Here is a 57671-nt window from a genome sequence, read left to right on the forward strand (position 1 = left end):
CCAGTTCGCGAAGCCTACAAAGGCCGGCATGATGGCGCCGAACACCATGATCAGGCCGTGCATGGTGGTGAGCTGATTGAACAACTCGGGGTTGACGATCTGCAGCCCGGGCTGAAACAGCTCGGCACGAATCAGCATGGCCAGAATCCCGCCCACCATCAGCATGGTGAACGAAAACAGCAGGTACATCGTGCCGATGTCCTTGTGGTTGGTGGCAAACAGCCAGCGCCGCCAGCCCGTGGGGGTGGCGTGGTGATGGTGGTCGTCGTGCCCGTGATCGTGACTGTGGTCCTCAGGCGTGTGGACGGGAGGAAGTACGGCGCTCATATTCGTTCTCCAATCGTTCTTCTGTACCCGCGGGCTTATTGCGCCGCCACGATGTCAACACGGCGCGCCTGCTTGTCTGCGCCATCACTGCCAGCGGTCAGGGTTTGCGGTTTGCGCATTTCGATGCGGTCTGCCGCAATGCCACTTTCCATCAGCAGCTTGGCCACAGCCTGTGCACGCTCCTTGGCCAGCTCTGCGTTTTTGTCCGCGCTGCCAGTGGCATCCACAAAGCCGGACAGGGCAATTTTTTCGTCCTTATGCGCCTTCCAGTATTCGGCGGCCTTCTTCACCTCAGCCTGCGCCGCGTCATCCAGTGCGCTCTTGCCTGTGTCAAAGAACACTTGGTAAGGCCCAGCCTTAGGAGCGATGGCCTGTGGAGCGGGCGCCGCTTCTGGCGCTGCAGCAGGAGGCGCTTCTGGTGCCGCAGCAGGTGCAGCGCTGCCACCACCTTCGGGGAATTTGCCACCGCGTGCCGCCACAAATTGGGCAGGCTGCACCAGCTGACCTGTCTTGTTGCTCCAGTGGTTCTTGGCAAAGGTCACCACAGCAGCCAGATCGGTGTCGCTCAGCTGCTTCCAGGAAGGCATCGCTCCGTTGGCGCGACCTTCCAGCACGGCATGCATCATGTCTGCCGTGGGGCCCAGCACCACAGCGCTGCCATCGAGCGGCTTGATGGGCCCAGCGCCCTTGCCATTAGCCTGGTGGCAGGCGGCGCAGTTGGAGGCATAGACTTTCTCACCACGCGCCAGCAAATCAGCCAGCACCCAGACCTTGCTGGGGTCATCGGCCTTGGCGGCCAGCTTCTTTTGCTCAGCTTCTACCCAGGCGGTGTAATCCTGTGTGGAGAGAACCTTCACATGAATAGGCATATAGGCGTGCTCTTTGCCGCACAGCTCGGCGCACTGGCCGTAGTAGTCGCCCGTTTTTTCTGCCTTGAACCAGGTGTCGCGCACAAAACCGGGAATCGCATCCTGCTTGATACCAAAGGCAGGCACCATAAAGGAGTGAATCACGTCGTTCGCGGTGGTAATCACACGCACCTTTTTGCCAACGGGCACTACCAGCGGGTTATCTACCTTGAACAGATAGTCCACAGGCGCCTGGCTCACATCGCCGGAGTTGGACATCTGGCGCTGCGCGGTATCCAGTGTGGAGATATAGCTCAGGCCTGCGCCTTCACCAGTCAGATAGTCATAACCCCATTTCCACTGATAGCCCGTGGCCTTGATGGTGAGGTCTGCATTCGTGGTGTCCTTTTGCGCCACCAGCACCTTGGTGGCTGGCAGTGCGATCAGGATCACGATGATGAAAGGAATGATGGTCCAGGCAATTTCCACCTTGACCGATTCATGAAAGTTCGCAGCCTGAGCGCCCTTGGATTTGCGGTGCTTCCAGATCGAATAGAACATCACCCCGAAAACGCCGATGAAGATCACCGTGCAGATGATGAGCATCATCCAGTGCAGCCAGTGCTGCTCCACCGCAATGCGGGTGACTGGCGGGTGCAGATTGAGCTGGTTGACGGCAGGGCCTCCCGGCAGATCCTTTGCGGCATGCGCCAGGGAACTGCCCCATGCAGTCAGGGCCAAACTCCAGGGAACTAGCTTGGTGGAAATGTTTTTCATCGTTTTCACTTACCTCTAAGCCTCTGTTTGTCCACTCGCTCACAGCTCTTGCTCTCCATTCGGCCAGAGAGCTGTGACACTCACACTACCTTGCGAACTGCATCACAGCATGCCCCAGAATTTGATAGCAATGTCTGCGCGCATTCACTAATACAGCTCCGGAAATAACGCTGCGCCGCCTGCTCCTCAAAGCAGGCGGCGCAGCGCAGGAATGCGGCAGCACTGCCCGTGGTGGGCTTGTGGTGAAGATCAAACTCGCGAACCAGCCGCCATTGAACCCGCTGGCCAGCTCCCTTGGCAAAGCGAAACACCCGACATCTCCCCGGGCAGTATGTGGCTGCCCATGCTGCGCCTGCGCCGGAGGCCAGAAGGCCCGATACGCTGGCGGCTGTCTATCGAAGAATTCAGGAAATTGTAGGGAGCTTTGTGTTCAATCAATGACAGGAAAACGACACTTGCGCTATCGCAAACCCGCTAGCGCAAACCGGCGTTGCGCGGTTGCTTGAGCATGGCTTTCATGTCTTGCAGAGAGACTGAGCTGCTGGACTCCAGACGCAGCTTGGGCTGCGGCTTGTAGGCGTGACCATAGACAATTTCAAAGGTCAGAGACAACTGACCATCGGCCTGCTTGTCAGACCATTTTTCGGCCATTTTCTGCACCAGTTGCTGCTTCCATGCGCGGCCGCGCAACCCGGCAAAACGGGCGGGGTGCAAGTTGCGCCCCAGCTCGCGCAGCTCTTGCAGCAGGCGCTCGGGCGTGGCAAAGGTCAGCGTGATGCGCTCCATATCCATCACCGGCTCGGCAAAGCCGGAATGCACCAGCATGTCGCCCCAGTCATGCATATCCGTAAAGCTGTGGCCCGCAGGCCCCCAGCCCAGCTCCGCATACAGGCGGTGCAGCTGCATCACCGTGTCTGGGCCCAGGGCCGAGAACATCACATAGCCATCCACCTTGAGCGCCTTGTGCCAGCTCTCGATCAGGGTCTGCGGGTCACCCGCTGTATGCAGCAGCATATTGGCCCAGAGCATGTCCATGGTGCCCGCGGCGGGCTCCGCCACTTCCATGCCAGCGCCCTTCCAGCGCGCAAGCTGCCACCAGCGGCTGACCAGCTTTTCCTGTGCCAGCGCCTGGCGCTGCGCCACGGGTTCGTAAATCGTGCAATCCGCCTGTGGGTAACGCTCGCGCAGCAGCTGATGTGCCTGCATGCCACCGCGCACAGGCTCCCAGTGGCACCATTGCTCTGGCGCTTTGACGATCCAGTCCAGGCGCTGCTGCATGCGATTGGCCACCTCTTCGTGCAACCAAGGCGATTCCGCTGGAGCGCAGTTATGCCAATGGTTTGCAGCTACGGAATCAATAGTGGGAGGCAGAGCGTGGGACATGGGCGAACAAGGCTGGCAGAGCACACCGCACGCCCGGCAAGCTGCGCCTGGGCCGCGGTGCACCAAAACGGTAACAATGCGGCGCGAGTATATTGACACTATGCCCAACCTTGCTGCGACATGGCTATCGCGCATGCCCGCCTCGCTTCAGGCGCTGCGGGCCGTGCAAGCCATCCCCAGCCAGTGCGCAATTTGCGGCCGCTGGCCAGGGCCCCGCATCTGCACAGATTGCCACAGGCGCTGGGGTGCAGAGCAGCAACGCTGCCGCCGCTGCGCCCTGCCCTTGCAGGCCCGCACAGGCATCTGCGGCGCATGCCTAAAGCAGCCACCCAGTTTGCAGCGCTGCACCGCTGTGCTGGACTACGGCTACCCATGGCAGGGGCTGATTACGCGCTACAAATTTGATGGTGATCTGGGCCTGGTGCACAGCCTGGCGCGCTTGATGAGCGCGCACCCTGAGACGCTGCAATGCCTGCAGGACTGTGATGCGCTGCTGCCCATGCCCTCATCGGCGCAGCGCATTCGTGAGCGCGGCTTTGACCATATGGCCTTGCTGGCAAAGGTCCTGGCCCGGCAGTCAGCCTGCCGCGTGCCACTGCTGACGCAAGTCGTTCAGCGCCAGCATGTGGAGCTGCCGCAGCACAACGCCAGCCGGCCGCAGCGCCTGCGGCAACTGCGCGGCGTATTCAGCCTGCGAGACTCTGCTGCTGCGCAGGTCACGGGCCAGCATCTGCTGGTGCTCGATGATGTGATGACCACCGGCGCAACGCTGGATGCGCTGGCGCAGTGCCTGCACAAGGCCGGTGCGGCATCGGTCTCTGCACTGGTGCTGGCCCGCACGGGCTGACAGCCATTTCCCCTGCTTGACCCATGCTGCCCAGTCTGGAACTGCGGCAGATAGCTGCACCGCCCAAGCCTGCCCTGCACAATAGCGCCCCATGTTTCATATCGTTCTGGTGGCCCCCGAGATCCCACCCAACACGGGCAACGTCATTCGACTGGCGGCCAATACCGGCTGCAGCCTGCATCTGATCGAGCCTCTGGGCTTTTCCATGGAAGACCGCCACATGCGCCGTGCCGGTCTGGACTACCACGAGTACGCCAATGTGGCCCGCCATGCAAACTGGGATGCGTTCATGCAGACCTGCAATCCCCAGCGCGACCGCATGTTTGCCATGACAACCCATAGCAGCAGCCCGGCGCACGCTATCAAATTTCAAGCTGGTGACTGGCTGGTATTTGGCTCTGAAAGCAAGGGCCTGCCGCCTGATGTCCGCGCCCAGTTTCCCAACGAGCAGCGCCTGCGCCTGCCCATGCTGGCGTCCCAGCGCAGCCTGAATCTGTCCAATGCCGTGGCAGTGACGGTGTTTGAAGCCTGGCGCCAGCAGGATTTTGCCGGTGCCGCACTGGCAGAGCCTGTACCTGCACCCTGAAACCATATTCACATCACCAATAGAACGATGAGTTGTGATTAAAGGGATTTTTCTTTCGATTCGATAGACCTACAGTACAACCCATGGACTTGAACAAGCGCGGCGATGTCCGCCCGCAAAGCAAGCCTGCCCACTGATACTGAAGGACTCATCATGAAATTCGCTCGTCACATCGCCAGCCGTTTTGCTTTTGCCGCCGCCCTGACTGCATCCGCCTTTGCCGCACAGGCCGCGGGCTTTGACTTCACCAACAACCATTTCCCTCCCCAGGACCAAAGCCAGTCCACTTTGACCCGTGCTGAAGTCAAGGCCCAGGTGCTGGATGCCATCTCCAAGGGCCAGATGCTGTCGCAAGGCCAGTCTTATCTGCCACTGTCGGCCCAACAGCAACAGCAACAGCAGCAACCCGCCTCCGCCCTGAGCCGCGAGCAAGTGCGCCGCGAAACCATGGCCGCTGAAAAGGCCGGTCTGCTCGACAACTACGGCGCATGAGTAGTGCCCCGGCACCATCGGCAGCCCACTGCCGTTCCAGCAAAAAAGCCTCAAGGTCAGACCCTGAGGCTTTTTTCATGGAAAGAACAGACTCAGCTTCAGGCCTTGGCCCCATAGCTGCGCGCCAGCGACTCGGCCACGCACACCGGTTTGTCGCCCCCTTCGCGCTCTACCGTCACCAGCCAGGTCATCTGCACACCTTCTGGCTCGATGCGTTCTGCCGCCTGCAGGGTCAAACGTGCGCGCAAGCGACTGTTGACGGGCACCGGCGCCATGAAGCGCACTTTGTTCAGGCCATAGTTCACCCCCATCTTCGCGCCTTCGATGGCGAAGGTTTCCTCAAAAAAGCGCGGCAGCAGTGACAGAGTCAGAAAGCCGTGGGCAATGGGTGCACCAAATGGGCCTTTGGCTGCGCGTTCTGGATCGGTGTGAATCCATTGCTGGTCGCCCGTGGCATCGGCAAACAGCTGAATCTGCGCCTGGGTAATGGTCAGCCAGTCGCTGACTGCCACTTCCTGCCCTATGCAGGACAGCACTTCGGAATAGGAATGAAAGGTTTTCATGCCTGCCACTGTAGAAGCAGCCTGCGCACCGCCTTGTCTGGCGCGGGACAAGGGTTAGCCCATAGAAATCAAGCTAAAAACAAGCTGCAGCCTTGGTATATCAAGCGCTACCAGCTATCTTTTTTGATAAGACTCAGGCTTCTGAAGAGCGCTGCACAAAGAACAGGCCCGCACCCACCGCCATCAGCAGGCCGCCAAATACACGGTTCTGGTTGCGCATGGCACGCGCACTGCGCATCAGGCCGCGCAGCGCACTGGCCCCCGCCGCGTAGCTGTGCATGACTGTGGTGTCCACCGCCAGCATGGTGATGGCGAGGATGGCCAGTTGCGGTGCCAGAGGCCGGCTGGTGGTCATGAACTGGGGCAGCACGGCCACCATGAAGATGATGCCCTTGGGGTTGGTGGCATTGGTCAGAAAGCCGGTCAGCACCCGCTTTTTCAGGCTGACCTCTGGTGCGGCCTCCTGCGTCATCAGCGGCGAGCCACCAGAGCGCCACTGGTTGAAGCCCAGATAGATCAGATAGCAGGCGCCCACCACCTTGACGACATTGAAGGCCCACTCAGACGCCATCAGCAGCGAACCCACGCCAGCGCCTGCAATCAGCAAGATGGCCAGCAGACCCAGTTGCAAACCCATGATGGTGGCGCTGGTCTTGCGCACCCCGTAAGACAGGCCATGGCTCATGGACAGCACAGCCCCGGACCCCGGCGATACCGCAATGATCCAGGACGCCACAAAAAATGCGAACCACGTATGCCAATCCATCACAAACCTCTGCCGTACCAGCCATCGAACAAGGCAGATATCTTAAAAGTTGCGCGCAAGGCTTGCAGACGCAGCTGGGACAAGCCGATATAAGCAATCAGTAACGATTCATTGAAATTTCTGGCCTGTCAAAAAGCTGACGCTTGTTACAAAGTGCCAAAATGGACCGCATTCGGGTTAATACCAAGCATCCTTCATGGAACACAGCACCCCCATCTGGCTGAGCTACGGCTTTATCTACCTCACCGCCGCCGTTCTGGCCGTTCCCATTGCCCGCGCTCTTGGCCTGGGCGCCATCATTGGCTATCTGGGTGCAGGCATTGCCATGGGCCCCTGGGGCTTTGGTCTGGTCAAGAACGTGGACGACATCCTGCACTTTGCCGAGTTTGGCGTGGTGCTGATGCTGTTCGTTATCGGCCTTGAATTGCAGCCCAAGCGGCTGTGGGAACTGCGGCGCCCCATTTTTGGCTGGGGCATGGCGCAGATGCTGGTCTGCACCGGCATTTTGTTTGTTGCCGCCTGGGGCTTTGGCTTTTCCTGGCGCGTGAGCCTGATTGCCGGCATGGGCCTGGCGCTGTCATCCACCGCCATCTGCCTGCAGGTGATGGCTGAGCGCAACCTCATGCGCACCCCCAGCGGGCAGGCCGCGTTTTCGATTTTGTTGTTTCAGGACGTAGCCGCCATCCCCATCTTGGCGCTGATTCCCATTCTGGGCGCCTACAAAGCCGCCCACGCCACACACACCGATGGCCATATCTGGATTGCCATCTTCAAGACCGTGGGCACGATTGCCGCAGTCATCATTGGCGGTCGTCTGCTGCTGCAGCCCGTGCTGCGCTGGATTGCCCGCAGCAAGACTCCCGAAATCTTTACCGCCACATCGCTGCTGCTGGTGGTGGGCATTGCCATGCTGATGACGCAGGTGGGCCTGTCCATGGCGCTGGGTGCTTTTCTGGCCGGCGTGCTGCTGGCCGACAGCGAATACCGCAGCGAACTGGAAACCAATATCGAGCCATTCAAGGGCCTGCTGCTGGGCCTGTTCTTCATGGCCGTGGGCATGAGCATTGACTTTGGCGTCATCCTCAAATCGCCCTGGGCCATGGCCGCCATGGTGGTGGGTTTCATCAGCCTCAAGGCGCTGATGATTTTGGGCCTGGCCAAGTTCATGAAACTGCCCTGGCGCGAGCGACCTGTCTTCACGCTGATGCTGGCCCAGGGCGGTGAGTTCGCCTTTGTGGTGTTCCAGACAGCTGCGCAGTACAAGGTGTTTCGCCACAGCATCTCATCCATGCTGGTGGCTGCTGTGGCGCTTTCCATGCTGCTGGGGCCGCTGCTGCTGGTGGCGCTGGACAAGCTGCTGCTGCGCCGCTTCTCCACCATCAAGGAAGAAGACGGCCAGAGCACCAAGGCCAAGGAGATTTCCGAGCAGCAGGAGTCGCCCATCATCATTGCGGGCTTTGGCCGCTATGGCCAGATCGTGGCCCGCGTGCTGCTGGCCCAAGGTCAGCGCCCCACCATTCTGGATCACAGCGTGGAAATGCTGGAAGCCGCCCAGACCTATGGCTACCGCGTCTTCTATGGCGATGCCACCCGTATCGACCTGCTGCGCATTGCCGGGGCTGCATCGGCCCGCGTGCTGGTGATTGCCGTGGATTCGCCTGAGCAATCCATCAAGATTGCCACTCAGGTGCGCAAACACTTCCCCAACCTCGAAGTCGTCGCCCGCGCCCGCGATCTGGACCACTGGTTCCGTCTGCGCGATGCGGGGGTCACTCATGCAGAGCGCGAGGTTTTCGAGTCCAGTCTGCTCTCCGCACAGTCCGTGCTGGAGCTGATCGGCGAGAGCCCTGCCGAAGCCAAACGCATGACGGAGCGCTTTCGCGAGCACAACCTGGCGCTGGCCGAGCGCATGTACCCCCACTACAAAGACCAGAACCAGCTGATTGCCGTGGCCAAGCAAGGCCGCCAGCAACTGGTGGAGCAAATGGCCAAGGAACGAGCTGCCCTGCTGGAAAAACACGACAGCGAGGAACCACAAGCCGCTGCAGCTACGCAAGACCACAGCCCTGCTGGCTCACAGCAGCCGTGATACGCTGCGCGCCATCATGTTCAACCCCAGTCAAGCCGACGTACGGCGATTTTTTTGCGGTGTTCGCGCCAAGATGATCAGCGGCGCACCCATGGAGGCCATCGAGACGCTGGCCAGTCTGTGGATCGACGAGCACCCCGAGTATTTTGCGGAGCTGGCAGACGCCGATGCCGCCGTGGCCCGTAACTACGATGCAGAGCCAGAGCGCACCAATCCGTTTCTGCACCTGTCCATGCACCTGTCCATCAGCGAGCAATGCAGTGTGGATTCACCGCGCGGCATTCGCCAGGCGGTAGAGCTGCTGACCAAGAAGCGCGACCTGCACGACGCCCACCACGCCGCCATGGAATGCCTGGGCCAGATGCTGTGGGAAAGCCAGCGCGCTGGCCGCCCCCCTGATGGCGAAGCCTATGTGGCCGGCGTGCAGCGCCTGGCCACTACGGATGGCAGCTTCAAAAGCGCCAGCTGAAAGCCAGCACATCCTGGGATCAAACATCTTAAAAAGCAAAAAGCCCGTTTTCACGGGCTTTTTTGTGGGCGGGTGCCGACCTTATTTCTGGCCGAAACGGAAGTGGGGCTGCGCCACCACCTGCATCTCGCTGTCCAGCGTGCCAATGTACTTGGCCAGTTGCTGCAGCTCATCATTCTTGAACTGTTTCGCAATACCGGCCATCACGCCGTTGCTGCGACCAATCAGCGGATTGTTCTCGGTCTTGTATGACTGCAGAGCGCGGAAGACGTAGTCCGAATACTGGCCCGCCACCTTGGGGTAGGAAGGATCGATGGGTTTGGAGAAGCCTTCACCGTGACAAGAGAAGCAGGCGCCCTTTTGCAGCAGTGCGGTGACTGCGGCATTGGCCTCCTTGGGCTTGCCATCCTTGGTCTTGCCATGGCCTGCATAGAACGCAGCCACATCGGCCATGTCCTGATCGCTGAGCGAATCAGCAATGCCGCGCATGGTGGGGTGTTTACGCTCGCCCTTCTTGTAGGCGTTCAGGGCCGAGACGATATAAACCTCGTTCTGCCCACCAATCATGGGCACCTTGTACACCTCAGGAAAGCTGGCCTGATAGCCGGGAATACCGTGGCAGCCGATACACATGGCGACTTTGCCTTCGCCCGCCTTTGCATCGCCCTTGACGGCCTGTGCATTTGCCATGCCGGTCACTGATGCGACAACAACTGCCAATACCGTGGTCCAAGTTTTTATCATTTTGCGCGCACAATCCTTCAAGAGTTCAGACGGGTGCTCAAATGCCTTGCTGCAGTGCAAATGATTATGGCAGGCAGAATTTGGCACGCTTATCAATACTTACGCTGATACCGCCCATGAAGTTTCAAGGTTCCGACAAATACGTTGCCACGCAAGATCTGATGCTGGCTGTGAACGCCGCCGCTACCCTGCAGCGCCCCCTGCTCATCAAGGGTGAGCCAGGCACTGGCAAGACCATGCTGGCCGAGGAAGTGGCCGCGGCGCTGAAGATGCCGCTGCTGCAGTGGCACATCAAGTCCACGACCAAGGCCCAGCAAGGCCTGTACGAATACGACGCCGTCAGCCGCCTGCGCGACAGCCAGCTGGGCGACGAGCGCGTCAAGGACATCACCAACTACATCGTCAAGGGCGTGCTCTGGCAGGCCTTCATGGCCGATGAACCCGTGGTGCTGCTGATCGACGAGATCGACAAGGCCGACATCGAATTCCCCAACGACCTGTTGCGCGAAATCGACCGCATGGAGTTCTATTGCTACGAGACCCACGAGATGATTCGCGCCAAGCACCGCCCGCTGGTGTTCATCACGTCGAACAACGAAAAAGAACTGCCCGACGCCTTTCTGCGCCGCTGCTTCTTCCACTACATCAAGTTCCCTGACGCCGACACCATGCGCCAGATCGTGGACGTGCACTTTCCCAAGCTGCAGGGCGAGTTGCTCAGCGCCGCCATGAAGGTGTTCTACGACGTGCGCAATCTGCCGGGCCTCAAGAAAAAGCCTTCCACCTCCGAGCTGATCGACTGGCTCAAGCTGCTGGTGGCTGAGGACATTCCCGCTTCCTCCCTGCAGTCCGAAGATGGCAAAGTCAGCGTGCCGCCCATGGTGGGCGCGCTACTGAAGAACGAACAGGACATGAGCCTGTTTGAAAAGCTGGTCTTCATGAACCAGCGCAACCGCTGAAGCCATCGATATACGGAGGAGCCTGCCCCATGAGCACTGCACAACAACTGTTGCTGGAAGGCAGCTCCGACGCGATGGGTTTTGTAGGTGGCGCCCTGCTAGGCTGGGGTCTGGCCCATGTACTGGGCTTTGACCTGTTTGCCACAGGCTATGGCGCAGGCAGCATTGCAGCGATTGTCATGGTGGGCCTGGGCGGTGGCCTTGGCCTGCAACTGGCACGCCGCTGGCGCCGAAGCCGCCTCAGTCGCGCCACCCGGTAAATGCTGAAAATCAGAGAGAGTTATGGCCTTTGTAGAACCCGTCACCCTGCGTGACCGCGGCGTGCGACTGGAGCCGCTGGCACTGACACATGAAGCAGGTCTTGCCGCCGCCGCCGCGGATGGTGAGCTGTGGAAACTGCGCATCACCTCGGTGCCCGAGCCGCAGGAAACCCGCAGCTATATCGAAGCCGCTTTGCTGGGTCGTGAGCAAGGTCATCGCTTTGCCTTTGCCGTGCTCGATGACGACAGCGGCAAGGTACTGGGCACCACCAGCTATCACGACATCGTGCCCGCCATACGCAGGCTGGAGATTGGCTACACCTGGTACGCCAAAAGCATGCAGCGCACCCACGTCAACACCTCGGCCAAGCTGCTGATGATGGCGCACGCCTTTGGCACGCTGGGCTGCCATGTGGTGGGCTGGCGCACGGACAATTTCAACTTCGCCAGCCAGCGCGCCATTGAGCGGCTGGGCGCCAAGAAAGACGGCGTGCTGCGCGGCCATGCGCTGCGCCGCGACGGTACGATCCGCGACACGGTGATGTATTCCATGCGCAGTGGTGAGTGGCCCGAAGCGCGTGCGCAACTGCTCTATCTTTTAGAGCAGCACACGCTTACCAAATAAGCGCTACAGACCCCAAACACCTCAAACCGATTTCGCTGCGCAGGCTGCGTACAGCAGCTCCAGCAGGTCTTCTGGCGAATTCTTGGCATCAATGAGCGCCATGACGGGTTCATCAAGCGCTTCCCACCAGTCGTCATCCCCCATGGCATCCATGCAGGCCGCTCTGTCCTTCATCTCCTGCGGGGGCTGGCCGTCTGGAAACTTCTGCACCACCGGCTCCAGAATCGCCGCCAGCCGCACCGCGCCCATTTCCTTCAAGGCCAGGATCAGTTCAGGCGATGTCACCCCCGATGGGTTGAAAAAATACTGACCCACCCCGCCATTCATGACCTGCGTGTAGAAATAGCCTGTCAGATAGTGCATCTGCTCGTTGCGCGGCAATGTGGCGTAGCCTTCGGCCTCGGCCTTCTCATCAAGCTGGAAGGAATAGGCAAACATCCATGAATAGAACTCCGAGCCCTTCCAGTCACTGACATCCTTGGTACGAAACTTGAAGGCGCGCTTGCATCCCTCGCAGGCCGTAGCTTCGGCCGACGAGCGGTGGCCGCAGTAATCACAGTCAATCTTCAAGCCCGGGTAGTGCAGCGCAGTCATTCAGCATCCTTGTCTTCATTGCAGGCCTTCAGCATAGCGGCACGCGCCAATGCCCCCAGCTGTCGCCCACTCAACTGCTGCGCCTTGACGGGCTTGCAGCGCATCGCACAAGATCGAGAGCCGCCACAATCTGCCTGAAAATGCAGTGGCCCTTTTCCCGCAAGCAACCACGACCCGCCCATGCTGATCGACTTCTTCTACACCCTGCGCGCAGCCAAGCTGCCCGTCTCCGTCAAGGAGTTTCTGGCCCTGCTGGAGGCGCTGGACGCAGGCATCATCGGCCCCAAGAGTGAAGACCGCTGGAGCCTGGATGACTTCTATCACCTGGGCCGCACCATCCTGGTCAAGGACGAGAAGCACTACGACAAGTACGACCGCGCTTTTTCCGCTTATTTCAAAGGCGTGGAAATGCTGGCCGACCTGACCAAGGAAATTCCGCAGGACTGGCTGCAAAAGCTGCTGGAGCGCGAACTCAGCCCCGAGGACAAGGCCAAGATTGAGGCCATGGGCTGGGATGAGCTGATGGAGACGCTCAAGAAGCGCCTGGAAGAGCAGAAAGAGCGCCACGAAGGCGGCAACAAATGGATTGGCACAGGCGGCACCAGCCCCTTTGGCCACGGCGGCTACAACCCGGCAGGCATTCGCATTGGCGGGCCGGGGCGCAACAAGAGCGCCGTCAAGGTGTGGGAGCAGCGCGCCTACCGCGACTATGACGACCAGCAGGAACTAGGCACACGCAATATCAAGGTGGCCCTGCGCCGCCTGCGCAAGTTTGCGCGCCAGGGCAGCGAGCTGGAGCTGGACCTGCCGGACACCATTCGCGCTACCGCTGCCAATGCGGGCTACTTGGATATCAAGATGATTCCCGAGCGGCACAACAATGTGAAAGTGCTGCTGCTGATGGATGTGGGCGGCACCATGGACGAGCACATTCAGCGCGTGGAAGAGCTTTTCTCTGCTGTGAAAAGCGAACTCAAACACCTGGAGTTCTATTACTTCCACAACTGCGTCTATGACTTCATGTGGAAAAACAACCGCCGCCGCTTTGCCGAGAAGTTTTCTACGTGGGACATCATCCGTAAATACAACAAGGACTACAAACTGATCTTTGTAGGAGATGCCACCATGAGCCCCTATGAAATCCTGCAGCCGGGCGGCTCGGTCGAGTACATGAACGAAGAACCCGGCGCCGAGTGGCTGCAGCGCCTGACCAATGCTTTCCCGCGTTTTGCCTGGATCAACCCCGAGCCGCAGGGCGTGTGGCAATACCGCCAGAGCATCAGCATCATTCAGCAGCTGATGGGCGACCGTATGTACCCCTTGTCTCTGAAAGGCTTGGAAGACGCCATGCGCATGCTGTCAAAATAGCAGCATGCCCCAGAACCTGCCCTTGAAAAAGCCGGCCTTGAGGCCGGCTTTGCTTTTGGGAGCCGCCTTGCTCCTCAGCGGTTGCAGCCTGCTTCCCTCCAAAGACAAAGAAGCCGATGCCATGGGCATCGACACCAGTGGCCCTCCTGCCTTCACACTGGAGGTTGAAGCCCCCAAAGACATGCGCGAGCTGCTGGAAAAGCACCTGGAGCTCAAGCGCTTTCGCTATCAGCCCGATCTGCAGCGGCGCGAACTCACGCGTCTGCTGGGCGCCACTGACGCCAACGTGCGCGAGCTGATCGGCACCATGGGCTATTTCAGCCCCACCGTCACCGTCGAGCTGACTGACACCCCCGAAGAAGGCGCCGAAGCGCCGCGCAAGGTGGTGGTCAAGGTGGACCCCGGCCCGCCCACCATCATCGAGCAGTCTGAAGTGAAATTCGTGGGGCCGAATGCCGAAGACGAACTGGGCCGATCTCAGCGCCTGACCATCGAAGAAACCTGGCCGCTGCATGTGGGCGAGCATTTCACGCAAAGCGCCTGGGGCGGAGCCAAGAGTGGTGGCCTCAAGGAATTGCAAAAGCGTCGCTACCCACTGGCACGCATTGAGCACAGCCTGGCCGATATTGACGCCGACACCAGCAAGGCCCGCATCAACGTGGCCTACGCCCCCGGCCCGGCCTACACCTTCGGTTCGTTGCAAATTGATGGAGCCCAGCGCTACGACCCCGTGCGCACCGCCCGCATTGCACGCCTGCCCGAAGGCAAGGAATACGACCAGCAAAGCCTGCTGGATGCACAGCAGCGCCTGGTCAGCAGCGGCTATTACGACTCGGTCTTTCTGACCCTTGCCGATGCCCCCCAGCCAAGCGAGAGCGTGGCGGCCGATGATGAAAAGCGCAAGGCCATGGCCAGCGAGGTGACTTCGCCCGTCATTGCCAAGGTGCGCGAGGCCAAGCTGCAGAAATGGGTTTTTGGTGTGGGTGCCAGCACCGATACCGGGCCACGGCTTTCCATAGACCATATCTACAACAAGGTGCCCGGACTGGACTGGCGCGCCGTCAGCAAGCTGCAGCTGGATACCAAGAACCCGCTGATCTCCACCCAGATCACCGGCCTGCCCGGTGAAGACATGTGGCGCTGGTTTGTGGGCGGCAAAGTCGAGCGAGCCCCCGCTGGTGACTTCAAGACCAACAGCGCCCAGCTGCGTTTTGGCCGCTCCAAGGCCGAAGAGCATATTGAGCGCAATATGTATCTGCAGTACGACTTCGCCAAGACACAGGGGCCGGACGCACCGCCCAGCGCCTCGTCGCTGCTGGGCAACTATGGCTGGACGGGGCGCTACTTCGACAGCCAGATATCGCCCTCCTCAGGCTTTGGCTTTGCCTTTGAGGTCGGCGCGGGCACCACACTGACCCCTCAGCGCACGCCATTTGGCCGGGCCACTGGCCGCTATCTGACACTGATTCCTATTGGCGAGCGTGACGAGGAAACCAAGCGCCGCAGCCGCTTGTCGCTGCGCGCCTCAGCAGGCGCCATCATGGCCAAGAAAGATGCCGACCTGCCCATGACACTGATGTTCCTCACCGGCGGCGACAACACCGTGCGTGGCTACGGCTATCAGAAGATCGGCTCGCGCGCCGATAACGGTCTGATCATCGGCGGGCGTTATCTGGCCACGGGCAGCGTGGAATGGCAGCGTCCCATCACCATCAAGGGCAATACCCGCGACTTCGAGCACGCTGTCTTCATGGACGCGGGCACAGTGGGTGACGAGCTCAATCACATGTACATGCGCGTCGGCGTGGGCACCGGCATCCGCTGGAAGAGCCCTGTCGGCCCGATTCAGGCTGACCTTGCCTATGGCTTGCAGGAAAAGCAGTTACGCCTGCACCTGCGTCTGGGCTTCACGTTCTAAACATGTCGGATCACAAGAATTCAGAGGGCGCAGCGCCCTCCACACCTGCCGCGCAGCCTGCGCCCCGCAAACGCCGCCGCTGGCTGCGCGCGCTGGGCTGGCTGTTCCTCACCCTCGTCCTGGTGGTCGTGCTGGCCGTGGGCGGCCTGCTGTGGTGGATTGGCCGCGATGATTCGCTGTCTGTCACCTTGCAGAAAGTGGCTGGCTGGCTGCCTGTGGAGCAAAGCCTTTCCGCCAAAGATGTCACAGGCTCGGTCAAAAACGGCGGCCATATCGGCTGGCTGCAATGGCAAAGCCCGACCATGAAGGTTGAAGTCAAGCAAGCCAAGATCGGCTGGCAGTTCCGCCCCCTGATTTTTTCGCGTGCGCTCAAGCTGGGTAATGTGCACATCGAATCGGTAGAGATCTCCAGCACACCAGACCCCGACAAAAAGCCCAGTGAGCCACTGCAGTCGCTGACGCTGCCCGTCAAGATCGAGCTGCCTTTTCAGGTCGATCGCGTGATCTGGAATGGCCCGCCCGAAGCCATTGTCGAAAACATCAACGGTATTTATGAGTACACCGGCAGCCACCATGAGCTGCAGATCAACAGCCTGCATGTTGCGGATGGCGACTACCAGGCGCTGGCACGCATACAGGGTGCGGCCCCCATGCAGACCAGCGTGGAGCTGCAAGGCAAGCTGAAAACGCCCAACCCGCTGCAAGCCAAAAGCGAAAACTCCACCGGCAAGCCAGCCGATTTGATTGATGTGCTGGCCAACGCACAGATCAAGGGCACGCTGGCCACGGAAGCGGCAGAGCTCAAAATCACCGCCCATGCTGAAGCCGCCATTCAAGCTGCCGATTCTCAAAATCAGGAGCAGGCATCGCAAGAAAGCAAGCCATCTGAAGCCAAGCCTGCCAAAAACCCAGCTACAGACAAGCGCAAGCCGCTAGAAAAATCAGAGCGGCCAGCCGCCTATGCGCCCCCCATGCTGGCCGATATTCAGGCCGCTATTGCCCCCTGGAAGCCTCAGCCCCTGCTGTCGGCCCAGGCCATGCTCAAAAATCTGGACGTTGCAGCCTTCTGGCCACAAGGCCCGCGCACAGCCTTGTCTGGTGAACTGCAAGCCGGCCCCGGCCCTGTGCAGCAGGCCGACTCTGCAAGCACCGTCGGCCAATCCCCCGAGCCCGGCACACCCAGCCAGCCATCCTGGGCACTGCGCACGCAGTTCAGCAACACCCTGCCCGGCCCGTGGGACAAGCAGCGCCTGCCGGTGCAAAATCTGCAGGCCCAGGTCCGTTTCAACAACGGCCAGTGGCTGGTGGACGAAGCCTTGATCGATATTGGCAAAGGCCAGATCAATCTGGGTGGCAACTTCATCCCCTCGGCGCAGATCTTTGAGGGTGAGCTGAAGGTCAAGCAGCTCAACCCTGCAGACCTGTACAGCAGCCTGGAAGCGGCTCCGCTGGACGGCAGTCTTGAAGCCCATACGCTGACGCCCCCTGTGCCCGTCAATCCGGCAGAAGCCGACGAAAAGCCAGCCATGGCCGTTGCGTTCTCTGCGGATCTGCATGCCGCTGGAAAGCCCACAGGCAAGGCCTTGCGCATTCAGACGCTGGCCACCAAAGGCCAGTGGCAGACACCGCTGCTGCAGCTGGAGACACTGAAGCTGGATGCGCTGCAAGCCAATATCGACGCCAAAGCCATCGAATTCAACACCGAAACACAGCAGGCCAAGGCCCAGCTCAAAGCCATGCTGCCCGGTGCCCAGCTGCAACTGGCGGGCCATATGGCGCCCAAGGATGGTCAGGGCAATGCCACGCTGCAGCTCAGCTCTCTGAACGCTTTGACGCAGTGGCTGGGACGACTGCCCGGCATGAAAAACCCGCTGGGCGGAGCCAGACTCGATGGCGCCGCCCAGGCCCAGCTGGACTGGCGCGGCGGCTGGGGCGGATTGCTGCAGCGGCTCAACGCCGCCCCCGGCGCAGCCCTGCCTGCCAGCGGCCTGCAGCTCAACGCCGCAGTGCAAAGCGATCAGATTCGCTATCAGGCAGCAGACGCTGCCGCAGACCAGGCCCTGCGCCTGAGCGGCATGCAGCTCAAGCTGAACGGCAGCCCCGAAAACGCCAGGCTGACACTGGCCGCTCTGGCACAGCAGGCAGACAAGTCGGTTCAGCTTGATACCGCTCTGCAGGCAGGTCTGGCCAGTGGCAAGGGCGCCGCCCCGCTGGACTGGCAAGCCAGTCTGGAAAAACTGCAGGCGCAGCTCAAGCTGGGCAAAGACAAGCCCGGCCCCTGGGCGCTGCAATTGCAGCCCGGCGCCCCGGTGCAGATCACGCAGCACACATCGGGCAAGACCGTGCTGAACACCGCCTGGCAAATCAGCGCAGGCAAGCTACAGATCACACCTCCGCGCGGCAATAGCAATGCAGCAGGCCAGAGCAGCACCCTGCCTGCAGCGCTGCTGGAATGGGATGGCAGCAACTTCACCAAGGCGGGCAACGGCCAGTTCGGCCTGCGCAGCACTGGGCGGGCTCAGGGCATTCCGCTGGCCTGGGTGGATGCCTTCAGCCTGGGGGACGATGAGCCACCACTGCAGGCGGCAGGCCTGTCTGGTGATCTGAGCTTCAATGGCCGCTGGGATGTGGACACCATGGGCCGCAACCTCAAGGCCGAGTTGCTGGTCGAACGCGCTGCGGGTGACTTGCGTCTGGCTGTGGACGACGGCGGCAGCGGCACCACCGTGATTCAGACCACCGGCCCCACCGCCAAGAGCGCTGGCGGCACCCGCACACGCACCATCAACGGTGCAGGCATGCGTGCACGCATCAAGCAGGCAAAACTGTCAGTGCGCGCAGAAGGCAGCAATGTCACCACCCAGCTGATCTGGGACAGCGAACGCGCAGGCACTGCGCAGGCGGATCTGCGCACCCAGCTCAGCTATGGCAAAGATGGCTGGATGCTGCCGCCCAATGCACCGCTGAGTGGCAAGGTCCACGCCAGCATGCCGGACATCGGCATCTGGGGCCTGTTTGCGCCACCGGGCTGGCGCGTGAAGGGAACGCTGGCAGCAGATGCCACGATTTCCGGCACCCTCAATGACCCGCAATGGCAGGGCAATATCAATGCAGATGCACTCAATATTGCGTCGCTGCTCGACGGCGTGGATCTGCAAGATGGCGTGCTGCGCGCCAAGCTGCAAGGCACGCGTCTGGATATCACCGAGTTCCGCATCAAAGGCGGCAAGGGCAGCAACACCCGCATCCTGGGCTATAGCGGCAACCTGACCTCCGCCCCCACCGAAGGCGGCTCGCTGGTGGGCAGCGGCTATGCCCAGTTCACCCCACCGGGCCAGAGTGGTGAGCCGGGCCTGAGCATGCATCTGCAGGCCAAGGCCAGCAAGCTGCAGGTGCTGGTGCGCGCCGATCGCCAGGTCAGCGTCTCGGGTGATCTGACAGCCAGCCTGCTGCAAGGCCAGTTCACGCTGCGCGGCGATCTGACGGTTGATCGCGCCTCCATCATCCTGCCCGAGGAATCTGCGCCATCGCTGGACAAGGATGTGGTCGTGCACTCTGCCGCATCGCGCAAGGCTGCGGAAGAAGCGCGCCTGAAGCAGGAGCGAGCCGACCGCAAGGAACAAGCCCGCGCCACGCCGCGCAAGCTGCCAGACATCCTGGTCAAGCTCAATATGGGCCGGGACTTTGCGCTGCAGGGCTTTGGCATCACAACCCGCCTGCGCGGCAATCTGGAAGTCAAGGGCGCCAGCTATCTCGGCGGGCCACCCAGCGTGACCGGCGAGATCCGCACCGAGCAGGGCCGCTACCGTGCCTGGGGCCAGTCGCTGGATGTGGACAACGGCCTGATCCGCTTCAACGGCCCCATGGCCAACCCTTCGCTGGACATCCTGGCCCTGCGCCCCAACATCACGGTCAAGGCCGGTGTACAGGTGCTTGGCACAGCCAGCGCACCCCGTGTGCTGCTGTACTCAGACCCCGATCTGCCAGATGCCGAAAAGCTCTCCTGGGTCGTCATGGGCCGTGACCCTACAACCGGCGGCGCCAGCAGCGCACTGCTGCAGCAAGCTGCCATGGCGCTGCTGGCAGGCGGCAACAGCAGCAGCGGCAAGATCGCTGGCAGCCTGGGCCTGGACGAAGTAGGTTTCAAGGGCGGCAGTGACGGCGACGCCGCAGGTGCCGCCCTGACCATGGGCAAGCGCCTCTCGGACAAGCTTTACCTGACATACGAGCAAAGCCTGTCCGGAGCCATGGGCATCATCTACATCTTCTACGACCTGTCGCGCAACCTCACGCTGCGCGCCCAGACCGGCGTCACCAGCGCGCTGGACTTGGTCTACACCGTGCGAAAGGACTAAGCATGAAAACCGCCTCTAGTCCATGTACAGAAAGCGCAAGCAGCTATCTTTTCTGATATGCCAGCAACACGCACAGCGCAGCAAATCGCAGCCGGCCTGCTCATCTCTGCCATTCAAAAAGAATGGATAGCAGAGATGGGCGAGCCCGCCGCCGCGCATAGCGAAGAGGCCATGGATCGCGCCCATGAAATGCTGCAGGCAGCAGCGCAGAATCGACTGCCCGAGTTGCTGCAAGATCGCAGCATTGCGGAGTTTCTGGGCTGCGACTGGGTAGCGACACACACCCAAGTGATACCCACCATCCAGGCGCTAAATCAGCACATCCAGGATCAACATCCTTGTGCCAAGCCCGGTGAGGCTGGCTAAGGCAGTTAGAATCCAGCGTCCCTCTCCATAGTTCAATGGATAGAACGAGTGCCTCCTAAGCGCTAGATACAGGTTCGATTCCTGTTGGAGGGACCAAATTCAAGGCCAGAAGGTGTATCACCTTCCGGCCTTTTTCTTTGTTCCTTCCTCAAGTCAAACATCGAGATAGGAAAGACAGTCAATCGGGTTGAAGACGCGGCCAAGACAAGGGAACCAAGACGGGCAACACCCGCACGGTGGAGCTGACTGCCAATGCCCCGGAAGCATTGCACCGTCAAAAAGCAGACAGCCACAAGAATGCCATTTATGTGTTTGAGACAGAGCAGGGCAAGCTTTTTGGATCCACGGACACTCCACTGGATGCATAGTGGCGCCCCGCTGTCAGCGCGCTGGGCCTGCGCTACCGCGATGCCCCGCAAACCCGCCACACCTTTGCGACCATGTGCCTGATGGCGGGCACCACGCCGAGATGGGTTGCCATGCAGATGGGGCACTCCATAGAGATGTTTTTCCGCGTGTACAGTCGATGGACTAAAGGTGCTGACTAGGGCGCCGAGCGCCGCAAACTGGATGCATTCATTGCGGGTAGCTAGGGCGTGTTCACATTAATAGTTGACTGCTCATGCAGGCGCTGACAATCCAGCGCCTGCATGTACATCTCTCGCTCTCAATTCAAGCGCATCCGCCATCTGTTACCTAAGCCCCGTGGCAGTCGTCGTATCAGCCACTATCGCTTGCTCAATGCGCTGGCTTACATGGCCAGTAACGGCTGTAAATGGCGCGCACTGCCAACTCGATTTGGCCCATGGCATACGATTTACATGCGTCTGTACCGATGGGCGCACAGCGGCGTTCTGGTGGAAGTACTTTCACATTTACAGCAGGACCGACTTAGCCAGTGGTGTGTCCAAGCGTTGAGTCTGGATTCAACCATCGTCAAAGTCCACCCTGATGGCTGCGGGGCTCGCAAAAAAACGGTCCACAAGCCATAGGCAGGAGCCGGGGTGGCTGGAGCAGCAAGATTCACATGGTGGCCGCCAGCTGTCGAGATGCTTTGGTATGGAGCCTGACAGCAGGCCAAGCCGGTGATGGCCCCGAAGGCCGTCACCTCATTGAAGTCATTGGCTGAGATAGCCCCCTGAATCTCCGGACACGGTCCATCGTTTATCTTTGAGACAGGCATAGGACTGTGCGTATGACTAGACATACAGAGACGATTGAGGTCATCACCCGAGACCAGCGCAGGCGACGCTGGTCGGCTACCGAGAAGGCGGCCTTGGTTCGCAAAACTTATGAGCCAGGCATGAGCATGTCGCTCGTAGCCCGCCAGGAGGGTGTGTCAGCGAGCTTGCTATTCACTTGGCGGCGCCTGGATCGTGAAGGCGCGCTGGTGGCCGTGAGCGCAGGCGAAGCGGTTGTGCCAGCTTCGGAACTGGCCGCAGCTCGCGCCGAGATCGCCAAGCTGCAACGTGTGCTGGGCAAAAAGACCTTGGAGAACGAGATACTCAAGGAAGCCGTGGAGCTCGCCGCCGCAAAAAAGTGGATTGCGCGCTCGCCCTTGTTGCCGGGGGACGACCAATGAAGTCGGTCTGCTCAGTGCTGGGCGTGGCGCGCTCGAATCTGTATGTGCGCCATCGCAGGCCCAGTGACTGGCGAGATGGCCGCAGTGGCCGTGCGCCAGCCCAGGATGAGGCATTGCTGGTCGATATTCGCCGCCACATTGCCGAGTTGCCCAGCTATGGCTATCGCCGCGCCGGTGCGCTGCTCAATCGAGAGCGACGTTCGCAAGGTCAACAGGTGCTGAACCACAAGCGCATCTATCGGGTCATGGCGCAGCATCGACTGCTGTTGCCCAAGGCGCCCAAGCGCCGGCATTCGAGCCGTGTTCACGATGGCCAGGTCAGTGTGCCGATGAGCAACATGCGCTGGTGCTCTGACGGCTTTGAGATCAAGTGCGATTCGGGCGAGACGGTCACAGCCACCTTCGCCAAGGACTGCTGCGACCGGGAGATCCTGGCCTGGCGAGCTTGGAAGGGCAAGGGGCTTGCGGGAGAGCCGGTGCGCGATATGCTGGTGGAAGCCGTGGAGCGGCGCTTTGGCACGGTTGAAGCCGTGCCCCTGGAGCATGAATTGGAGTTCCTCACCGACAACGGCAGCGCCTACATCGCGCACGAGACGCGTAGCATTGCTAGATCGCTGGGCTTGAAGCCGATCAACACGCCCGTGTGTAGCCCGCAGAGCAACGGCATGGCCGAGAGCTTCGTGAATACCTTCAAGCGGGACTACATGAGCCGTATGGACCTGCGTGACGCGCCGACGGTGCTGGTGCAATTGCCGGATGCGTTCGAGCACTTCAACGAAATCCACCCGCATTCGAGTTTGAAGATGATGTCGCCCAGGGAGTTCCGACGACGGCAGAATCGCCCCGCCCATCAGGGCTAACTTAGCGACTGGATGGTGTCCGGAACTACGGGGGCAAGATCATTGGCGTCCAAGACGCACCTGTGTATCTGCTGATGGACAGCGTCTACGGCGGCGGTGACTTGCGAGCTGAGGCACTGGAGCGCAACTTGATACCTGTCGTCCCTGCGCACCCACTGCGCAAACACCCTTGGCAATTGGACAAACGACGATACCGCCAGCGCAATGAGATCGAGCGCTTGTTCCGGCGGATCAAGGCTTACCGGCGCGTCTTCACGCGCTATGACAAGCTCGATGTTGTGTACGCGACCTTTATCTCAATGGCTTTGATTTGCGAACACCTGAGGTAATGTGAACACGCCCTAGTCGCCCCCCTCCCACAGTCATGATGCTATGTTGGTAACATGGCGCAATTCGGTGACAGATTGTTTTATTAGAAAACCACATGGCCAACGCTTACGCTCATATCAACCCTGCGATGCTCAGCTGGGCACGTGGTCGTGCGAGCCTCGCCGTTGAAGAAGCGGCCACAGCTGTCGGCGTTAAGCCAGAGACATACCAAAATTGGGAAAGTGGTGACGCGCAGCCAACATTCAGGCAAGCTCAGCTCGTCGCAAGCGCTTTACATGCGCCGTTCGGCTATCTCTTCCTGAGCGAAGCTCCTGAAGACGAGCCGACACTGCCTGATCTTCGGACCATCGGTGGACTGCCTGTACCGAGTCCCAGCATCAACCTTAAGGAAACCATCAAAAATGCGATGCAGAGGCAGGAATGGTTTGTCGAATTTCTGCAAGAACAAGGGGCCCAACCACTCCCATTCGTTGGACGTTTCAACATCCAGTCGAGCGTGGTGGAGGTTGCGAATGACATTCGTAATGTGCTGGGTGTTGCTGTTGAGCAAGGGCATGCTAGCTGGGAAGCCTATCAGCGTGAACTAATAGACGCATCTGAACGTGCTGGCGTGTTGGTGATGCGAAGCGGGATCGTCGGCAACAACACTCATCGGAAGCTTGACGTTGGAGAGTTCAGGGGCTTTGCAATTAGCCACCCACTCGCCCCGATCGTGTTCATCAACTCTACTGATGCGCCATCGGCCCGACTGTTCACGCTGCTGCATGAGCTTGCTCATATTTGGCTCGGCAGCAGCGGAATTTCTAACGCAGCGCCAAACAACACCAGACGTGAGGAAATTTTCTGCAATGCAGTCGCTGGCGAGTTTTTAGCTCCGTCGGCCATCTTTGCTCAGCTGTGGCCTATTAGCTCCCCAGAGTTGAATGTGCGAGTAGCGGAGTTGGCAAGGCGCTTCCATGTTAGTCGGCTTGTCATCATCCGCCGAGCACTAGACATGGGATTTGTGGATAGAGCTACCTACTCTGACTTTTATCTAGCTGAGCTGGCCGCTTTTCGCAATGCAGAAGGTGGAGGCGGTAATTTTTATCGCAACGCTGGAGCAAAGAACAGCGCACGCTTCGCTAAAGCGGTCATTGCAGAAGCATTCAGCGGTCGCTTACTGCTACGTGAAGCAGGTAGGCTGCTGGGTGTCCAGCCTTCAAAAATTCGTGAATTTGCGGGACAGCTTGGCGCATGAACTATTTGCTTGATTCCAACACTTTGATTGAAGCCAAGAACCGCTATTACCGGATGGCCGTCTGCCCTGCTTATTGGGCCTGGGTTCAGCGCAGTCATACCGCTGGTGTGGTTGCGAGCATAGAGCCTGTAGGTGCAGAGCTTCGTCGAGGCAATGATGAGCTTGCAGAATGGGCTAAGGGTCAAGCGGGACTGTTTCTTCCAGTATCGGATGACGCCACACAGCAAGCCTTCGTTCGTGTAGCTGCGCATGTGGCATCGCAGGTCGCAACAATGAAACCGGGCGCGCTAGAAGACTTTCTTGGAGGGGCGGACCCTTGGCTGCTAGCAAAGGCAATGACGATACCCGGCGCCGTCATCGTCACGCATGAACAGTTCAACCCGCAAACACGACGAAAGTACAGTATTCCAAACGTCTGCCAAGCTTTCGGCGTGCCGTGCATTGATACATTCGAGCTGCTAGGCCGGACCGATGCACGCTTTGTTCTGGCTGACTAAATTTCCAACTACTGTTCACCCCAAAAAGCCTGGGACATACAGTGGGACATGGAGTCTCATAAGGCCGGAGATCAACGAAGCTTGCCTATAGGAAATCCACTGCAGTTTCGTTCAAAAACTGCGGAAACCCAGTGATAACGGATTCGATTCCTGTTGGAGGGACCAAATTCAAGGCCAGAAGGTACATCACCTTCCGGCCTTTTCTTTTTCTCGGTCACAACGACTGGCCATGCCTACCGCTCATTGAAAAAGGGCTGGAGTTTTTGCTTTCCAGCCCTCTTTTAAATCCCCAGAAATCTCTATCTCAAGCGGCTTCCTTGTGTTTTTGACGGGCTGTCTTGACCCTGTACATCGCCGCATCGGCTTTTTGCAGCGCGTCGTCCACATCAGTGTCGTCCGGGGTCAGGCAGACCATGCCAACGCTGGCGCCGGGATAGCTGATCTGCCGGCCATCCGCCAGGTCAACCGCAACAGCTGATGCGGCAGACAGGCGCTGCTGCAGGTCTTTGACAACGGCATCTCCATCGCCATCCAGCAGGGGCCCGGTGCCGACCATGACAAATTCGTCGCCACCAAAGCGGGCCAGCATGTCACTACCGCGCAGTGCTGCGCTCAGTTGTTCGGCCATGGTGCGCATGAGTGCATCACCCGCTTCGTGACCATATTGGTCGTTGATCTGCTTGAAATGGTCCATATCCACAAAGCCGACCAGCACCCATTCACGGGTGCGGCGGCAGTGCGCAATGATGCGGTTGAGCTCTTCGGTGACGCAGCGGCGATTGGGCAGGCCGGTCAGTGCATCCAGCATGGCCAGTGAGGCCAGTTCCTGATTGGCCAGCTGCAAGGAGCTGACGAGCTGCTCGCGCTCGGCAAAGCCGGCAATGATTTTGGCGAACAGGCGCAGCACATCCTCAGCCTCGTCGGCCAGCTTGACGGAGCGGTCACTGGTCGCGCAGAGGGTTCCATAGAGCTTGCCACTGGCAAAGCGCACCGGAGTGCTGACGTAGGTCTGAATGTTCAGCGCCCGGGCGGCATCGGAATCGCCCCAGCATTCTTTGACATCGCCGGTATAGGTTCGCCCTTCGTCCAGAGCACGCTTGCACAGGGTGTCGCTCCAGGGGACTTCCAGCCCCTCGGGAATGAGCATGGTGCCGGTATTGAGGGCGTGAACGACGTTTTGCACGCCACGCTCTTCATCCACTGTCGTCAGATAGGCGGAGTCCAGACCGGTGACTTCCAGCATGATTTCCAGCAAAGGGCCAATCAGCGCCGGCATGGTCTGAGAGCTGGTCACAGTGTGCGAAAGCCGCTGAACAATCGATGTCATGGGCAACCCCTCCGTACGATGCGCAATCAAAAAGTTAGCGCAAAGTTTAAGCAAAGACTTCTTTCGTAACTGTCCGTCAAAACCTCAATATGCGTTTTGATGCATTTTTTCCACCCAAGCCTAGGCCTTTCAAGCGCCAAGCGCTATATTTTTTGATAGACCACCTTGAATCTGAGGCCAGATAACCCTTACCCGCAACCCGCCTAACAAGGGCGATTCGTCCAGGACCAGGCTGGCACCGCTGCGTTCTGCCACGGTTTGCACAATCGCCAGGCCCAGCCCGCTGCCCCCGGCCATGCCACCCGCCTGCGGCCCGCGCACAAAGCGCTGCAACACGCGGGGGCGCTCTGCAGCGTCTATGCCGGGCCCGGAATCCTCCACCACCAAGGCATGGCCTTGCGCACTCTGCAGCCAGCCCACATCGACCCTACCGCCTTGCGGTACGTATTTGATGGCGTTGTCCAGCAAATTGCGCAGCAGCATGTGCAGGGCCTGTGCATCGGCCTGCACGCTGAAGCTGGTTTGCTGCACTGGGTCTTCACTCAGCCCCATGTCCAGCCCCTTGTGCTGCGCAGCTTCCGCGACTTCGGCCAGCACGGTTTCAGCCAGCTCGCGCAAATCAACGGGTGCCTGCTGCGCAGGTGCAGCGGCGACTGGCCCGCTTTCCTGCCGAGCCAGCGCCAGCAGTTGCTCTACCAGCCGCCTGGCTCTGTCAATGCCTGCAGCCAGCTCGTTTTGTGCGGCTTCACGCGAGGTTTGATCGACTGCCTTGCGCAGCACCTGCAACTGCAGGGTCAGCGCAGCCAATGGCGAGCGCAATTCGTGCGCCGCATCGGCCACAAAATGCTGCTGCGCATCGAACGCCTGCTCCACGCGCTGCAGCAAGCTGTTGAGCTCCAGCACCAGCGGGCGGATTTCATCGGGCAGGCCTTCGGGATTCACCGCAGCCAAGTCCTGCGGCTGACGCTGCGACAGCTCAGCCCTCACCCGCTGTACTGGCTGCAGAGACTGGCGCACCACCCACCACACTGCCAGCGCCAGCAGAGGCAGCAGCAAAACCACAGGCAGCAGGCTGCGCAGGGCAGCTTCTCGCGCCAGCGCTCTGCGCACACGCATGTCCTGCGCTATCTGTATGACCTGGGAGCGCGTCTGCAGCGAAAACACCCGGTATGTGGTGCCGCGTGCGGGCACATCGGCAAAACCCAGCACCGCCATCTGCGGCAAGGCTGCACCCAGTGCAGATTCAAAAATGCGCAGGCCTTCATTGGTCCAGACCTGCACGATGAATTCATCGTTTTCATCCTCGGGCGGCGTGCCTTCGGGCCTGCCTTTGGCATCAACAGGCAGGCCGGCGCGCAGGGCAAATGCAGTCTGCTGCATCTGGTAGTCAAACAGGGTATCGGTCTGCACCAGCGCATTGCGGTAGGCCAGCGCACCCTGCAGCACAGCCAGCAGCGCAATGGCCAGACCAATGAACAGCAGCAGACGCGCACCCAGTGAAGATGGCAGACGCAGCCCGTGCAAACGGCGAGGCTTATTCATGGTCTGGGCACCATATAGCCCACGCCACGCACATTGAGCACGGCGGCGGTGCCCAGCTTTTTGCGCAGGCCGTGGATATAGACCTCCACCGCATTGCTGCTGACTTCATCACCCCAGCCATAGAGCTTGTCTTCCAGCTGCTGACGCGACAGGGTGCTGCCGGGCCGGGTCAGCAACGCTTTGAGCACCGCCCATTCACGACCAGAAAGCTGCACAGGCTGGCCGCCGACTGTGGCCTCATGGGTTCGCGGGTTGAGCATCACGTCGCCATGCTCATAGACCGGCTCCAGATGCCCGCCAGCACGGCGCGTGAGCGCACGAATGCGGGCCAGCAGCTCATCCATGTCATAGGGTTTGATGACGTAATCATCGGCACCGGCATCCAGCCCCGCAATTCTGTCGCGCACAGCATCACGGGCCGTAGCCACCAGCACCGGCGTCGCATCGCGGCGGGCCCGCAACTGCCGCAGCACCTGCAGGCCATCGAGCTGTGGCAAGCCCAGGTCCAGCAGCACCAGGTCATATTGATGACCATGCAAAGCAGCATCGGCCTGAGCGCCATCCTGCACCCAGTCCACCACATAACCATCCCCGCGCAGCAGCGCCAGCACGGCCTGGCCGATCATGGTGTCATCTTCAACGAGTAGCAGTCTCATGGAGGAAGCATAGCGCTGTGATCAGCCACCCGCGAAAAAAGCAAAGGGCGTGCCAGTCAAAAACTGGCACGCCCTAAAGTAAGGGACTGCAAGCAAGGGCCGCCCCGCAGCGAGGCAGTCGTCCCCCTCAGGGGGAAGGCGCGCAGCGCCTCAGGGGGAGTTTTTAGACCGCCGCCTCAATCCCCGGCATAGCCATGCGCGCCTTGGTCAGCGCCATGCCCAGATTGGCGGTGCGACGGCAGACAAAGACAGCCACATAGTCAGGCACAGCCTTGCTGCGCAGGAACACGTGAATCAGGTTGTCGCTGTTGATGATGATTTCCTGGAAGTAGTGGTGACCATCATCGGAAATGCCGCGCGAGCGCTTGAACAGTGTTTCGATCATGGAAACATTGGGGCCGTTGAACAGGTCAGCCGTTGCAGCGGCCACCAGATCAATCACTTCACGGGGGTGGGAATCCACGGTGCGAATGGCCAGCAACATGCCCGAAGCCGCATCCACATAGCCAGCAGCCAGACATTCGGGCACCGATGCCACGGCCTGGGTCAGGACAGCATCCAAACTCATTTTTTCTCTCTTTCGTTGTGCGCCGCAGGCGGCGCGTAAGCTCACGCCATTTTTTGCAATAACGCGTTTTCGTATTCGTGGAGCAAAGCTTCCTGAGACGCTGACTGCACGTATTGCGCATCAATCAGCCGCACACGGCGCAATGCCTCTTCGGCCGTCAGCCCCTCGCGCACCAGCCAGGCGGCCAGCACCGTTCCGGTTCGCCCCAGCCCCGCCAGGCAATGCACCGCCAGCACCTCGCCCCGGCGCAGGGCTGCAGACATGCGCGCCAGCAGCATCTGAATCTGCGCCACGGTGGGCGGCTCGTGGTCATACACAGGCAGGTGGAAGTTGCGCAAGCCATGCCGGGCCAGCGCATCCTGGGGAAAATCTTTTTCAGTCAGCGTGATCAGCATGGTCACGCCACAACGGCTCAGCGCCTTGAGGTCGGCATCCATGTCATGCACCACACCGGGCCACGGTGTGCCGGCCAGCCGTCCCGGTACCAGCCAGGAAAAACCGCTGGGGCCACGGCTGGCTGCCACCGCGTTTTCACTCGCTGCGAGCGGCTGCATTTCCATCAGTACAGAAGCGCTGACAGGACGAGGCTGAAATGCCGGTGCAGAGCTTGCTGCGGGCTCTGCAGTGACAGGCACGGGTGTGGCGGGTTCAGGCTTGATGTCCGCCACAGGCTCAGCTTTGACCTTCTCTTCTGCGGCCTCTGGCGCAGCCGGAACGACAGGCTGGACAACGGCTTCAAGCACCGCAGACGCCTTCTGCGGCTCCAGAAATTCAGCAATCGCAGCCACAGCGGCTGCTGGCAGCGGCGGGGGCGGCAGCACATCGTCTGCCAGCTCATGCACAGGCGTTCCTGGCATGGGTACATGGCAGCTGCCCGTGCGCACAAATTGCTGGCCTGCTGCGCTGACCGGGCGCTGCAGAAAATCAGCCATGGGCCCAGCTTCCTGAATGCGTCCACCAGCCAGCAAAAGCATCTGCTGCGCCACAGCCCGTGCATGCTGCTGCTGATGGGTCACCAGCAGCACGCTGCTGTGCAGGCCTATTTGTTTGATAACGTCCAGCAGCAAAAAGGCTTCGTAGCCATCAAGGTCGGCAGTGGGCTCGTCCACCATCAGCACAGCGGGCCTGGCCCAGGCTTCGCGCAGAATGGCGACGGCACGTTGCTGCACAGTGCTGAGCTCCATCGTCGGGCTATCCAGCACCTGAGCCAGCTCGGCAAAGCCGTATTGCTGCAGTTGTTCTGTGACCCACTGGCGCCACTGCAGGGGAGTCTTCTGCTCGCCCTGACGCGCCATTTCAATCAGCGCATCCAGCGTATTGGCGCGCATCAGGCGTGCATGCTGCTGCACCAGACGGGGCTGGTTTGCTGTACCCAGCGGCTGGCCTTTGCATTGAACCTGCCCCCAGCTGCGAAAGCGCGGGTTGACGTCATTGAGGCCAGCCAGAGTACGCAGCAAAGTGGACTTGCCTGTACCAGCCGGCCCAAGCAATGCAGTGACACCAGAGGCTGGCAGCGCAAAATCCACCTCGGCCAGGATGACGCGCGGGCCATAAGACGCCCCCAGGCCCCATGCCTGCAGACTGTGTTGCTGATCCAAGAAAGCCTCCCTCGTACGCCATGAGCCCTGTGGCAGGTCGTGTTTTATCGTTGCGCCCGGGTCATCGCAGATGCTATTGAGCTCTGCCTTCAGCCCTTGACTCGGTCAATTGAGCGCACAGGAGCGGCAGTCTATTTCATTACACATGTATAAGTTCGTTACTTAATGAAACGTGACAATTCCATGGGGAAATCCCGATTTAAGTCAGTAATTGGGATGATTTTTGCGATGAATCAATCAAATCGACGAGCAAAAAAAGCCGCTCCCCAGGGGATGCGGCTGCACTCAGATCATCACAGCTCTGCGCGCTTCAGATGAGCGCTGGGTAGCGACTCAGCACTCCCCTCAACCCAGGCGCACAGGCACAAAGATCTTGTTGCCATCACGCCAGATCAGCACCGCCACCGTCTTGTCAGCCTTGGCTACGGCTGCACGCACATCGTCCACATTGGCGGCTGGTGTGCCGTTGATGGACAGCAGCACATCCCCCTGATTGATACCCGCCAGAGCCGCTGGCCCGCTGGACTGAGCCACGACCAGACCGGAATCCACCCCAATCTGCTTTTTCTCATCGGGCTGCAAGGGGCGCAGAGCCAGGCCCAGCTTTCCCTTGCCGGCATCGGCAGAGTCCTTGGCAACCTTGGCGGCCTTGTCACTGGCATCACCCAGAGTGGCACTCAAGGTTTTGGATTCTCCTTTGCGCCAGACTTCCAGCGTCACCTTCTGCCCAGGCAGCGCCTGGCCGATGAAGGCCGGCAAATCGCCCGAAGCCACAACCGGCGTGCCATCTACCTTGCGCACCACATCGCCGGGCTCCAGCCCTGCCTTGGCAGCAGGCCCATTCTTTTCCACGCTGGCCACCAGCGCACCTTCGGGCTTGTCGAGCTTGAAGGAATCGGCAAAGGCCTGATTCACTTCCTGCACGCTCACACCCAGCTTGGCATGCTGGGCCTTGCCGGTGGATTGAATCTGCTGCTGCACACGGGTTGCCAGCTCGATAGGAATAGCGAACGACACGCCCTGATAACCGCCGGAGCGGGTGTAGATCTGGCTGTTGATGCCCACGACTTCGCCCTGCGCGTTGAACAGCGGGCCACCCGAGTTACCGGGGTTGATGGCCACGTCCGTCTGCAGAAAAGGCACAAAGGAATCATCGGGCAGAGAACGCCCCTTGGCGCTGACCACACCAGCGGTCACGCTGTTTTCAAAGCCGAATGGCGAGCCAATGGCCAGCACCCAGTCGCCCACACGCAGCTGGCTGGTCTGGCCCAGTTTGACGGTGGGCAGACCGGTGGCATTGATCTTGAGCACCGCCACATCGGTCTTGGGGTCAGAGCCCAGCACCTTGGCGCTGAACTCGCGGCGGTCGGTCAGTTTGACCGTCACTTCCTTGGCGCCACGCACCACATGGGCGTTGGTCAAGATCACGCCATCGCTGGACACAATAAAGCCCGAGCCCTCGCCGCGCATGGGCGTATCAGGCTGCTGACCGCGTGGACCCGCACCCGGCCTTCCGGGCATGCCGAACTGGCGGAAGAATTCAAAGAAGGGATCGTCGGGGCTCATGCCCTGAGGGCCCTGGCGTTGCTCCTGGCGCGAATCCTGACGTTCTGCCGCCTCATCGCCATCACCCTCTTCCATGGCGCGCGAGCTGCCCACCACGCTGATATTCACCACCGCCGCGCCATTGCGCGCAGTAATGTCTGCAAAGTTGGGGGTACCCACCGCAGACAAACCCGCCGTGCTTGCGGGCTGGACGACTGCCGCAGCCGTGGTCACCTGGGCATGGGCATCGCTGCGCACGCCGACCAGACCCGCCCCCGTCGCACCGAGTGCACCAATCGCACCCGCAGCCACCAGGGCCATCACCAGACGACGAGGAGTCAACAAAAGTGTATTCATGGCAAACCTTTCAAAAAGCACCGCATCGGTGTTGTTGAAAGCCAGTTTGCCAAGCCACACTTAGGACAGACTTAGGATGCCGTCAGAAGTCAAAAACTCCTGAAAAGTGAGCTGCTAGCGCTTATCTTTAAAGCGCTGCAGCCACAAAACACTTGATTTATTCAATCAGATCAGTTCAAGCACCAGCTCGGGTGGGCGGCAGAGCTTGGCCCCCTTGGGCGTGACCACAATGGGGCGGTTGAGCAGCACCGGATACTGAGCTACCGCCTGAATCAGCTGCACATCGCTGACTGCAGGGTTGTCCAGCCCCAGCTCCTTGAACTGCGCTTCCTTGCTGCGCAGCAGATCACGCACAGGCTCAGCCAGGTGAGCGATCAGCTCCGCCAGCTCAGGCGCTGTCAGTGGCGTGGCGATGTAATCGACGATATTGGGCTCAATGCCATGCTCGCGCAGCAGGGCCAATGCGCCGCGCGAATTGCTGCAGCGGTTGTTGTGGAAGATGGTGATATCGGGGCGGTTCACCGGGGTGTCTGTGCTTGTAGTCATGGCGGCAGTGTAGCGAGCCAGAGCGCCCAGCCATAGCTGCTATGCCATTGCACCCGGTACTGCAAAGGCGGCTATTTGCATAGACTGACTTACAACCCGCCCTAAAAAATCAAGAGGAGACTTATGAAAAACACCCCAGCCCCCTATCCACTTCAGATCAACCGCCGCCAATGGAGTCAATGGGCCGCAGCCACTGCGCTGAGCGGCCTAGCTGGCAGCGCTCTGGCGCAAGACTCCAAATACCCCAGCAAAGCCATACGCATGGTGATTCCGTTCACACCGGGTGGCTCGGCCGATATTCTGGGCCGCGCCATTGGCCACGAGCTGACAACGGCCTGGGGCCAGAGTGTGGTGCCCGAAAACGTAGCGGGCGCAGGCGGCAGCATTGGCGCTGACCGCGTGGCCAAGGCGGCACCGGACGGCTACACGCTGCTGATGGGGCATGTGGGTACGCTGGCCGTCACCCCCTCGCTCTATCCCAAGCTGCCTTACGACCCGATCAAGAGCTTCACCCCGCTGGCCTGGGTGGCTCGCGTGCCCAATGTGCTGGTGGTTCACCCATCTGTGCCCGCCAACGATCTGGCGTCTTTCATCGCCTATGCAAAGTCCCGCCCCGGCAGCGTGAACTACAGCTCGGGCGGCAATGGCAGCGCAGCCCACATGACCATGGCTTATCTGGCGCTGCAGGCCGGGCTGACCATGCAGCATGTGCCTTACAAAGGCACGGCCCCAGCCGTCAATGATCTGGTGGCCAGTCAGGTGCAAGCACTCTTTACCGGTGTACCTGCAGTGCTGGCCCAGATTCGTGCGGGCCAGATCAAGGCAATCGCCGTGTCCTCGCCCCAGCGCATTGCAGCCCTGCCTAATGTAGCTACCGTATCTGAAGCAGGTCTTCCCGGTTTTGAAGCAGACCAGTGGTATGGCGTTGTGGGCCCGGCCAATATGCCAGCCGATGTGGTGAGCAAGATCAACACACAGATCAATGCCTCGCTCAAAAGCCCCGCCATTTTGGAGCGTCTGCAAAACGAAGGCGCCCAGCCCATGCCCAGCAGCCCCAAGGTGTTTGCCGACCTGATCGCCAAAGACCTGGCACGCTGGCGCAAAGTCATCATTGACAGCAAGATGACGCTCTGATTCCCCGTCAAAAAAATGCAGCCTCAAAGGCTGCATTTTTCTTTTCTGGTGTTTTGATTACTGCCGCAGCCGATCCACCTCGGCATGCAAATCCTTGGACCATGCCCGGCGATCGCGCCCTTGTGCCTGCTGAGGCTGGCCATAGTGCACCACGGCCTGCAATTGGTCGGAGCTGAGCACGCGCCAGATGGAGCCCAGCAGGGTTTCGTCGCCCACATAGGTGGCGGCATAGCTGGTCTGGCCTGTTTTGCCATCAACAAAGCGCAGGCCCACGGGCTGCACTGGTGCGTCGCACTGCACGGCGGCTTCAAGCAGGTTGGAGTGAAAAGAAAGTAGCTCTCGCCCATCGCCCGTCGTGCCCTCGGGAAACACGGCCAGAATTTCGCTGCGCTTAAACGCATCTTCCATCGCGCCCACCATGCGCATGGCATCGCGCCGCGAGCTGCGCTGGATATACAGCGTGCCAGCAGCCGTGGCCAGGGTGCCGATGATGGGCCAGCCTTTGACGTCAGACTTGGAGATAAAGCGGCAGTGACGCGCCGCATGCAGCATGGGGATGTCCAGCCACGAGATATGGTTGCTGACCAGCATCACCGGCCCTTTGGCAGGCGGCTCGCCTTTGATCTGCAGCTCGACACCCGCACGCAGCATCAAGGTGGCAGCCCAAGCCTGCACATGCTCGTGCTGCTGCCAGTAATGCAACTGGGGAAAGCGAAACGCCACAATCCACGCGCCCTTGGCCACATGCGCCAGCAGCCGCATGCCGCGCCAGACTGCGCGAATACTGGTTTTGATACTGTGCAAGCCGTTTGCCATGATTCTCAAAGAGTGTAGCGACTGAGCTAAAACGAAATGCAGCAACTTGAAACGGGCGATCGCTAAAACTGGCGCGCCCCAAGCCAAGGACAGCAAGCAAGCGCCGCCGCGCAGCGAGGCTGTCGTCCCCCTCCCGCGTAGCGAGAGAGGGGCGCCCGGCCAGGGGGAAGGCGCGCAGCGCCTCAGGGGGTGATCTCAGCGCTGATAAGCGATCTCACCATCAACGATAGTCGTCACCACACGGGCAGGCAGTTCATAGCCGGTAAACGGCGTGCTCTTGCCCTGGCTTTCCAGTGCCTTGGGCTCCACCGTCCACTCCGCATCAGGGTCAACAATGCACAGGTCGGCAATGCCACCCACCTTCAACTGGCCCAGCAACGATTGCTGATCGCCCAGCGCATTACCCAGCACGGAAACCGGAGCCGTGGTGATAGCCGCCAGAGCGCGGTTCAGAGCCACGTTGTGGTCACGGCTCCACTTCACGGCCACAGAGAGCAGCAGTTCAACACCGGTGGCACCGGGTTCAGCCTCGGCAAAAGGCAGGACCTTGGCGTCTTCATCGACAGGCGTGTGGTCAGACACCAGGGCGTCAATCGTGCCGTCGGCCAGCGCAGCAGACAGCGCATCGCGGTCGCGCTGCTGGCGCAGCACGGGAATCACGCGGGCGCTACTGTCGAAGTAGCCGATATCGGTTTCCGTCAGCAACAGCGAGTTGATGGACACGTCAGCCGTCACGTTCAGGCCTTCGGCCTTGGCGCGGCGCACCAGCTCCACGCCTGCAGCGCTGGAGATGCGGCACAGGTGAACACGGGTCTGCGAGCCGCGAATCAGCTCGAAGATGGTGTGCAGTGCAATCGTCTCTGCCGCCACGGACACGCCAGCCAGACCCATGCGGGTGGCCAGTGCGCCGCTGGCAGCCACGCCCTTGCCCAGGTCCTTGTCCTGCGGGCGCAACCACACGGCATAGCCGAAGGTGTTGGCATAGGCCAGCGCACGGCTAAGCGTGGTGATGCTGGGCAGCGGCACATCGGCCTGACCAAAGGCCACGCAGCCGGACTCAGTCAGCTCGGCCATTTCGGTCAGCGTCTCACCCTTGAGGCCCACGGTCAGCGCACCCATGGGGAACAGGCGCGACTTGTGCTGCTTTTCGGCACGGAACTTGAGCATTTCCACCAGGCCTTGCTCGTCCAGAACAGGGTCGGTATCGGGCAGGCAGACCAGGCTGGTCACACCACCGGCTACGGCAGCAGCCATTTCGGACTGCAGCATGCCTTCGTGCTCATGGCCTGGCTCACGCAAGCGCACGGCCAGATCAACCAGACCCGGCAGCACCCACTGACCAGCCGCGTCAATTTCACGCTCGGCCACAAAACCTGCGGGCACAGAACCGATGGCTGCAATCACGCCGCCATCAATGGCGATATCGGCCTGCTGGTCGAAACCGCTTGCCGGATCCATCACCCGGCCATTGCGAATCAAAATCTTCATGGTTTGGCACCAAATTGGCCGCAAGTCCTTAATTCATAAGCACTAGCAGCTACAAAAAACATATTGAACCCAATGCCACCCAGCCCTGTGTTCCGGCCCGCTGTCGCGAGAGACGCCGAGCAAGAGCCGCCTCGCGGCGAGGGCGTCGTCCCCCTTCCCGCAGCAAGGCTGCGAGAGAAGGGGGAAGCGGCGCAGCCGCTCAGGGGGATGGCCTGATGTTCCATCAGGCTTCGTTACCCGCAACGATCGACATGACGGCCATGCGCACCGCGATGCCGAAAGTCACCTGCGACAGAATCACGGCCTGCGGGCCATCGACCACAGCGGAGTCGATCTCCACGCCGCGATTGATAGGGCCGGGGTGCATGACGATGGCATCGGGCTTGGCCAGCTCCAGGCGCTTTTCGGTCAGGCCAAAGCTCTTGAAGTATTCCTGGCTCGACGGCAGCAGCGCACCGCTCATGCGCTCGTTTTGCAGGCGCAGCATGATGATGACGTCGCAGTCCTTGATGCCCTCTTCCAGGTTGTGGAAGACACGCACGCCCATGCTGCTCATGTCCGATGGCACCAGCGTACGAGGGCCCACCACGCGCACTTCAGCAGCGCCAAGGGTAGTCAACGCGTGGATGTCCGAACGCGCCACGCGCGAGTGCAGCACGTCGCCCACAATCGCCACGCGCAGGTTCGAGAAATCCTTTTTGTAGTGGCGGATGGTGTACATGTCCAGCAGACCCTGTGTGGGGTGTGCATGGCGGCCGTCACCGGCGTTGACCACGTGAACATGGGGCGCCACATGCTTGGCGATCAGATAGGGCGCACCGGATTCGCTGTGGCGCACGACAAAGATGTCAGCGGCCATGGCGCTCAGGTTGTCGATGGTGTCCAGCAGCGTCTCGCCCTTGCTGGCCGAGCTGCGTGCGATGTCCAGATTGAACACGTCGGCGCTCAAACGCTTGGCCGCGATCTCGAACGTGGTGCGGGTGCGCGTGCTGTTTTCGAAGAACAGATTGAACACGCTCTTGCCGCGCAGCAGCGGCACCTTCTTGACTTCGCGGTCGTTGACGCTGACGAAGTTGCTGGCGGTGTCCAGAATCTGGGTGAGGATGTCCTTGGACAAACCTTCGGTGGTGAGCAAGTGAATCAGCTCGCCATTCTTGTTGAGTTGGGGGTTGCGCTTGTACAGCACGATCAGGCCTCTTGAATGCGGAAGTGGAAAACACCGCCCTCATCGCGCGCCAGCGCCAGAGAGCGGTCGGCCTGCAGCGCCACGCGGGCTGCGGCAAAGTCGGCCTGGATAGGCAGCTCGCGCCCACCCCGGTCCACCAAAACGGCCAGTCGCACGCAAGCGGGACGGCCGTAGTCATACAGTTCGTTGAGCACGGCGCGCACGGTGCGGCCGGTGTAGAGCACATCGTCCAGCACCAGAATGTCGGCGCCGTTGACATCGAAGTCGATCTGGGTCTGGGCGCTGCTGGACATGCCGCGCTGCGAGAAGTCATCGCGGTGCAGCGAAGACGACAGCACGCTGGGCTTGCCTGCAAGGTTCAGGTCTTTGTGCAGACGCTCAACCAGCCAGGCGCCACCGGAGGTGATGCCCGCCAGACGGGTATTGGGGCCCATGAGGCGCTGCACGCCGCGCAGCAATTCGCTGTACAGGGCTTCGGCGTCCAGAATCAGGCTGCCCTGGCCCGACAGGTTTCCTGCAATGGTTTCACTCATGGAAGACTCCTCAAAAACTGTTCAAGAATGATGCAAGCCGATGCCGCGTCGGCGTCGCGTGCGCCGCCCGCCAGGGCTTCAGTTGTGCTGTAGCGTTCGTCCACCTCATACACCGGCAGTTTGAAGCGGCTTCTGAGCTGGCGTCCAAATTTCAGGGCGCGGGCCGTGTTCTCGTGCGCAGCGCCATCGGGGTGATACGGCACACCAATCACCAGCGCATTGGGCTGCCACTCGCGGATCAGCTTGTCCACGGCCTGCAGACGGGCATCGGCCCCTTCGGCCTTGATGGTGGGCAGCGGGTTGGCACCGCCCAGCACCCGGTTGCCCGAGGCGCAGCCCGTGCGCTTGATGCCAAAGTCAAAGCCCAGAAACTGCTGAAAATGCGCAGGCACCTCGGGCTTTTCGGGCTTGGGGGCCGCTTGTTCTGCCACGGAAGCAGTCGGTGAAAAGGCCGCATCGGCGGCCTTGTTGGAAGAGGAAATATCGTTCATGCGCGTCCCGATACCGTTCATGCGCGTCCCGCTTCGGGCGATAGCATCCAGCGCTGCAACCCCAGCAGGCCCAGCGCCCGGTCGTATCGTTCATCCACGGGGGTATTGAAGATCACATCTGGGTCAGCCTCCACGGTCAGCCAGGCGTTCTCGCCAATTTCGGATTCAAGCTGCCCCTCATCCCAGGACGAATAGCCCAGCGTGACCAGCACGCGCTTGGGGCCAGCGCCGTCAGACAGGGCTTCGAGCACATCCTTGGAAGTGGTCATTTCCAGCCCGCCGGGTATGGTCATGGTCGATGCGTAAGCCGATTCGTTCTCGGGCGCATCGGCAATCACCATGGGCTCATGCAGCACAAAACCGCGATCGGTCTGCACCGGGCCGCCGGTGAAAACCTGGGCCTCGCGCAGATCCTCGCGCTTGAGGCCCAAATCCACTTTCTGGAGCAGGCCTTGCAGGCTGAGCTTGGAGGGCTTGTTGATAATCAAACCGAGCGCGCCACGCTCGCTGTGCTCGCACAGGTACACAACGCTGCGCGAAAACGACTCATCTTCCAGGCCAGGCATGGCAATCAGGAAGTGGTGCGTCAAGTTGATAGGCGCAGATTCTGCAGACATAACTGCGATTTTAATGGCGAACCATGACTCCTTCTTACCCTGTGGGCTTGATCTGGCTAAGACGTGACCTGCGCCTGCACGATAACGCCGCTATTTATCAGGCTGCAAAGCATTGTGCAAAGCTGTATTGCGTCTTTGTCTTTGATGACAGCATTCTTTGCGCCCTACCCCACGCCGACCGCCGCGTGGAGTTCATCTGCCAGAGCCTGAGCGAGCTGGATGCGGACCTGCGCCAGCACACACCCCGCCCGGAAACCGGCCTCATCACCCGGCGCGGCCTGCCGCAGGACATCATTCCCGCCCTGACGCAGCAACTGGGCGCAAGTGCCGTCTTTTGCAATGACGATGACGAACCCGCCGCCCTTGCCCGCGATGCCCAGGTGGCCCGCAGCCTCAAGGCCGATGGCAGGCTTTTGCTGCGCTACAAAGACCACCGCATCTTTGCCAAGGACGAGGTGCTGACCCAGAGCCTTTCGCCTTTCTCGGTCTTTACACCCTACAAAAACGCCTGGCTCAGGAAAATCACGCCCTTTTACCTCTCCAGCTACCCCAGTGAACGCGACCTGAGCGCCAAACTAGCGAACTTGCCGCAGAGCGAGCGCCGCCCCATCCCCACAGCCGCAGACCTGGGCTTTGCCGCCGACACCCTGCAAGGCCTGCGCCTGCCCACGGGCACCAGCGGTGCCAACCAGTTGCTGGCCGACTTTCTGCCGCGCCTGCCGCAATACAAGGCGGCGCGGGACTTTCCGGCCCTCAAGGGCCCCAGCTACCTCAGCGTGCACCTGCGCTTTGGCACCGTCTCCATCCGCGAACTGGCCCGGCTGGCTTATGAAGCCACACACAACGAAGAGTGGCCTGCCAGCGCACGCGAAGGCGCAGCCACCTGGCTCAGCGAGCTGATCTGGCGCGACTTTTACTTTCAGATTCTGGCTCACCACCCGCATGTGGTGGAGCGCAGCTTTAAACCCGCATATGACGCTATCGAATGGGAAGCAGGCGCTGAGGCCGACGCACTCTTCACCGCCTGGTGCGAAGGCCGCACCGGCTACCCGCTGGTCGATGCAGCCATGCGCCAGCTCAACACCAGCGGCTATATGCACAACCGCTTGCGCATGGTTACGGCCAGCTTTCTCGTCAAAGACCTGGGAATCGACTGGCGGCGCGGCGAAGCCTACTTTGCCGAAAAGCTCAATGACTTTGACCTGGCCGCCAATAACGGCGGCTGGCAATGGGCTGCCTCCACCGGCTGCGATGCCCAGCCCTGGTTTCGCATCTTCAACCCGGTGACGCAAAGCGAGAAGTTCGACCCGGAAGGAAAGTTCATCGCCCGCTATGTGCCTGAGCTGACTGCACTGCCCGCCAAGCTGCGGCATGCGCCGTGGCTGGCGAAGCCCCTGGAGCTGGCCGAGGCGGGTGTTGCGCTTGGAAGCAGCTACCCGTTACCGGTGGTGGATCATGCCGCGGCGCGGGAGAAGACGCTGGCTCGGTTTGGGATATTGAAGAAGGAGTCTTGAGGTTTTTGGCTCCATGCTTCTTATTTAGAGACAGAGGCCGGGTCTCGCCCCGGCAGGCGAGTTACCTTTCTTGCTCGCACAAGAAAGGTAACCCAAAGAATGCGACCCGACCTCCTGCGTCCCTGCGCTGCGCTCCGGGCAAACCTGCGTCACGCAATTCAGTCTGCGGTGCCGCCGAACTCGCTGCGCGGCACGCCGCTTCGCTCAGACAAGCGGCGGCAAGTCAGAGCACGAAGCATTGGCACTCTTCGGTGCCAATGCCCGCAGCCTGAACCGCGTGCCGCAGGCGCATCCGCACGGGTGGGAGCGGGTACGGGCGGCCTGCCAGAGTTATGAAGAAACTTGCTTCTAGCCCCATCAATGATTGCGGTTACAGCTATCAAAAATATAGAGAAGCTCTGGTATTACCCCTTGTGACCACGCCTGTGACGGCAAGCTCTTGGGGCTGGCAGTTGCACCGCAGAGTGCAACTGCTTCGTCATCAAACTTGCGGCAACTGTTTGAGCGGAGAGCGAAGCTCGAAGTGAGTTTTGCCGCACAGCCACAAGAACTTGTCGGCGCAGGTTGCCCGCAGCGAAGCGGAGGGTCGTGGGCATCGGGGCGGTGTTCTTTGCTTACTTTCTGGCACGCCAGAAAGTAAGTCGCCTGCCGGGGCGAAATCCCGGCCTCTGCATCAAAAACAAACCACAAAGCTCAAAACAAAAAAGAAGCGGCCTGCGCAAGTCCTAAATAAGTTTCAGATCATTCCAATCTCAAACCATTCAAGAACCAGCGCAAGCCGCTTCACTATCAGTAGCAAACCTTATTCGTCTGCCGCCCCCGCTTCCTCCGGCGCAGGCCCACTCAGCGGATTGCGCTCTGGCGCCGGGCCGCTGCGCTGCAGGGCGTAGTGCTGAATCAGGCCCAGCAGTTCCTCATCCGAGTACGGCTTGCCCAGATAGTGATTGGCACCCAGCTCGCGTGCCATTTCGCGGTGCTTCTGGGCGATGCGCGAGGTAATCATCACCACGGGCAGGCCTTCGAGCTTGTGGTCGGCACGGATATTGCGCAGCAAGTCGAAGCCGTCCATGCGCGGCATTTCGATGTCCGACAGCACCAGCGTGGGGCGTTCATCCTGCAAACGCTCCAAAGCCTGCAGACCATCAGCGGCCAGCGTGACACGGTAGCCTTCGCGCTGCAGCAGACGCTGGGTGACGCGGCGCACGGTGATGGAATCGTCCACCACCAGCACCAGCGGCACTGTGGTCTGCGCGCCGTCGAGCAGGCCAGCGGTCTGAGCCTCTGTAGCACCTTCGGCGGCAGCCTGTTCGGCCTTGGCCAGCATGGCACGCACGCTGTCGCCGTGCACATTGGCCAGCGCCACGGGGTTGTAGATCTGCACCACAGCGCCCGATGGCAGCACGGACATGCCGGTCAGGCCGGGCAGACGCGAAAGCTGCGGGCCCAGGTTCTTGATCACGACTTCCTGGTTGCCCAGCACTTCATCCACGTGCAAAGCCACGCGCTGCGAGGCACTGCGCACGATGACCACGGGACGCGTGCGGCCCACGTTCTCATCGCTGCGCAGCGATGCCTGCCACAGCGCACCCGCCCAGAAGAAGGGCATGACTTCGCTGCCATCGTGGAACTCATGCTGGCGGTAGCTTTCTTCCAGCGTCTCGACCGAGACGCGGCGCACGATTTCCACCAAATTGGCGGGCACGCCCATGGAGATAGAGCCCATGCGCAGCATGACCACCTGGGTCACCGCTGTCGTCAGCGGCAGCACCAAACGGAAGGCGCTGCCACGGCCTTCTTCGGAGTGGGTTTCGATACGGCCACCCAACGCCGTCACTTCGGAACGCACCACATCCATGCCAATGCCGCGACCGGCCACACCCGTCACTTCGGTGGCCGTGCTGAAGCCCGGCTCGAAGATCAGACGGCCTGCGTCCTCCATGGTCATGAACTGCTCGGGAGTCCACAGCCTCAGGCTGATGGCCTTGGCGCGAATGCGCTCCAGGTGCAGACCTGCGCCATCGTCTTCCACCGACAGCGCAACGTCATTGCGCTCTTGGCTCAGAATGATTTCGATGGTGCCCACTGCGGGCTTGCCAGCGGCCTGGCGCTCCTCTGGCAACTCAATGCCGTGGGCCACGCAGTTACGCAGCAGATGCTCGAAGGCCGGCATCATGCGTTCCAGCATGCCGCGGTCCATTTCGATGGTGCCGCCCAGAATATTCAGGCGCACCTGCTTGCCCATCTCCTTGGAGGTCTGGCGCACCACGGCGTACAGACGTTCGGCAAAGGAGTCGAACTCCACCATACGCGTGCGCAGCAGATCGCGCTGCAAGTCACGCGCCTGGCGGCCCTGGGCGACCAAGTCATCTTCCGCAGCCGCCAGATCGCGCTGCAGATTGCGCTGCACGGTGGCCACGTCGTTGACCGACTCGGCCATCATGCGGGTCAGCTCCTGCACGCGGGTGAAGCGGTCAAATTCCAGCGGGTCAAAGCCTGCAGCCGTGTCCTTGGACAGGGCCAGACGCGACTGCATCTGGCTTTCGGCCTGCACTTCAATGTCGCGCAACTGGCTGCGCAGACGCTCCAGGTTACCCGTCAGATCGTTGAGCGCGCTGCGTGCCTGATTCAGGCGCGAATCCACGCGGGAGCGGGCAATCAGCACCTCACCGGTCTGAGAAATCAGTCTGTCCAGCAACTGGGCGCGCACACGCACCGTCTGCTGCGAAGCTGCGCGAGGCACCACCGGTGCGGGCATCTGAATGGCTTCGGGTGCCGCCGCTGGTGTTTCCGGGGCTGTCTGAACTTCTTGCGCGGGCGCGGCTTCTGCGGCACTCAGGTGCAGCGGCGCCATGGCCAGCGAGTCATCCAGCTGGTCAAGCGCAGGCTCCTGCACCTGCTCACCCGCCATGCGCAGCACGTCAAAGCTGGCTTGCAGCGCGTCGAAGCTGCTCAGCAGCGGCTCAATCGCGTCGGCCGTGGGCTTTTCATGGTCCACACGCTCGACGGCAGATTCCAGACGGTGGGCCATTTCGCCCATGCGCATGGCACCCGCCAGACGGGCACTGCCCTTGAGGGTGTGCAGCGCACGCAGCGCTTCGTTGCGCGCATCGTCCTGGGACGGGCGGCCATGCCAGCGGCGCAGTGCGGCGCCCAGCTTGGGCAGCAGATCGACGGCTTCTTCCTCGAAGATGGGGAACAGATCGGGATCGACCTGGTCCAGCACATCGATATCGTCTTCGTCATCATCGGCATGCACTGCCAGTGCGATGGCTTCGTCGATACGGCGTTGCAGCTCGGCTTCCTGGTCCACGGTGCTGCCACCTGGCACCAGTGAATAAGGCGCCTGCAGGGCCACGGGTTCGGCGGTGTCCAGCACCTGATCGACAGGTGCTTCAAACAAGGCGTGAATCTCTTCCATTTCAGCCTCGGCGGGCTGATGGATTTCTTCAACGGAAGGAACTTCCGGTGCAGCCTGCACAGGCTCAAGCTCAGCGGCCAGTTCGGGCAAGGCAGGCACTTCTGGCGAAGCAGGCTCTGCTGCCAGCTCTGGCTGCAACGATGGCGAAGCGGCTTGCGCCACAACTTCGGGCTCAACCTCGGGCTCAACGTCCTTTTCGACCTGATCGACTTCTGCCGCAAAGTCCAGCGGCTGGTCCTTGGGGTCGCTGACCAGAGGCAGCACGTCGGCAGGCCATTCGGTATCAGGAGCAATCAACAGTTCTTCGCCAGCGGGTTCTGCCTGATCGTCCACCTGAACTTCGGTGTTCAGCATTTCGCGCAGAGCATCTTCGACCGAAGGCAGCGGCGTCTTGAGGAAGCCTGCCGCGAACTGGTGCAGCAAACGACGAATTTCGTCGGATGCATCCAGGCTCTGACGGATCTGAACCTCGCTGGCATAACGCTGTGGCTGCAGATGCAGCAAGGCATGTTCCAGCAGTCGCGCCAGCTCGGACAAGGCCTTGAATCCCACCGTGCCAGAGCTGCCTGCCAGCGAATGCGCCAGAGCAATGGCGTCGTCCGGAATTTCCTGCTCAGGCTCTTTCACCCATTGCTGCAGCGTGGCGTCCAGACGGGCTGACCATTCATCAGCTTCGTTCAGATAAACGCTGTAGAGCGGCGTGCTGATGCGCAGGCCATCAATGTTCTTGTAGCCGTCGTCCAGCTCTTCGGGCTGGGCTGGCTCGGCCTCGGGCAGCTCGGCAATCAAGGGCTCCGGCAGCACTTCCTCGTGCAGCGCCTCCTCATGCAACACTTCCCCGTGCAGCTCTTCCTGCGGATTCACGTCCTGCAGTTGCAGCGCAGGCAACTCGATTTCGCTTTCAACAGCAGCAGGTGTGTGGCTTGCAATCGAGGCTTGCTCGCTCTCGCGCATGGCCGCTTCAAACGCAGCAAAGTCCAGCTCCTGCGCATCATCAGCCACGGCAGGAACAGCAGGCACGGCCTCAGCGGCTGGCGCCTGCACGTCAAACGCAGGCACTTCCTCCAGACTCAGGCCGTCCAGTTCATCCAGCACCAGCTCTGCAGCTTGCTCTGGCTGTGCTGCTGGTTCAATAACAGGCTCATGAACAGGTGCCAGAACGGGATCGGTCGGCACAAATTCTGGAATTTCCAGCGCAGGAATTTCGGGCGTCCATTCCAGATCCGCCAGATCCGGCAGCGCATCCATCTGCGGCAGCTCCGCTTCCACAGCGGCTGGCACTTCAGCCACCGCTTGTGGTGCAAAGTCTGGAGCCAGTGGCTCCTGCTCTGCCACTTCTGCCACCTCTTCACGCACGCCCCGGCGTGGCACCAGCGCTACTTCGGCGCGCTCGCCATTCAGGCGCATGGCATCGGCGGCAGCGCGGAACGGGGTTGCCGACCAGTTCTGTGCCTGGTGCTGCTCCAGATCCTGCGCCCAGGCGCCAAAGGCCTTGAGCGCATCCTGGGCCAGTTGCTGCATGGCCTCGGGCATGGCTTTTTGCTCGGCCAGCCAGGCATTGAGCATTTGCTCCATAGACCAGCCTGCTTCGCCAAACTCGTCAAGCCCCACCATGCGGGAGCTGCCCTTGAGCGTATGGAAAGCACGGCGCAGCGTGGTCTGTTCGCTCAGATTTGCGGGCTCATCAGCCAGCGCCTTCAACGCCTCCAGACCATTGCCAACAACTTCACGAGCCTCTTCAAGGAAGATGCCCAGCAATTCATCATCACCGTCCAGATCATCGGCACTCAGCTCTACCGGCTGGGCCACAGGTGCAGGCGGCTCCTGTGCGGGCACTGGCGCAGGCTCTTGCACAGCCTCCTGTGCGAGCGCCTGCACGAACGCCTGCGCTGGTGCGTGTTCCTGCGCCGCAGGTGTCAGCTCGGGCAATGGCTCTGCAGCAGCTTGCGCTGCAGGCTCTGGGGCAACCGCAGGCGCAGAGAAGTCGAGCGTGAATTCATCCAGGCCCAGACTTTCATCTGCAGCGCTCTTGCTCGACTGCATGCCTGCGAACACCTGCGCCATGGCATCTGCCAGAGCATCTGGGTTGCTCGATGAAGACGATGAGGCAGAAGCCAGAGCATCAAAATCCATTAGCCCTGCAGGCTCGGTCTCGGCCCAGGGGTTGGATTCTTCGGCGGCAGAATCTGCAAACGGCGTCAACTGATGCGCTGCAGCAGCTGCGGAATCGATTTCAGGCTGATGCAGCGCTTCAGGCTGCAATGGCAAGGAAGTGCCCGGTACATCTTCGACTGGCGCTATGTTATGAATAGCACCCGCATCCTCTGGCGCCAGTCTGGCCACTTCCTGCACAGGCACCTGCACGGGTGGTGGCGCAGGGGTCGGCGTCGGAGCATGCACGACTGCGGCTGCTGTTGCAGGCACCGCAGCAGGCGCCGCTGGTGCGGGCTGCACTGTTGCAGGCGCTTCTGTGGTCAGCTCGGCAGGGGCTGCCAGCGCAGCGCCACGGCTGCGGCTTTGGCCCATGACGATGCGCAGCTCGTCCTTTTCTTCGTCGTACACAAACAGCTTGCGCGCCATATTGCGCTGGTAGCTGAGCATGTCGATCAAAAATCCCATCGCGCCCAGGCTGCTGCCCAGTTTTTCAAAAACCGCCGGGCGGCTTTCTTCCTGAACCTCGCCCAGCATCAGGCGCTCGACCGTATCGCGCATGCGTTGCATGGCGGTCGCGGCCTGGTCAAAGCCCAGCACCATGAGCACGCCGCGCATCTGCGACATCTGGCCAGGCACAGGTGCCAGCACGGTGGAATCCGCAGGGTTGCGGAAGTACTGGTCCAGATGCTTTTCGGATTCACCCAGTGTCACGCGCAGCTCGCCCACCACAGACCCCATGGTCTGCTGGTCGCTGGCCTGACGGTACAGCTCTTCCATCCACGATTCGAGAGGCTGCGATGGCGCACCGTGCAGGGCAGCATCGAGGCGCTGCACCAGCACCGCAGATTGTTCCGCCTGCGCATTTTCGTCATGCCCGCCTGTCATGAAAGAGGCCTGCAGATACAGCACTGCGGTGGCGACTTCCATAGCCAGCTCAGCCGGTGGTGGCTCGCCAATGCGGTCCACTGTTTCAGCCACGCGAATCAGCGCCCGCGCCAGACCATGGCTGGCGGGCTGCAGCTTGACCAGCGACTCTGCGACCTGAGCGAACTGCTCGGTCATGGGGCGAATCTTGCCCTTCTCGCCACCAGCCACGGCAGACCATGTTTCCGCCGCTGCAGCAATGCGCTTGCGCGCCTGCACCAGCACTGACGGGTCATAGCGACCAAAGCGCGTCACCTGGTAGTCCACCAGCGGCATGGCGTGCATGGAGTAAGCCTCCTGCACGGCCTGCAACGCGGGGCCTGCCTGCTCGCGGGGCTTGGCCTGCGCGCAGAAGAACATCAAATCCTGCAGCAGTCGCGAGGGTGGCAGGCTGTCACCACGGGCCATGGTGGCGTACTGCATGAGCACGCGCGAAGCCATGCGCTTGACGTAAAGGTCTGCGGTAATCAGCCCACGCGAGAGGCCGTCAAAAAACGCCGCAGCAATCTTCCAGAAGCTGCGGGCCGCCACGTCCTCGGGCTGACCGGCGGCAAAGCGCAGGCACAGCACGCACATCTGCGCCGCCGCTTCGCGGTCATCGCTCTTGACCATGCGCAGCACCACACCATCCAGCATGGCGCGGGCTTCCGGGCCATAGGCCAGAGGCTCAGGCATGGGCCCGGTCCAGCGCGGCTCGCGGGCTCGGCGCTCAGACGGCCACAGGTCTGCGGGGTGCACCTTGTCATTACCGGCCAGTGCCTGGGTGTCGCGGTACTGGGGGAACAAAGCCACCGCCGACACGCTCTTGCCCGCCAGCACGGCTTCCAGATATTCCATCAGCGCAAAGTGCGTGCGCTCAAGGGTCGTTGCGGCTTCCTGGGTGCAGTATTCAGGGCGCTGCACAAAACGGTTAACGGCAGCTTCCATGCCTCGCAGCACCTGCGCCGGGCCGCTGATGCCCACCATTTCCAGCGCACCACAGGCCTGATGCAGCTGCTGGCGTGCAATGCGCAGCGCCGATGTATCCAGCGTTTCCAGATCCGCCTGGCGGGCTGCATCCGCATCCCGGACAAAACGGCCTACGGCCTTGGTCGCTGCCTCCAGCGACTTGCGCACTTCATCGAGCACCCAGGCCAGAGGGCCCAGATCTTGCTCGTTGGGCCCAGTTGCTGCTGCGCGTGTTGGCGAGTTGTCAACCTCTGACATGCTCAATTTCCTTGACCCCTAGAGAGTCCGTATCAGTTGTCCATGCTGCATGTGCCTCTTATCAGAGACGCCAAGCAAGAGCCGCCTCGCGGCAATGGCGTCGTCCCCCTTGGGGGAAGCCGCGCAGCGGCACAGGGGGTGATCTTGTTTACGCAATCTTGAAACGCGAGACGGACTGGCGCAGTTCTTCGGCCATGTGCGAGAGCTCTCGCACCTGCTGGGCTGTGGAACGTGTGCCCTCCCCCGTCTGTTCGGTCACCGCAAAAATGTGCTGAATGTTCTCTGCCACGCCGTTGGCCATATTGGCTTCGCGCGAGGTAGAGCTGGAAATCTGCTCAATCAGCTCGGCCAGTCTGCGCGACACGCTATCAATTTCGGACAGTGCGGTACCCGCAGAGTCAGACAGTCGTGCACCTTCCACCACACCCTGGGTGGAGCGCTCCATAGCGGCCACCGCATCCTGGGTGTCGGTCTGAATGGCCTTCACCAGCGCCGCAATCTGGCGCGTGGCGTCTGCCGAGCGTTCAGCCAGTCGCTGCACTTCTTCCGCCACCACCGAGAAACCACGACCGGCTTCACCCGCCGATGCAGCCTGAATGGCCGCATTCAGCGCCAGCACGTTGGTCTGTTCGGTAATGTCGGAAATCAGCTCGGTAATTTCGCCAATCTCCTGCGAGGATTCACCCAGACGCTTGATTCGCTTGGAAGTGTCCTGAATCTGGTCACGAATCGAGTTCATACCGCCGATGGCGTTTTGTACAGCCTTCAGACCAGAGTCTGCAGCCTGCAGCGACTGACGGGCCACCAGAGCCGATTCCTGCGCCTGTGCCGAGACGTTGTTGATACGTCCCGCCATGTCCAGAATCGACTTGCCGGTTTCACGAATCTCATGCAGCTGCTCGTTCGATGCAGCCAGCAGCTCGGTCGATGTCGAGTCCACCTGCTCGGTGGTCTGCGCCACACGGGTGACCGTGTTCTGCACCGAGCCCACCAGCGCGCGCAGCTCTTCCACCGTGTAGTTCACCGAGTCGGCAATCGCGCCGGTAATGTCTTCGGTCACAGTGGCTTCCTGAGTCAAGTCACCCTCAGCCACCGACTGCAGCTCGTTCATCAAACGCAAAATAGCGGCCTGGTTGGCATCGTTGATGCGCTTGGCTTCCTGCTCCTGCAGACGCGCATCCATCTGGTGGCGTTCGGCGTCCTGCTGACGGGCACGGCTGTCCATCAGCTGCACGCGGGAGATGCCCACGCCGCAAAGCAGCGCCACCAGCACAGCCAGCGCCAGAGCACTCAGCTGAACAATATTGGTGCCGCCCAGGCTTTGCAGAGAGGTTTGCAGTTGCTCCAGCTGCACGCGCAGTGGTTCGCTATCGTTATTGATAGTGGTCTGCGCTTCGCGTGCCGACACCAGACCTTGCAGATTGCCCAGAATCGCGCTGGCCTGATTGCGGGTGTCGTCGTATTGCTTGATCAGCGTCTGCAGCTGTTCGCGCACCTGAGAGTCTCGCGCTGCAGCCAGACGCAGTTCAGCGCTGCCGTTGAGCAGGCCTTCGGAGATTTCCTTGAAGGAGTTCAAGTCCTTGCCCAGCAGGAACACGGCCTCGGGGCTCACGCCTTCCAGCGTCTGGAATTCGTTGGCTGACTTACCAATACGCTGGGTCAGCATCACCAGCTGACCGGCCGCTGCGATCTCTGCAGGATTGGCACCCTGCTGCAGCTTGAGCGAGGAAATGGTTTCCGCAGTCTCCAGCAGGTCCGCTGACTGGCGGTTGATGGAGCGCAGCGCCTCACCCACCTGGGTCAGCGTCTTTTGCTGGCTCAGAATCAGCGCAGCACTCTTTTCAGCGCGATCCATCAGCGTGCTGATGCCGCTGGCTTCGCCCTGCAGACCATCGCTGACGGCCTTCACACCCAGTTCCGAGTCGCCCGTCACCAGAGCGCGCACATTGCGCGCCAGCACGCCTGAGCTGTCCTTGACGTCACTGAACGCGGGGGCTGCGCCCGTCATGGCCAGAGAAACCGATTTGGCCAGTCGCTGCGACTGCATCAGCGCCTGACCGGTAGCGGCCAGCTGCTGGTTGGAGTTGCTGGCATCGCGCAGCATCCAGACCGCCAGCACCACCAGCACCACCACCGAGCCGCCCAGCACCGTGAACAGGGTACGCTGGTGCTTGGCCACCGTGGCCTTGCCCAGAATGGGCAGGCGAACCAGATCTTCCACGCGTCCGTCCTCATCCATGGAGATGATGGAGGGAGCGCCCTGCACGCTGTTGAGTGCGCCGTCGTACATATCCTGTACCACCGTGTCACTCATCATGCTGCCGTGGGCACCTGCGGCTTCAACCACCGGCTTGCGTTTGAACCAATGACTTACTTTGTTTGCAAAAGACATAGCGCTGTATCCAGAAACCTCAAGCACGAATGCTCAAAAACTTGGCGGTTTGCGACAGGCGCTGCAACTGCAGCTCCTGCCAGCGGCGGCCTGTGCCATCCACATGGACAGCGCCGTAAAAACTCGGGGATCTTTCAGGGGGGGGCTCGGTCTGGGTGAAGGCATCGGCTGCGCGCAAGCCCAGCAATTTGTCCACCAGCAGCGCTGCATTGACTTCCAGCGCAGGATTGAAGGCCAGCAAGCTGCATTCCAGCAGCTCCTGCTCATTGCGAGCCTGGCCGTGACCGAGCATCTGAGCGATGTCGATCACCCCCATCAGTGCGCCGCGCAGATTGGCGATACCGAGGAACCAGGGCTGTGTGTAGGGCACCGGCTGCAGGCCGGTCCAGGGGAAGATCTCGCCGGACTGGGTCAGCGGCAGCAGATAGTCCCGGCCACCCGCCTGCACGGCCAGCCATGCGGCGACGTTGACGCCTTCGCTACGTGCGGCCTGCAGTCGGCCTGCCAGACGGGATTGGAGATCTCTAAGGGCTTCGCGGTTCGCCATGTAGAGCGCCGCCTGTTAAAGAGCAGCGATCTTGGCGTGCAGTTCAGCTGCATCCACCGGCTTGGTGATATAGCCCCGGGCGCCCTGGCGCATGCCCCAGACGCGATCGGTTTCCTGATTCTTGCTGGTGCACATGATGATGGGCACATCGGCATACAGCGGATCGCGGGAGATGGCACGGGTCAGCTGAAAGCCGTTCTGGCCGGGCATGACCACATCCATCAGGATCAGATCTGGCTTGTCTTCGGCCAGGCGCAGCATGGCTTCTTCACCATTCGCGGCCGTGCGCACCTGCAGGCCCTGCCGTTGCAGCATGTCGCTCAGAGCCATCAGCTCTGTCTTGGAATCATCTACGACCAATACTTTTTGAATTGTCATCATGCAGCTCCCACACCTGCGGACTGCTTGCCGAACTGTTCCACGGCCTGCAGCAGTTGATCTTTTGTAAACGGTTTGGTCAGATAGTCTTGGCAGCCCACCATGCGGCCGCGTGCCTTGTCGAATACGCCATCCTTGGATGACAGCATCACGACAGGTGTATTGGAAAAGCGGGCATTGCGCTTGATGATGGCGCAGGTCTGATAGCCGTCGAGCTTGGGCATCAGAATGTCGCAAAAGATCAGCTGGGGCTGGTAATCGTTGACCTTGGAGAGCGCATCAAAGCCATCGTCGGCCAGCAGCACTTCATAGCCGCCTTGCTTGAGGAAAATTTCCGCGCTGCGACGAATGGTGTTGCTGTCATCCACCACCAAAACCCGCAGGGGCACGCTGGATGCTGTCACGGTGACATTCCTCTCAAAAAATCTTTTTTTCGTTGATCCAAGTGGCTTGCGCCCTCAGATTTCCACCATCTCGAAATCGTCTTTGCGCGCACCGCATTCCGGACAGGTCCAGTTCATCGGCACGTCTTCCCAACGAGTATTCGGAGCAATACCGTGTTCAGGGCTACCCTGGGCCTCATCGTAGAGCCAGCCACAGGTCAAACACATCCAAGTTTTAGGGTCAGTCACAGCTTAAAGGGGCTTCACATAGAATGCAATGATTGTATCTAGTCATAACCCCGGCTCTCACCCTTGCATTTCCGGGTGCAAACTGGGGTTCGCCATGGCAACCAACCCCATCTCCTCTCCTTCCCCCCGTTCCAGCCGCGAAGAGCAGGCTACAGAAACAGCGCCGATCTGCGTGCTGGTCTTCAACAGCAGCGACCCCAGCGGCGCCAGCGGTCTGTCTGCCGACATCTCGACGATCTCCTCCGTGGGCGGCCATGCCCTGCCTGTAACGTGCGGCGCCTATGCCCGAGACACGGCGCGCATTTACGAGCACTTTGCTCTGGATGATGAAGCCGTCACCGAGCAGGCCCGTGCCGTGCTGGAAGACATTCCCGTGACGGCGATCAAGGTCGGCTTTGTGGGTGGCCCCGCCAACCTCAGCGCCATTGCCGAGATTTCTTCCGACTACCCGGACATTCCCGTCATCAGCTATATGCCGGACCTGTCCTGGTGGGAAGACGACAAGCAGGATCAGTACCTGGACGCCTTCAAGGAACTTGTCCTGCCTCAAACCTCAGTGTTGGTTGGAAACCACAATACCCTCTGGCGCTGGTTGCTGCCCGACTGGGAGCACAGCCGCAGCCCAACCGCCCGCGACATTGCCATGGCGGCCGAAGCGCTGGAAGTGCCCTATGTACTGGTTACGGGTATTCCCTTGCCTGACCAGTTTGTCGATAACGTGCTGACCACAGCCCAGACCGTTCTGGGCAACAGCAAGTACGAAATGTTCGACGCCTCCTTTACCGGCGCGGGCGATACGCTGTCTGCCGCGCTGACAGCTCTGCTGGCCACCGGAAACGACCTGGGCGTGGCCACGCTGGAAGCGCTGGAATACCTGGACCACAGCCTGGATGCAGGCTTTAGACCCGGCATGGGCCACTACGTGCCCGACCGTCTGTTCTGGGCCCAGCCCGAAGACGATGATGCCGACGACGACGGTGAGGCTGATGAAGCCGAAGCCTCTTCTGACAATGAACCTGAGACAAAGCCCATTGAAGGCTTTGTGATGCCCTCTCATGACACAAAACACTGACCTGAATATTGCATTGTTCGAACGCGCCAAGGACGTGATCCCTGGCGGCGTCAACTCCCCCGTACGTGCCTTTGCCGCTGTAGGCGGTACCCCCCGTTTTGTGAAACGCGCCCAAGGCCCCTACTTCTGGGACCAGAACGACCAGCAGTTCACCGACTACATCGGCAGCTGGGGCCCCATGATCCTGGGCCACGGCCACCCCGAAGTGGTGGAGGCCGTGCAGGCCGCCGTGCTGGAAGGCTTCAGCTACGGCGCCCCTACCGAGCGCGAAGTGGTGCTGGCCGAAAAAATCCGTGAGCTGATGCCCAGCATGGACATGGTGCGCATGGTCAGCTCTGGCACCGAAGCGGGCATGAGCGCGCTGCGCCTGGCGCGCGGCTACACCGGCCGCAACAAGATCATCAAGTTCAACGGCTGCTACCACGGCCACGCGGATGCGCTGCTGGTCAAGGCAGGCTCAGGTCTGGCCACCTTTGGCGCTTCGTCGTCGGCCGGCGTGCCTGCCGATGTGGCCAAGGACACCATCGTGCTGGAGTACAACGATGTCGCCCAGCTGGAAGAAGCCTTTGCCAAGATGGGCAGCGAAATCGCCTGCGTCATCATGGAGCCCATCGCCGGCAATATGAACTTTGTGCGCGCCAGCGTCGATTTCACCCGCCGCATCCGCGAGCTGACGAAGGAACACGGCGCGCTGATGGTGTACGACGAGGTGATGACCGGTTTCCGCGTGGCCCTGGGCGGCGCGCAAAGCGTGTACGCCAAGGAAATCGAAGGCTTTGCGCCTGACATCACGGTGATGGGCAAGGTGATCGGTGGCGGCATGCCTATGGCCGCCTTTGGCGCCCGCCGCGAGATCATGGAAAAGCTCTCGCCCCTGGGCCCGGTCTACCAAGCCGGCACGCTGTCTGGCAACCCCATTGCCACGGCCTGCGGCCTGAAAACGCTGGAACTCATCAGCCGCCCCGGCTTCCACGCCGATCTGCACCTGAAGACCGGCCATCTGATGCAAGGTCTGAAGTCCGAAGCCAAGGCTGCCGGCATTCCGTTCAGCGTAGACTGGCAAGGCGGTCTGTTTGGCTTCTACTTCCTGCCTGAACTGCCCAGCACCTACGCCGAGGTGATGAAGACCGACGGCAAGGTCTTCAACAAGTTCTACCACGGCATGCTGGACCGCGGCCACTACTTTGCGCCAGCACTGTACGAAGCCGGTTTTGTGAGCGCTGCCCACACGGATGAAGACATCGACCGCACGATCGAAGCCGCCAAGCAAGTGTTTAAAACACTTTGAAGGTCTCCCCCTGAGCCGCTTTGCGGCCTCCCCCTCTCTCGCTACGCGGGAGGGGGACGACATCCTCGCTGCGGGGCGGCTCTTGCTTGATGTCCTTGACTTGGAGTGCGCCAGTTTCCAAGCTCAGCTAATTGACTCTCAATTGGCTGATGAATACGCCCCGCTCTGCCCCGGGGTGTTTTTATTTGGGCAACTTGAAAGCCTTGCGCGCTTTGTCTACCGCGACACGCGTCACGCAGCCCGGCGCGTGATCGTTGACCATGCCCATGGCCTGCATCAGCGCGTACATGGTGGTGGGGCCGACAAACTTCCAGCCGCGCTTTTTGAGTTCTTTGGATAAGGCCAGTGATTCGGCGGTCTGCGCCTGAATGTCTGTGCCTGTGGAAGCGTTCTTCGGTGCATAGCGCCAGAAAAATGCCGCCAGCGAGCCTTCAGCTTCTACCATTTCGATAGCGCGCTGCGCATTGTTGATCACGGCTTCAATCTTGCCGCGGTGGCGAACAATGCCCGCATCCTGCAGCAGGCGCGCCACATCAGCCTCATCAAACTGGGCGACCTTGTGGAAATCAAAGCCCGCAAAACCGGCGCGAAAGTTCTCGCGCTTGTTGAGGATGGTCAGCCAGCTCAGGCCGGACTGAAAGCCTTCCAGACACAGCTTTTCAAACAGGCGCTGGTCTTGCCCCACCGGAAAGCCCCATTCCTTGTCGTGATAGCTCACGTACAGCGGCGTGGCCAGACACCAGCGGCAGCGGTGCTGGCCGTCTTCGGCGGGCTGGGTGGGCGACGGGGGTGCGGAAGATGCAGTGGTTTCAGCGCTCATACCCTGCACTCTAACCAATGAAAAAGCCCTGCAGTGATCTCACCACAGGGCTTTCATTTTGATAGCTGCCTGTGCCTTATCTCAAAGGGTTTCAGCAATAAATCCAATTGAAACCATTCAATAACAGGCGGCAGTTGCTCACTTTTTATAAGCTTGCGCCAGCCGCGAATGCCGCATGCCATAGGCCATATAGATCACTGCGCCCAGCGCCATCCAGCCCAGAAAGCGTAGCCAGGTCAGCGTGGTGAGGTTGAGCATCAGATAAAAGCACAGCAGCGCCGAGAGCACGGGCAACACCGGCATAAAAGGCACGCGGTAACCAGTGCTTGATTCGGGCCGCTTTTTGCGCAGCACCAGCACGCCAATACTGACCAGCACAAAGGCCGACAGCGTGCCGATGTTGATCATCTCTTCCAGCAGCTCCACCTTGGTAAAGCCCGCCAGCACGGCCACGATCACGCCCACGGCCAGTTGCAGTCGCACCGGCGTCTTGCGCTTGACCGATGTCACGCCCCAGCTGCGCGGCAGCAGGCCATCGCGGCACAGGGCCAGCAGCACGCGGGAGCTGCCCATCAGCAGCACCATAACCACGGTGGTCATGCCGATCAGCACGCCCACCGAAATCACCTGCGCTGCCCAGCCAGCGCCCACGGCGATGAAGGCGGTGGCCAGCGACGGGTTCTCGGCCTTGGCCAGCTCGGTGTAGGGCACCATGCCTGTCAGCGCCAGCGTGACCAGAATGTACAGCACCGTGACCAGCGCCAGTCCGCCCAGAATGCCGCGCGGCAGCGTGCGCTGCGGGTCTTTGACTTCTTCGGCCGAGGTGGCCACCACGTCAAAACCCAGAAACGCAAAGAACACCAGCGATGCCCCCGAGATCACCCCCAGCCAGCCGTACTGGCTGGGCGCGGCGCCAAACAGCCAGGCCAGCATGGGCTGTCCCCAGACATCGCCTGTCACGCCATGGGCCACCACAGGCGGCTGCGACTGCGGCACAAAGGGCGTGAAGTTGTCGGTGTTCATATAGGTGAAGCCGACCACGATCACAAACACGGTAATCACCAGTTTGATGACGGTGAACACGTTGTTGACCTTGGCCGAAATCTGCGTGCCCGCAATCAGCAGCGCGGTGAACACGGCCACGATGAAGAACGGCCCCCAGTTCAGGCCAAAGCCTGCGATCTGAATCGTCTGCGGAATATCGATACCCGCCGTGGAGAACACCGCCGCCAGATAAATGCCCCAGTACTTGGCCAGCACCGCAGCGGCCGAGATCATCTCCAGCAGCAGATTCCAGCCAATGATCCAGGCCAGCCCCTCGCCCAGCGTGAGGTAGGTATAGGTGTAGGCGCTGCCGGTGACCGGCACGGTAGAAGCAAACTCCGCATAGCACATGATGGCCAACGCGCAGGTGGCAGCGGCCAGGATGAAGGAGAAGATCACCGCCGGCCCGGCAAAGCTGCCCGCCGCGCGCGCGCCCACCGAGAAGATGCCTGCGCCCACGGCCACGGCCAGGCCCAGAATCATCAGATCAAAAACGCCCAGCGTGCGCTGGAGCTGGCGGCCCGGCTCGTCCGAATCGGCCAGCGCCTGTTCAATGGTTTTGGTTTTCAGCCACTGCATGCATATCCATGGGCACTCTTACACCGCGCTTGTGGCGCAGCAGCAGGCCCATCTGTTTGGTCAAAAATGCATCCTAGGGTTTTCACTAGATGCTTGCAGATTCCCTGCGGCATCACCGCCTGTACCGCATGTTTTGTGCAAGCGCTGCAGCACAGCATTGCCAAAAAAGACTAGTCAGCATCGTGATTCACGAAGCCTGCGTGCAGCGCACCGTCAACGCTGCACTCCTGCAAGTAAGTGAGCACTCAAGCAGGATTCAAAAGTTTCCATGGGCTGCCATGGACAGGTTCTTTCAGACCGGCCCCGCCTGCGGCAGCTCTGGCGACAGGGGTATGGGACGAATCAGCACCCACAGAAATGCCACCAGCACCAGCGCTGTGACGACATCCAGAACATGGTGCTGGTGCACCAGCATGGTGGACGCGCAGATGGCAGCACTCCATGCCACCACGCCCAG

The 57671-nt window shown here is 60.8% G+C and carries 50 protein-coding genes and 1 tRNA gene (2 of these 51 only partly in view); 22 read left to right on the forward strand and 29 right to left on the reverse strand.

From position 1 onward, the window contains the following. The 3 genes from ctaD to JDW18_RS18050 form a co-directional block, all read right to left on the reverse strand. Nucleotides 1-327 carry the start of a cytochrome c oxidase subunit I gene (gene ctaD, locus JDW18_RS18040; protein WP_218240911.1) on the reverse strand. 1320 nt of this gene lie to the left of the window's left edge, so the window shows 327 of its 1647 coding nt (coding positions 1-327); its start codon is at nt 325-327; its stop codon lies beyond the left edge, outside the window. A gap of 35 nt (nt 328-362) precedes the next feature. After that, entirely contained in the window at nt 363-1952 is a 1590-nt protein-coding gene (gene coxB / locus JDW18_RS18045) for a cytochrome c oxidase subunit II (RefSeq protein WP_218240912.1), read from the reverse strand. A 474-nt stretch (nt 1953-2426) separates the two neighbouring features. Next, a complete protein-coding gene (locus tag JDW18_RS18050) occupies nt 2427-3335 on the reverse strand; it encodes a class I SAM-dependent methyltransferase (RefSeq protein WP_218240913.1) in 909 nt (302 codons plus the stop codon). A gap of 133 nt (nt 3336-3468) precedes the next feature. Here JDW18_RS18050 and JDW18_RS18055 point away from each other — a divergent pair, with 133 nt between their 5' ends. The 3 genes from JDW18_RS18055 (at nt 3469) to JDW18_RS18065 (ending at nt 5260) form a co-directional block, all read left to right on the forward strand. Further along, nucleotides 3469-4182: a ComF family protein gene (locus JDW18_RS18055; protein WP_246610057.1), complete on the forward strand. Its 714-nt coding sequence runs from the start codon at nt 3469-3471 to the stop codon at nt 4180-4182. 91 nt (nt 4183-4273) lie between these two features. Beyond that, a complete protein-coding gene (gene trmL / locus JDW18_RS18060; RefSeq protein ID WP_218240919.1) occupies nt 4274-4768 on the forward strand; it encodes a tRNA (uridine(34)/cytosine(34)/5-carboxymethylaminomethyluridine(34)-2'-O)-methyltransferase TrmL in 495 nt (164 codons plus the stop codon). A gap of 153 nt (nt 4769-4921) precedes the next feature. Then, complete coding sequence (locus tag JDW18_RS18065; protein ID WP_218240922.1) at nt 4922-5260, forward strand: DUF4148 domain-containing protein; 339 nt, start codon at nt 4922-4924, stop codon at nt 5258-5260. A 98-nt stretch (nt 5261-5358) separates the two neighbouring features. On the opposite strand, the gene JDW18_RS18070 is transcribed toward JDW18_RS18065, so the two are convergent. Both JDW18_RS18070 and JDW18_RS18075 read right to left on the reverse strand, forming a co-directional pair. Next, the gene (locus JDW18_RS18070) at nt 5359-5823 is read right to left on the reverse strand and encodes a MaoC family dehydratase (protein WP_218240924.1); all 465 of its coding nucleotides are present in this window, start codon (nt 5821-5823) and stop codon (nt 5359-5361) included. A gap of 133 nt (nt 5824-5956) precedes the next feature. Continuing rightward, nucleotides 5957-6589, reverse strand: coding sequence for a LysE family transporter (locus tag JDW18_RS18075; RefSeq protein WP_218240925.1), 633 nt, complete (start codon nt 6587-6589; stop codon nt 5957-5959). Between the two features lie 196 nt (nt 6590-6785). Between JDW18_RS18075 and kefC the strand changes: the two genes are divergently transcribed. After that, entirely contained in the window at nt 6786-8678 is a 1893-nt protein-coding gene (gene kefC / locus JDW18_RS18080) for a glutathione-regulated potassium-efflux system protein KefC (protein WP_218240927.1), read from the forward strand. 16 nt (nt 8679-8694) lie between these two features. Continuing rightward, nucleotides 8695-9147 carry a DUF1841 family protein gene (locus JDW18_RS18085; RefSeq protein WP_218240929.1) on the forward strand — a complete coding sequence of 151 codons (453 nt, stop codon included), beginning with the start codon at nt 8695-8697 and terminating at the stop codon, nt 9145-9147. An 81-nt stretch (nt 9148-9228) separates the two neighbouring features. Here the strand turns inward: JDW18_RS18085 and JDW18_RS18090 are convergent, their stop codons facing one another. Then, complete coding sequence (locus tag JDW18_RS18090) at nt 9229-9891, reverse strand: c-type cytochrome (RefSeq protein WP_218240932.1); 663 nt, start codon at nt 9889-9891, stop codon at nt 9229-9231. Between the two features lie 116 nt (nt 9892-10007). On the opposite strand from JDW18_RS18090, the gene JDW18_RS18095 reads away from it, so the two are divergent. From JDW18_RS18095 to JDW18_RS18105, 3 genes are read left to right on the forward strand one after another with little or no spacing between them, the layout of a single operon-like run. Beyond that, nucleotides 10008-10850, forward strand: coding sequence for an AAA family ATPase (locus JDW18_RS18095; RefSeq protein WP_218240934.1), 843 nt, complete (start codon nt 10008-10010; stop codon nt 10848-10850). A gap of 29 nt (nt 10851-10879) precedes the next feature. Beyond that, on the forward strand, nt 10880-11110 hold the full coding sequence (locus JDW18_RS18100; protein ID WP_218240936.1) for a hypothetical protein: 231 nt from the start codon (nt 10880-10882) through the stop codon (nt 11108-11110). Nucleotides 11111-11132: 22 nt separating this feature from the next. Continuing rightward, nucleotides 11133-11735 (forward strand): GNAT family N-acetyltransferase, encoded by a 603-nt coding sequence (locus JDW18_RS18105; protein WP_218240938.1) that lies wholly within the window; start codon nt 11133-11135, stop codon nt 11733-11735. A gap of 21 nt (nt 11736-11756) precedes the next feature. On the opposite strand, the gene JDW18_RS18110 is transcribed toward JDW18_RS18105, so the two are convergent. After that, a complete protein-coding gene (locus JDW18_RS18110; protein ID WP_218240940.1) occupies nt 11757-12329 on the reverse strand; it encodes a DMP19 family protein in 573 nt (190 codons plus the stop codon). Between the two features lie 180 nt (nt 12330-12509). On the opposite strand from JDW18_RS18110, the gene JDW18_RS18115 reads away from it, so the two are divergent. From JDW18_RS18115 to JDW18_RS18160, 10 genes are all read left to right on the forward strand, one after another. After that, nucleotides 12510-13697, forward strand: a complete 1188-nt coding sequence (locus JDW18_RS18115) for a vWA domain-containing protein (RefSeq protein WP_218240942.1) — start codon at nt 12510-12512, stop codon at nt 13695-13697. Nucleotides 13698-13701: 4 nt separating this feature from the next. Then, a complete protein-coding gene (locus JDW18_RS18120) occupies nt 13702-15615 on the forward strand; it encodes an autotransporter assembly complex protein TamA (protein WP_218240945.1) in 1914 nt (637 codons plus the stop codon). A 2-nt stretch (nt 15616-15617) separates the two neighbouring features. Next, nucleotides 15618-19970, forward strand: coding sequence for a translocation/assembly module TamB domain-containing protein (locus JDW18_RS18125; protein WP_218240947.1), 4353 nt, complete (start codon nt 15618-15620; stop codon nt 19968-19970). A gap of 57 nt (nt 19971-20027) precedes the next feature. Next, a complete protein-coding gene (locus JDW18_RS18130) occupies nt 20028-20336 on the forward strand; it encodes a hypothetical protein (protein ID WP_218240948.1) in 309 nt (102 codons plus the stop codon). Nucleotides 20337-20357: 21 nt separating this feature from the next. Further along, nucleotides 20358-20432, forward strand: a tRNA-Arg gene (locus tag JDW18_RS18135). Nucleotides 20433-20986: 554 nt separating this feature from the next. Further along, nucleotides 20987-21328, forward strand: a complete 342-nt coding sequence (locus JDW18_RS22890) for a transposase (RefSeq protein WP_218240950.1) — start codon at nt 20987-20989, stop codon at nt 21326-21328. 203 nt (nt 21329-21531) lie between these two features. Further along, nucleotides 21532-22778 (forward strand): IS3 family transposase gene (locus tag JDW18_RS18145; protein WP_425514748.1). Its coding sequence is split into 2 segments (ribosomal slippage): nt 21532-21862 and nt 21862-22778, totalling 1248 coding nucleotides; the frame shifts between segments, so codons are not numbered across the junction. Between the two features lie 62 nt (nt 22779-22840). Beyond that, nucleotides 22841-23107, forward strand: a complete 267-nt coding sequence (locus JDW18_RS18150) for a transposase (protein WP_218240953.1) — start codon at nt 22841-22843, stop codon at nt 23105-23107. A gap of 95 nt (nt 23108-23202) precedes the next feature. Continuing rightward, nucleotides 23203-24345, forward strand: coding sequence for an XRE family transcriptional regulator (locus JDW18_RS18155; protein WP_246610063.1), 1143 nt, complete (start codon nt 23203-23205; stop codon nt 24343-24345). Further along, nucleotides 24342-24842 (forward strand): DUF4411 family protein, encoded by a 501-nt coding sequence (locus JDW18_RS18160; protein ID WP_218240954.1) that lies wholly within the window; start codon nt 24342-24344, stop codon nt 24840-24842. Before JDW18_RS18155 ends, JDW18_RS18160 begins: the two co-directional genes overlap by 4 nt. Before the next feature lie 304 nt (nt 24843-25146). Here the strand turns inward: JDW18_RS18160 and JDW18_RS18165 are convergent, their stop codons facing one another. The 7 genes from JDW18_RS18165 to arsC all read right to left on the reverse strand — a co-directional run bounded on the left by JDW18_RS18165 (nt 25147) and on the right by arsC (nt 32981). Next, nucleotides 25147-26169 carry a sensor domain-containing diguanylate cyclase gene (locus JDW18_RS18165; RefSeq protein WP_218240957.1) on the reverse strand — a complete coding sequence of 341 codons (1023 nt, stop codon included), beginning with the start codon at nt 26167-26169 and terminating at the stop codon, nt 25147-25149. Between the two features lie 129 nt (nt 26170-26298). After that, on the reverse strand, nt 26299-27711 hold the full coding sequence (locus JDW18_RS18170; protein WP_218240959.1) for an ATP-binding protein: 1413 nt from the start codon (nt 27709-27711) through the stop codon (nt 26299-26301). Further along, entirely contained in the window at nt 27708-28367 is a 660-nt protein-coding gene (locus tag JDW18_RS18175) for a response regulator (RefSeq protein ID WP_218240961.1), read from the reverse strand. Before JDW18_RS18175 ends, JDW18_RS18170 begins: the two co-directional genes overlap by 4 nt. A 163-nt stretch (nt 28368-28530) precedes the next feature. Further along, nucleotides 28531-28935 (reverse strand): hypothetical protein, encoded by a 405-nt coding sequence (locus tag JDW18_RS18180; RefSeq protein ID WP_218240963.1) that lies wholly within the window; start codon nt 28933-28935, stop codon nt 28531-28533. A gap of 41 nt (nt 28936-28976) precedes the next feature. Continuing rightward, entirely contained in the window at nt 28977-30533 is a 1557-nt protein-coding gene (locus JDW18_RS18185) for a phosphatase domain-containing protein (protein WP_218240966.1), read from the reverse strand. Nucleotides 30534-30878: 345 nt separating this feature from the next. Continuing rightward, entirely contained in the window at nt 30879-32435 is a 1557-nt protein-coding gene (locus tag JDW18_RS18190) for a Do family serine endopeptidase (protein WP_218240969.1), read from the reverse strand. Between the two features lie 165 nt (nt 32436-32600). Further along, the gene (arsC, locus tag JDW18_RS18195) at nt 32601-32981 is read right to left on the reverse strand and encodes an arsenate reductase (glutaredoxin) (protein WP_218240970.1); all 381 of its coding nucleotides are present in this window, start codon (nt 32979-32981) and stop codon (nt 32601-32603) included. A gap of 123 nt (nt 32982-33104) precedes the next feature. Here arsC and JDW18_RS18200 point away from each other — a divergent pair, with 123 nt between their 5' ends. Next, on the forward strand, nt 33105-34115 hold the full coding sequence (locus tag JDW18_RS18200; RefSeq protein ID WP_218240973.1) for a Bug family tripartite tricarboxylate transporter substrate binding protein: 1011 nt from the start codon (nt 33105-33107) through the stop codon (nt 34113-34115). Nucleotides 34116-34172: 57 nt separating this feature from the next. On the opposite strand, the gene JDW18_RS18205 is transcribed toward JDW18_RS18200, so the two are convergent. From JDW18_RS18205 to JDW18_RS18230, 6 genes are all read right to left on the reverse strand, one after another. Further along, nucleotides 34173-34931 carry a lysophospholipid acyltransferase family protein gene (locus JDW18_RS18205; RefSeq protein WP_218240975.1) on the reverse strand — a complete coding sequence of 253 codons (759 nt, stop codon included), beginning with the start codon at nt 34929-34931 and terminating at the stop codon, nt 34173-34175. Between the two features lie 195 nt (nt 34932-35126). Continuing rightward, entirely contained in the window at nt 35127-36419 is a 1293-nt protein-coding gene (locus JDW18_RS18210; protein ID WP_218240977.1) for a dihydroorotase, read from the reverse strand. 223 nt (nt 36420-36642) lie between these two features. Further along, nucleotides 36643-37605: an aspartate carbamoyltransferase catalytic subunit gene (locus tag JDW18_RS18215; RefSeq protein WP_218240979.1), complete on the reverse strand. Its 963-nt coding sequence runs from the start codon at nt 37603-37605 to the stop codon at nt 36643-36645. A 2-nt stretch (nt 37606-37607) separates the two neighbouring features. After that, nucleotides 37608-38138, reverse strand: a complete 531-nt coding sequence (gene pyrR, locus JDW18_RS18220; protein ID WP_218240981.1) for a bifunctional pyr operon transcriptional regulator/uracil phosphoribosyltransferase PyrR — start codon at nt 38136-38138, stop codon at nt 37608-37610. Next, nucleotides 38135-38629 carry a Holliday junction resolvase RuvX gene (ruvX, locus tag JDW18_RS18225; RefSeq protein ID WP_218240983.1) on the reverse strand — a complete coding sequence of 165 codons (495 nt, stop codon included), beginning with the start codon at nt 38627-38629 and terminating at the stop codon, nt 38135-38137. The genes pyrR and ruvX overlap by 4 nt, the downstream gene beginning before the upstream one ends. A 17-nt stretch (nt 38630-38646) precedes the next feature. Further along, nucleotides 38647-39246, reverse strand: a complete 600-nt coding sequence (locus JDW18_RS18230; RefSeq protein ID WP_218240984.1) for a YqgE/AlgH family protein — start codon at nt 39244-39246, stop codon at nt 38647-38649. Nucleotides 39247-39269: 23 nt separating this feature from the next. On the opposite strand from JDW18_RS18230, the gene JDW18_RS18235 reads away from it, so the two are divergent. Beyond that, a complete protein-coding gene (locus tag JDW18_RS18235) occupies nt 39270-40760 on the forward strand; it encodes a cryptochrome/photolyase family protein (RefSeq protein ID WP_218240985.1) in 1491 nt (496 codons plus the stop codon). An 802-nt stretch (nt 40761-41562) separates the two neighbouring features. On the opposite strand, the gene JDW18_RS18240 is transcribed toward JDW18_RS18235, so the two are convergent. From JDW18_RS18240 to JDW18_RS18265, 6 genes are all read right to left on the reverse strand, one after another. Then, nucleotides 41563-48462, reverse strand: coding sequence for an Hpt domain-containing protein (locus JDW18_RS18240; RefSeq protein ID WP_218240986.1), 6900 nt, complete (start codon nt 48460-48462; stop codon nt 41563-41565). A gap of 148 nt (nt 48463-48610) precedes the next feature. Then, the gene (locus JDW18_RS18245; RefSeq protein ID WP_218240987.1) at nt 48611-50854 is read right to left on the reverse strand and encodes a methyl-accepting chemotaxis protein; all 2244 of its coding nucleotides are present in this window, start codon (nt 50852-50854) and stop codon (nt 48611-48613) included. A 19-nt stretch (nt 50855-50873) separates the two neighbouring features. Continuing rightward, complete coding sequence (locus JDW18_RS18250) at nt 50874-51401, reverse strand: chemotaxis protein CheW (protein WP_218240988.1); 528 nt, start codon at nt 51399-51401, stop codon at nt 50874-50876. A gap of 15 nt (nt 51402-51416) precedes the next feature. After that, nucleotides 51417-51779 carry a response regulator gene (locus JDW18_RS18255; RefSeq protein WP_218240989.1) on the reverse strand — a complete coding sequence of 121 codons (363 nt, stop codon included), beginning with the start codon at nt 51777-51779 and terminating at the stop codon, nt 51417-51419. Next, the gene (locus tag JDW18_RS18260) at nt 51779-52183 is read right to left on the reverse strand and encodes a response regulator (RefSeq protein WP_218240991.1); all 405 of its coding nucleotides are present in this window, start codon (nt 52181-52183) and stop codon (nt 51779-51781) included. The genes JDW18_RS18255 and JDW18_RS18260 overlap by 1 nt, the downstream gene beginning before the upstream one ends. Before the next feature lie 54 nt (nt 52184-52237). Beyond that, the gene (locus JDW18_RS18265) at nt 52238-52390 is read right to left on the reverse strand and encodes a rubredoxin (RefSeq protein WP_158385719.1); all 153 of its coding nucleotides are present in this window, start codon (nt 52388-52390) and stop codon (nt 52238-52240) included. A gap of 115 nt (nt 52391-52505) precedes the next feature. On the opposite strand from JDW18_RS18265, the gene thiD reads away from it, so the two are divergent. Both thiD and hemL read left to right on the forward strand, forming a co-directional pair. Next, nucleotides 52506-53483, forward strand: a complete 978-nt coding sequence (thiD, locus tag JDW18_RS18270; RefSeq protein WP_218240993.1) for a bifunctional hydroxymethylpyrimidine kinase/phosphomethylpyrimidine kinase — start codon at nt 52506-52508, stop codon at nt 53481-53483. Further along, complete coding sequence (hemL, locus tag JDW18_RS18275; RefSeq protein ID WP_218240995.1) at nt 53467-54771, forward strand: glutamate-1-semialdehyde 2,1-aminomutase; 1305 nt, start codon at nt 53467-53469, stop codon at nt 54769-54771. Before thiD ends, hemL begins: the two co-directional genes overlap by 17 nt. A 181-nt stretch (nt 54772-54952) precedes the next feature. Here the strand turns inward: hemL and JDW18_RS18280 are convergent, their stop codons facing one another. The 3 genes from JDW18_RS18280 to JDW18_RS18290 all read right to left on the reverse strand — a co-directional run. Next, nucleotides 54953-55591, reverse strand: coding sequence for a DNA-3-methyladenine glycosylase I (locus JDW18_RS18280; protein ID WP_218240996.1), 639 nt, complete (start codon nt 55589-55591; stop codon nt 54953-54955). Between the two features lie 138 nt (nt 55592-55729). Beyond that, nucleotides 55730-57214, reverse strand: a complete 1485-nt coding sequence (locus tag JDW18_RS18285; protein ID WP_218240998.1) for an amino acid permease — start codon at nt 57212-57214, stop codon at nt 55730-55732. 292 nt (nt 57215-57506) lie between these two features. Then, nucleotides 57507-57671, reverse strand: partial view of a phosphatase PAP2 family protein gene (locus tag JDW18_RS18290; RefSeq protein WP_218240999.1) — the final stretch only. 525 nt of this gene lie beyond the right edge of the window; 165 of the gene's 690 nt are visible here — the last part of the coding sequence; its start codon lies off the right edge, out of view — the gene reads right to left on this strand; the stop codon is at nt 57507-57509.

It is taken from the genome of Comamonas fluminis, assembly GCF_019186805.1.
GTDB lineage: Bacteria > Pseudomonadota > Gammaproteobacteria > Burkholderiales > Burkholderiaceae_C > Comamonas > Comamonas fluminis.

Bases quoted from the DNA above. Each gene is read 5' to 3' on its own strand.
- coxB (WP_218240912.1), bottom strand. From the start codon at position 1,952: ATGAAAAACATTTCCACCAAGCTAGTTCCCTGGAGTTTGGCCCTGACT.
- JDW18_RS18050 (WP_218240913.1), bottom strand. From the start codon at position 3,335: ATGTCCCACGCTCTGCCTCCCACTATTGATTCCGTAGCTGCAAACCAT.
- JDW18_RS18055 (WP_246610057.1), top strand. From the start codon at position 3,469: ATGCCCGCCTCGCTTCAGGCGCTGCGGGCCGTGCAAGCCATCCCCAGC.
- trmL (WP_218240919.1), top strand. From the start codon at position 4,274: ATGTTTCATATCGTTCTGGTGGCCCCCGAGATCCCACCCAACACGGGC.
- JDW18_RS18065 (WP_218240922.1), top strand. From the start codon at position 4,922: ATGAAATTCGCTCGTCACATCGCCAGCCGTTTTGCTTTTGCCGCCGCC.
- JDW18_RS18070 (WP_218240924.1), bottom strand. From the start codon at position 5,823: ATGAAAACCTTTCATTCCTATTCCGAAGTGCTGTCCTGCATAGGGCAG.
- JDW18_RS18075 (WP_218240925.1), bottom strand. From the start codon at position 6,589: ATGGATTGGCATACGTGGTTCGCATTTTTTGTGGCGTCCTGGATCATT.
- kefC (WP_218240927.1), top strand. From the start codon at position 6,786: ATGGAACACAGCACCCCCATCTGGCTGAGCTACGGCTTTATCTACCTC.
- JDW18_RS18085 (WP_218240929.1), top strand. From the start codon at position 8,695: ATGTTCAACCCCAGTCAAGCCGACGTACGGCGATTTTTTTGCGGTGTT.
- JDW18_RS18090 (WP_218240932.1), bottom strand. From the start codon at position 9,891: ATGATAAAAACTTGGACCACGGTATTGGCAGTTGTTGTCGCATCAGTG.
- JDW18_RS18095 (WP_218240934.1), top strand. From the start codon at position 10,008: ATGAAGTTTCAAGGTTCCGACAAATACGTTGCCACGCAAGATCTGATG.
- JDW18_RS18100 (WP_218240936.1), top strand. From the start codon at position 10,880: ATGAGCACTGCACAACAACTGTTGCTGGAAGGCAGCTCCGACGCGATG.
- JDW18_RS18105 (WP_218240938.1), top strand. From the start codon at position 11,133: ATGGCCTTTGTAGAACCCGTCACCCTGCGTGACCGCGGCGTGCGACTG.
- JDW18_RS18110 (WP_218240940.1), bottom strand. From the start codon at position 12,329: ATGACTGCGCTGCACTACCCGGGCTTGAAGATTGACTGTGATTACTGC.
- JDW18_RS18115 (WP_218240942.1), top strand. From the start codon at position 12,510: ATGCTGATCGACTTCTTCTACACCCTGCGCGCAGCCAAGCTGCCCGTC.
- JDW18_RS18120 (WP_218240945.1), top strand. From the start codon at position 13,702: ATGCCCCAGAACCTGCCCTTGAAAAAGCCGGCCTTGAGGCCGGCTTTG.
- JDW18_RS18125 (WP_218240947.1), top strand. From the start codon at position 15,618: ATGTCGGATCACAAGAATTCAGAGGGCGCAGCGCCCTCCACACCTGCC.
- JDW18_RS18130 (WP_218240948.1), top strand. From the start codon at position 20,028: ATGCCAGCAACACGCACAGCGCAGCAAATCGCAGCCGGCCTGCTCATC.
- JDW18_RS22890 (WP_218240950.1), top strand. From the start codon at position 20,987: ATGTACATCTCTCGCTCTCAATTCAAGCGCATCCGCCATCTGTTACCT.
- JDW18_RS18155 (WP_246610063.1), top strand. From the start codon at position 23,203: ATGGCCAACGCTTACGCTCATATCAACCCTGCGATGCTCAGCTGGGCA.
- JDW18_RS18160 (WP_218240954.1), top strand. From the start codon at position 24,342: ATGAACTATTTGCTTGATTCCAACACTTTGATTGAAGCCAAGAACCGC.
- JDW18_RS18165 (WP_218240957.1), bottom strand. From the start codon at position 26,169: ATGACATCGATTGTTCAGCGGCTTTCGCACACTGTGACCAGCTCTCAG.
- JDW18_RS18170 (WP_218240959.1), bottom strand. From the start codon at position 27,711: ATGAATAAGCCTCGCCGTTTGCACGGGCTGCGTCTGCCATCTTCACTG.
- JDW18_RS18175 (WP_218240961.1), bottom strand. From the start codon at position 28,367: ATGAGACTGCTACTCGTTGAAGATGACACCATGATCGGCCAGGCCGTG.
- JDW18_RS18180 (WP_218240963.1), bottom strand. From the start codon at position 28,935: ATGAGTTTGGATGCTGTCCTGACCCAGGCCGTGGCATCGGTGCCCGAA.
- JDW18_RS18190 (WP_218240969.1), bottom strand. From the start codon at position 32,435: ATGAATACACTTTTGTTGACTCCTCGTCGTCTGGTGATGGCCCTGGTG.
- arsC (WP_218240970.1), bottom strand. From the start codon at position 32,981: ATGACTACAAGCACAGACACCCCGGTGAACCGCCCCGATATCACCATC.
- JDW18_RS18200 (WP_218240973.1), top strand. From the start codon at position 33,105: ATGAAAAACACCCCAGCCCCCTATCCACTTCAGATCAACCGCCGCCAA.
- JDW18_RS18205 (WP_218240975.1), bottom strand. From the start codon at position 34,931: ATGGCAAACGGCTTGCACAGTATCAAAACCAGTATTCGCGCAGTCTGG.
- JDW18_RS18210 (WP_218240977.1), bottom strand. From the start codon at position 36,419: ATGAAGATTTTGATTCGCAATGGCCGGGTGATGGATCCGGCAAGCGGT.
- pyrR (WP_218240981.1), bottom strand. From the start codon at position 38,138: ATGAGTGAAACCATTGCAGGAAACCTGTCGGGCCAGGGCAGCCTGATT.
- ruvX (WP_218240983.1), bottom strand. From the start codon at position 38,629: ATGAACGATATTTCCTCTTCCAACAAGGCCGCCGATGCGGCCTTTTCA.
- JDW18_RS18230 (WP_218240984.1), bottom strand. From the start codon at position 39,246: ATGTCTGCAGAATCTGCGCCTATCAACTTGACGCACCACTTCCTGATT.
- JDW18_RS18235 (WP_218240985.1), top strand. From the start codon at position 39,270: ATGACTCCTTCTTACCCTGTGGGCTTGATCTGGCTAAGACGTGACCTG.
- JDW18_RS18240 (WP_218240986.1), bottom strand. From the start codon at position 48,462: ATGTCAGAGGTTGACAACTCGCCAACACGCGCAGCAGCAACTGGGCCC.
- JDW18_RS18245 (WP_218240987.1), bottom strand. From the start codon at position 50,854: ATGTCTTTTGCAAACAAAGTAAGTCATTGGTTCAAACGCAAGCCGGTG.
- JDW18_RS18250 (WP_218240988.1), bottom strand. From the start codon at position 51,401: ATGGCGAACCGCGAAGCCCTTAGAGATCTCCAATCCCGTCTGGCAGGC.
- JDW18_RS18255 (WP_218240989.1), bottom strand. From the start codon at position 51,779: ATGACAATTCAAAAAGTATTGGTCGTAGATGATTCCAAGACAGAGCTG.
- JDW18_RS18265 (WP_158385719.1), bottom strand. From the start codon at position 52,390: ATGTGTTTGACCTGTGGCTGGCTCTACGATGAGGCCCAGGGTAGCCCT.
- thiD (WP_218240993.1), top strand. From the start codon at position 52,506: ATGGCAACCAACCCCATCTCCTCTCCTTCCCCCCGTTCCAGCCGCGAA.
- hemL (WP_218240995.1), top strand. From the start codon at position 53,467: ATGACACAAAACACTGACCTGAATATTGCATTGTTCGAACGCGCCAAG.
- JDW18_RS18280 (WP_218240996.1), bottom strand. From the start codon at position 55,591: ATGAGCGCTGAAACCACTGCATCTTCCGCACCCCCGTCGCCCACCCAG.
- JDW18_RS18285 (WP_218240998.1), bottom strand. From the start codon at position 57,214: ATGCAGTGGCTGAAAACCAAAACCATTGAACAGGCGCTGGCCGATTCG.